The organism is Fretibacterium sp. OH1220_COT-178 (assembly GCF_003860125.1).
Taxonomy (GTDB): Bacteria; Synergistota; Synergistia; order Synergistales; family Aminobacteriaceae; genus CAJPSE01.
In genome coordinates this window covers 57,672-100,629 of sequence record NZ_RQYL01000006.1, presented here as the reverse complement: position 1 = coordinate 100,629, position 42,958 = coordinate 57,672, and the positions used below count along the sequence as shown (strand labels likewise).

Below are 42,958 nucleotides of genomic sequence, written 5' to 3'. Positions count from 1 at the left end.
TCAATGCAACTTGAGCAGGAAGCAAGGCCGGGGGGGATGACATTTTCTCTGTCCCATTTCACCCTTTCAACCATGACATTTTCTCTGTCCCTTGACACGCGCCCCCGAATGGAACCGACCTCGGCCGAAGCCCGCCGTCCCGAACCCGGCCGACTCCGCCAAAGCACGTCGCGGCGCCTTTAGGCCGCACGACGCCCCTACGCAAAAGGCGGCGTGCGGCGGACGGAGGCCCGAAATGGGCCTTATGCGGCTTGCGGGCCGACGGGGCTCCATGCTACCCTTGTTCCGAAACCGGACCATTTCAAACGGAGGGATCGACATGAGCGAAACCGACAAAAAACCGGTGACACGGGAAAAACGCTCGAACAGCCTTTGGATGACGGAGGACCAGACGGAGCACCTGCGGCTCTCGCTGAGGGTCTCGGACGTCCTCCATCAGGAGCGGACCCCCTGGCAGGACATCCTGGTCGTGGACACGCCGGAATACGGCAGAACCCTGATGCTGGACGGCGCAATCCAGCTCACGGAACGGGACGAGTTCTGCTACTCGGAGATGATGGCGCACGTCCCCATCTGTTCCCATCCGGACCCCAAACGGGTTCTGATCGTTGGGGGCGGCGATGGGGCAATCCTGCGCGAGGTTCTGAGGCATCCCTGCATCGAGGTCTGCACCCTGATCGACATCGACGAAAGGGTCGTGGAGACCTCGAAGCGCTGGCTGCCCACGGTGAGCGGCGCTCTGGATTCCCCCCGCGCCGACGTACGCTGCATGGACGCCATGGAATACATCCGCACCACGTCCGACCGGTTCGACGTGGCCATCGTGGACAGCACCGACCCGGTGGACTTCGCCGCCGGCCTCTTCCAGGCCCCCTTCTACGAGGACATCAAGAAGGTGCTGACCCCCAAGGGGTTGATGGTGGAGCTGACCGAGTCGCCATTTGCGGACACGGCGCTGATGAGGCAGGCCATCGATCAGATGCGCGCCGTCTTCCCCGTCGTGCGGATGTATTGGGGCGCCGTGCCCACCTATCCCACGGGAATGTGGACCTACGGAGCGGCATCCCTCTCCCCGGACCCCGCAACCCCGATCCGCGAGGTCGAGGGAACGCGCTACTACACCAACGCCGTACACCGCGCCGCCTTCGTGCTGCCGCCCTTTCTGGAGGATCTGATCCGGGAGCACCGGGGTTAAAGCAGGGGATGGGGAAAATGGAGCTCCTGCAGCCGGAGACGGAACGTCTGAGGCTGAGACAGTGGACCGAGGCCGACTATCCTCCCTTTGCGGAGATGAATGCGGACCCGGAGGTCATGAGGTTCCTTCCCGCACCGCTCTCCCGGACGGAGAGCGACGCCATGGCAAACCGATGCCGCATCCTGATCGACGAGCGGGGCTGGGGGTTCTGGGCCGTAGAGAGGAGGGGCACCGGCACCTTCGTCGGGCTCGTCGGGCTGCACGTTCCCGACGTCGCGCTCCCCTTCTCGCCCTGCGTCGAGATCGGCTGGAGACTCGCACGCCCGCATTGGGGAAAGGGCTACGCCACGGAGGCCGCTCGAGCGGCCCTGCAGGTCGCTTTCGAGACGCTCGGGCTGGGCGAGGTCGTGTCCTTTACCGCCCTGCCCAACCTGCGCTCCCAGGCCGTGATGCGGCGGATCGGCATGAAAAGGAGTCCCGCGAACTTCGAGCACCCGCTCGTCCCCTGCGGCAGCCCCCTGCGTCCGCACTGCCTCTATCGTTTGAGCCAAGAGGAGTGGCGCGATGCAGGAAAAGGCGGGACGACAAAAAAGCCCGCTTAGAAGCGGGCTTCGACTCGTCAATCTGAATTGGTGGCGGCAACTGGAGTCGAACCAGTGACACCGCGGGTATGAACCGCGTGCTCTAGCCATCTGAGCTATGCCGCCAATTAAAATTGGTTGCGGGGGCAGGATTTGAACCTGCGACCTTCGGGTTATGAGCCCGACGAGCTTCCTGGCTGCTCCACCCCGCGATTTCAACCGGTGTCCGTCCTGGTGCCGGACGCGGGACTCGAACCCGCACGGACCGAAGTCCCCAGGATTTTAAGTCCCGTGTGTCTACCACTTCCACCAGCCCGGCGACACCAGAGTATTATAACACCTTTTTTCATGGCGTCAAATATGATTTGACACGATGATTTTTCTAAAATAAACTGTGAGCCGGTACTGCATAAGGCAGTCAAAGAAAAGAGAGAGACGACATGAACGTTCAAGAATTGGAAAAGCAGATTCGGGACAGGATGGACACTTTTCCCACAAAGACCCGCCGCGTCGCGGAATATCTCCTGGGGAACTCCTCGGAGGTGGCTTTTCGTTCCATCAGTGAGGTGGCCGACAAGCTCTCGGTGTCCAAAGCCCAACTGGTCAGGGTGGCACGCATGCTGGGGTTCGACGGATACGCCGGGCTCAAGGACCTCCTCAAGAAAGCGCTGCTCGCACAGGTCGTGCCCTCCTCCATCGCGGAGGAGGTCGAGGCTCCCCACATCCCTCAGGACCTCTGCCGGCTGGAACAGGCCAACCTGGAGGAGACCCTGCACAACCTCTCGTCGGAATCCATCATCGCCTTCTGCGAGGCCGCCAAGAACGCCGAGGCCATCTACTGCATGGGATGGGGCATCTCGGCGCTGGTGTCGGAATGGTTCTACACCCGCTTCACGGGCCTGGGGCTGAAGACCATCCTCATGCGCCGCGGCTCCGTCTCGCTCCTCGAGCAGTCCCGGGCCATCGGGGAGCACGACATGCTGATCGTCTGCGAACTTCCCAGCTACGTCATCGAAGTTGCGGAGGCCGTGGAAAAAATTTCCCGCCGGGGAGCCCACATCGTCACCCTGACGGACAGTCCCGCCGCCCCCATCTGCGGGTATTCGGACCTCCCCTTCTACGTTGGGGACCGCTCCCCGACGTTCGGCAGCAGCCTGATCGGCCCCATGTTCGTCGTCCACGTTCTGACCTCCGTGCTCTCCTACAACATGGGCGAACGGGGACAGGAGGCTCTCGCCGCACAAAAAGAGGGCTTGAGCGACCAGAGGATCTACTACCCCGCCTACGGGCTCAGGTACTGATCCGGCGGGCTGGAAACGTCCGGACTCCGCCGCGAAGGACTCAATCCGTCCGGCAGGCGTGCGCCCCCTCGAGGAACAGCGCGGCCGAGAGGATGTCCGCACTCCCGCCGGGGCTCAGATTACGGCTCACGAGGCGTCGCTCCATCTCCGCTATCCCGGCCCGGCCGGAGGGCGTCAACATTCCCCCGGCCTGCAGGATTTCTTTTGCCTCCGCCTGGACGTTCAGCATCGCGTCCAGCCCCCCTCGCGCCACCAGGTTGCAGTCCGCATTCTCGGAGACGATATGGATCAGGACATGTGCCGCACGCTCCCTGAACGAGAGGGTTCCGTTCCGTTCGAGCTCGCGCATCCGCCCGGCGGCGCGAAGCGCCGTTGGAAAACCCCGTTCCGCCTCTCCCCGCACCCCCTCCAGCCCATAAAGGACAAAGGCGCGCTCGCCCGCCGTCCTGCAGCGCTCCAGGGTCAGATCGGCGAGCTCCCTACCGACGATCCCCCGAACGAAGGAGGACGCGGTCAGGGCCAGGGCCCTGGGCGTCGACTCCCTTTCCTGTGCCGCAAGGCGCCCGGCCGCCGCACAAAGGAGCCCCAGAAGGAAGATGGCGCCCTTGTGCGTGTTGACCCCGCCGGTCGCCCTGAGCATCTCCCACTCGCCCTGACGCCCCGTCACGCGCAAGAGGCCCAGGACGTCCTCCGCCCCCAGCTCCAGCGTCTCCAGCCCGATGGAGGCGCAGTTTAGAAAACAGGGGAGAAGCGCCATGGCGCTGTCGATGAAATTCTGAAAGTCCATGTCCGCGTGGGAGCCGTTGTCCAAAGGGGTGACCAGACCCGGCTTCGGATGCACCGCGGCCTCCTTCAAAAGGGACCCGACGGCGAGCCGGGCTATGTTGAAGACGTATAGGCTGTTCATGCCGTTCCCCTTTCAGCCATCGCGGCGCTCGCCGCCCCCGGCCCCTTCCCAAACGACATCCAGGATCGCCTCCGCCCGCGCCAGAACCTCTTCGAGCGGATGGGCCCGCAGGACGGCGCAGTCCCGGGCCGGCCGGCCGCAGCACAGGCAACGGCGCGGCGGCAGCCCCAGGACATCCCTCCCGACGGGACGCCCCGAGGCATCCATCACGTCGGCGTCGACGAGACGGCCGGCGGGGTGCTCCTCCTCGAAACGGACCGCAATCTCCTTGGCCTTCAGGGCGTCAGTCCCGAGGACAAAATGCGCCTCGGCCCCGTCCGCGGCGACGTTGCGCTCCCGGTACCGAAGGCCGAAGGGCCGCAATCCGCACTCCAGTATAGCGCAAAGCCGCCGATGGGCATTCACCCAGTGCGGCGCCGTCTTGTCGGGGCCGGGGACGTTCAGGGTCACCGTCAGCACCGTTCCCCTGCGGCTCAGCTCGAGGCGACGCAGCCAACGCGCCTCCCGCGCCTCCAGAATTTCCCGCATCGTGTTCGCCATCGGAACGTTCCGCGAAAAACGGAAAGGATGTCGCCTCAGCCCTTGCGTGCCGACGTCCCCGCCGACTTCATCCGGTCCGATATGAAGGGCCATGCGAGGGACAACGCGGCGAGCGCCCAGAGCGACAGACAGATCGTGGATCGGAAGAAGATCCGCATGCTGCCGTTCGAGAGCATCAGCGATTGCCGGAAGGATTGTTCCATCGAGGACCCCACCACCACCGCCAGGATCAGGGGCGCCGTCGGAATCCCGAAGCACTTCATGAAATACCCCAGAAGCCCCAGCCCCGTCAGCAGCACGAACTCCATGGCGCTGTAGTTGATCGTGTAGACCCCCAGGAAGGCCAGGACGACGACCAGGGGATAGAGCAGCCTCGGAGGAATCGCCAGAACCCGGACCAGCAGCCCCGCCAGCGGAATGTTGATGAAGGCGCACACCACGTTGGCCAGGAAGAGCGATGCGATGACGCCCCATGCGATCTCGGGATTGTGCTGAAACAGCAAGGGGCCGGGCTGCAGGCCGTAGATCATGAGGGCCCCAAGCATCACCGCAGTCGTGCCCGACCCGGGGACGCCCAGGGTGAACATGGGGATCATGGCCCCGATCGAACAGGCGTTGTTGGCCGCCTCCGGAGCGGCGAGCCCCTCCACCGCGCCGTGCCCGAATTCCTCGGGGCGTTTCGACAACTGTTTTTCGTTGTTGTAGGCCATCATGGCCGCAATGGTTCCCCCCGCGCCGGGAAGCACGCCGATCAGGAAGCCTATGGGCGTCTGGCGCAGGATGGGCAGCCAGCTTCTTCGCCAGTCCTCCCGAGTGATCCAGATGCGCCCGAACGTTTTCTGGACGTGCGCCTCCCCCTTCAGGCGCAGGGTCCGGTACTCCTTCAGGATCTCGCCGATCCCGTATACGCCGATGATGACGACCACGAAGTCGATGCCGCTCAACAGCTCGACGGAGCCGAAGGTGAAGCGCTGCACCCCGGACTGGAGGTCGATCCCTACCGTCGTCAGCATGAGGCCGATCAGCATGGAGATCAGCCCCTTCAGCAGCACCTCCTTGGAGATGGCGGCGGTCGCGGCCAGGGCGAAGACCATCAGGACGAAATACTCCGGAGGCCCGAAACGCAGGGCAAATCGGGCGACCGGCAGGGCCAGGGCGACGAAGGCGACCGACGCGACCAGACCGCCGATGAAGGAGGCGATGGCCGATATCGCCAGCGCCGCCTCGGCCCGCCCCTGCTGCGCCATGGGGTAGCCGTCGAAGCACGAGGCCACCGCCGCCCCGTCGCCCGGGATATTCAAGAGGATCGAGCTGCGCGACCCGCCGAACATGGCGCCATAATAGACGGCGCACATCGCGATCAGCGCCATCTCGGGCTTCATCGTGAACGTCAGGGGCAAAAGAAGCGCAATGCCCGTGGAGGGCCCAAGGCCCGGCAGCATTCCCAAAACCGTCCCCAGCATGGATCCCAGGGTCATGAGTAGAATATTCATCGGCTGCAGCGCCACGGAGAAGCCAAAAGCCAGGTTGCTCAACACTCCAGTATCCATTCGGCCAGACCTCCCGTTCAGATGGGGCCGCCCTGGAAAAACGTGGGCAGATTGATCTGAAAACCCTTGACGAAGACAAGCCAGAGCACGAAGGTAAAGGCCGCCGAGAGGAGAAGGTTTTGCCTCCAGCGCCCGGGCTCGTTCGCCAGCATCAGAAGCGTCCAAAGAAAAGGCGCCGTGGAAAGAACGTAGCCCAGCGCATCGAAGGCGAGCCCGTAAGCCGCGCAAGCCATAACCGTGCCGAGGATCAGCTTCCAGTACCCCGGATCCTTGACTTCGGGGGGGCGCTCCGCCTCGCCCCGAAGCGATCGTTTTCGGTCGATGACCAGGACGCCCAGACCGAGAAGGATCATGAGCCCCCCCAAAATGCCCGGGAACATCAGGGGCGCCAGGGCATCGCCAACGGTCGCCCGGGGAAGGTTCCAGGTCATGACGCTATAGGCCGTTCCGGCGGTCAGAGCAAAAAGGCCCACCACGGTATCCCGTCTCAAAGAGATCCCTCCTTGCCGATATCGATGCCAAAGGGTGATGAACCGCTCAAAAATCCGCCTCCCGCGCAAAAACGCAGGAGGCGGACGCAGGTGAGGACAAGCGCCGCCCTACTGCTGTCTGTGCAGGCCGATGTCCTTCAGGAGGTCCTGGTACTCGGCGTTCGTCCTCTCCAAAAAGGCCGCAAATTCGGCGGATCCCATATAAGCCTCGGTCCAGCCGTTTTGCCGGCAGATAGCCTTCCATTCCTCCGTGCCGGCGACCTTGCTCAGGGCGTCCTCCATGAAGGCCCGGGCCTCCTCGGGCATGTCGGGGATCCCAAAGATGCCGCGCCAGTTGATGAATACGGCGTCGATCCCCTCCTCCCGCAGGGTGGGGACATTGGCCAGAGGCCCATCCGCCACGCGCTGCGGGCTGGTCAGGGCAAGGCCGAGGAGCTCCCCCGCCTCGAGGGGCCCCACAATCTCGGCCATGCCGGTGGAGTAGAGGTCGATATGTCCGCCAAGCAATGCGGCCAGAGCCTCTCCCCCCTGGAAAGCGACGTAGGGAATATCCTTGAGGCCCGTCACTCCGGCGGCCTTGGCGGCCTGAAGGAACTGGATATGGTCCATGCTGCCGGGGGAGGAGGCCCCTCCCACCTTAACGCTGCGGGGATCTTTTTTCAGCGCTTCGAAGACGTCCTTGATGTTCCTGTAGGGGGAGTTTTTGGGTACGACAAAGGCCCCGAAGTCGTTGATCATCATGGCGATCGGCGTGACGTTCCTGTAGCTGAGCGGCGTCTGCCCGGTGAGATTGATGAGGAGCAGGGGCGGGGAATAGACGGTGATGACGTGCGGATCCTTCTTGCGGGCGATGTAGGCCAGCGCCACGCCGCCTCCGCCGCCAGGCTTGTTGACCACGGGCATGGCCTGCGTGACGAAACCTTTTTCCTTGAGGACCTTGGTGACCATACGCATTGTCGTATCCCACCCACCGCCGGGTCCCGCCGGTGCGATGCACTCGAACGTCCGGGAGGGAAAATCCGCCGCCCAGGCGGACGCGGCAAAGAGAAGCAAAAAGACCAGGGACAACACTCTCTTCGACATTTTCGAACCTCCTGTCGGTAATGAGCTCTCATGCCAACTCAACGCAAACCTCTTGGCTTACCTCACCGCAAACAGGCCCGGCGCATCCCTCCTCTCTCCGGCAGTCCGGCCTACACGTCGGAGCGCTCCTGGGTAAAAAATTCCACGCAGACCGCCAACGCCGCATCCAAGTGCGCATGAACCAGACTTCCCGCCAGTTTTGCATCCCGGGACTCGACGGCATCCAGAATGGCCCTGTGCTCCCCCACGACCACCGACCGGCGGCTGTCGGAGGAAAGCGTGATCCGCCTGAAACGCGCGAGCTGCTCCCGATAGGTTCCGATCAATTGGATGGTTCGGGGCATACGGCTGGCACGGACAAGCACATTGGTAAACCGTTCGTTGTCGGCGTAAAAGGAATTGTAATCATGCCGGGCAAGGTTTTGTTCGGCATGGTTCAAATGCATCCGCGCCTCCGCGATCTCCGCCGGACGAATTCGGCCCGTAGCGCTCTGGACGGCCATCACCTCGAGGGCCTGCCGGATACGGTAGATCTCCACGATGTCGTCGACGGCCATGTTCCTGACGACGACGCCCCGCCGGGGCAACGCCTCCAGTATCCCGTCCGACTCCAGCATGCGGAAGGCCTCCCGTACCGGAGTGCGGCTGACGTTCAGGCGTTCGGCGATGTCCGACTCGATCAGCCGCTCCCCATCCCCGATCTCGCCCGAGAGGATCGCCTCCTTCAGGCGGTCGTAGATGATCTCACGTATGGGACGGATCTCCTCCAGCCTCAACGCACCCAGCAAACCATCCCCTCCTCGGGTGGGATCGCAAAGGCGACCTCAAATTAGACTGAATCATTCGACTTAGGATACAGCATACCGTATTCCCCCAAAAAGATCAAGCAACATATCGAGGTCAACAAAACCACGGGAAAACAGAGCTCGTGTCGTATAGGGCGCAGGTACCGACCGGAAGGATTTTTTAAAAAAACGGCTTCTCCGTTCTTCCGCTGCCCTTGAAAAATAGGAATGTTTCCCTGTCCCCGCAACAAACTCATTGTGGCCGCATCGAAACCGGCCTCTCGGCTGTCGGCCGGACATTCCTCTCTCATTCCAGTCTCATTCCAGCGACAATAACAATTTTTGCAGTTTCCTCCACGCTCCCATAAACGCGCTTCCCGCCTCCCCGCCATTCCCTCCTTCACTTGCAGCAGGATACGGCACGCATGGCGCACGATACGGCCGACACTCGAACGCAACAAAAACAACAGCGTTCTCGGACGACAAAACCTTACCGCTTCCGGCAGAATCTGCTACGGACAAATTCAGGTCCGCCTCTCTCCGGGAAAATAGGGAGTGCCATGTCATACGAGCAGAGATTTTTTCAATCAACCACTTTTTCATACGATGGGAAGGGGCGTTTAAACGATGTGGGACAAGGACTTCGACACAGGCAAGATGATGGGAGTCCGCCTGAAAACGACGGTCTACTTCGGTCCGGGAGCGATAGCCCAAGACTGCATCTATCCGCTCTTCTCCATAAACGATCCGGCACTGACGACCAAACTGCCGCCCGACCAGACTCGCTACGTCTCGATCGACGCGGTCAATCACGTGATCGAAGCCGCTACAAGCATGGCTGCAAATCCCCTATCTGTCGCTTTCGGGGGCGAGACGGTACGCCCGATCTCCGAGTGCCTGCCAAAGGCCATCGCCAAGCCGGAGGACATTCATGCCCGTTCCTGCTTGCTCTATGCCTCCATGATCGCGGGATCGGGGGTCGACAACAGCCCGCCGCTCTACGCGCATGCACTGGAGCCCCAGCTCAGCGGAATGAAGTCCAAGCGTGCCCACGGACAGGGCTTGTCCGTGCTGCTGCCCGCTGTGGTCCTGGAGTGCTATCCGGACTGCACCAGGATTCCGGCGAAATTGCTCGTCCCGATCGTGCCCGGACTGAAAGGGGAGCCGGGCGAGGCAAGGGCCGCAGCGAAGAGTTCGAAATGCGGCTTTTCTCCGTCGGCGCCACCCAGAAGCTTCAGGACGAGGGCTTTACCGAGGCGGACGTCGATCGCCTCTGCAACCTCGCCCTGGAGACGCCATCGCTGGGGCTTTTGCTCTCGCTGGCCCCGGTCAAGTCCACCCGCGAGCACATCGCCTCGATCTACCGCAACCCCCTGAGACCGCTGGCATAATTCAAACACCAATCCCTCGCATTCCGCCGTTTAAGCAGAAGGCCGCTTTTTCCGCGAGGCATCGGAGCAAACATTTAAGCGGCCGAAGCACCCCGCACGCGCGTTGCCCCTTTGCCCGTCGCGGAATATGAGGGACGGAAAAGCCCCCCGCCGGGAGGCGGGGGGCTTTCGTCCGTGCCGTTGACCCCGTTCTCAATCGATGGATAAAAACGTTCCCGCTCCTTCCGGAGCGGGAACACACACTTTACTCGGCGATCCTGAAGGTCAGGCGGGACACCCAGACGTACTCGTCGGCGACGGCCTTGTCGGGATAGGGGACCTTCACCTCGACGGAGGCGTTCCAAAATCCAGCCTTGACCGGAATGATGTTGATGATGCCGTTCAGGTCGGTCCGGCCCCAGAAGGCCTTGTACTCGTTGACCGGGTCGCCGTCCTTCGCGTCGCCGGTAAACCCGGCGTAGACGGCCTTCACCTCCGCCGTCTTGGCGGGCTTGCCGTCCACAAGCACCTGAACTGGGAAACGCTCTCCCGGCTTCACGGTCGCGGGGTTCACCTGAGGCACCATCTCCAGACGCTGCCCGACCGGCTTGGTGATGACGTTCGTGCTGTCGGCGCCGTCCACGTTCAGGACGAGCTTTGCGAACATCGCCGCCTCCTCGGAATAGGTGGCATCGGCCTTTGTAAGCTCCTTGTACTTGGCCTTGTCCGCCTGCTTCCAGCCCTCGGGCCCCTTGGACCAGAAGGTGGGCTTGTAGTTCCCGAGCACCAGATAGTCGCCCTTCTTCAGATCCGCTTTGACCTCGTAATGGAACTTGTCGGCCCCGGCCTGCTTCATTTCCACGGTTCCCTCGGGGGTGACCAGGCTCTGGGGAATCTCAAAAAGATGCACGCGATCCTCCGGGATGGGCTCGGGGTTGGGAAACTCATGTCCATAGCCTAGATCCGCCTTGAGAAGCCCGTCCTTGTAGTCCGCATTCACCCAGAACTCGTGGGCCTCGGCCGCGACACCGAAGAACACCGCAACACACGCCACAGCAACCAGTACACTAAACGACTTGCGCATAAACATCTTCCTCCTCCTCCGTCCAAGTCGGACAACGCCCTGAGGAAATAACGAATTGGGAGCCGTTCACTCCTTCTCCGGGGGACACTTCTTCTCCCCGCTGCACCCGCAACCACATCCGCCGCAGCCTCCCTTACGCGCCGAGACGGTCCATTTGCGGATCAGGTACCCTCCGGCGGCAAGGGCGATCAGGATGACGACAAGTTCCTGTACGCCCATGAGTTCCAGCACCTTCCTGCGCGCGCAATCCTCGGGCGGGTTACATCTTGGTGGCCTGGACCCAGATCACCGCGTCCTGAGAGAGCTCCTTCCCCTCGAACTCCGTGTCGGGTCCGACGCCCAGGGCGGCGAAACCCCACCAGCCCGCCTTGGGCATGGCAAAGGCGAACGTCCCGTTGGCGTCGGCCTTGATCGTCAGGGTCACGAAGGCGTCGTGCGGGGCCTCGACCATGGCCTTCTTGTCGAAGACGTTCTTCTTCATGTCGGGCTTGTGGTTCATGTACTCCACCTCGATCTCAGCGAAGGGAACCGGCTTGCCCTCGCTCTTCACGACGCCGCGGAACACGCCGCCGGCCCAGATCGCGTAGGGCTTGTCCAGAGGCACGATCTCCGCCTTGAGCCCCATGTCGGCGTCCCAGTCGGTGGGAAGGCTGCCGTTGTTCACGATCAGCTTCGTGATCTGCTGGATGTAGACGTCCTCGGCCTTCTCAAGGTAGGGGGCCGGGACCAGGCAGAAGACGTAGTCGCCCATGCCCTTGAGCTTGAAGGAGGTCTCGAAGGCCTTCCCCTTGTTCTCCAGGCTCGTCCAGGTGATGGGCTTCAGCGTCTTGAGCAGATCGGTCTTCTTCTCCTTGTTCACCACGAAGAACTCCTGCGGAGAGCCCATATCCATCGTGTGCCCCGCCTCGAAGGGGTGCGTGAAGACCAGCTTCAGGGGAACCTCTCCCCCCTTGTCCAGGATCGTCTGGGGCGTGTAGAGCATCTGGAAGTGGGCCGAAGCGGGAAGCGCCGCGGCGAACAGAGCAAAGAGCGACAGCAGTACGATTTTCTTCATAAGCAAAGCACTCCTTTGTGTTTTTTGGCCTACAAACTTCGATATCGGTGCCGGAAACGTCTCTACTTGATCTCGCTGCTCTTTATGGAGAGCTCGTGGCCGGGACCGCCGTCGAAGGTGACGGTGAAGACGCCCTCGGGTTTGTTGAAGGTCAGTTCTCCGCTCTCGTCCAGCTTGCCCTCGAAGACCACCTCGCCCTTGTCGTTGGCCACACGGATGGGAATGTTCGCCGCAGAGGAGCCGTCGGAGAATCCTCCCTCGCACGAGAGCGTGCCGTCGCCGTTGTCCCAGCAGGAGAAGAGCGGGGTGTGGGCCAGCGCCGCCCCGGCCAGCGCCATAACGAATACCGCCGCCACAACGCATGACAACAACTTCCTGTTCATCCTGAAAACCTCCGTTTGAATTTGTATGTCAGTCGAGCGGTTCCTTAAAACCGCAAGCTGCCGAAAATTTCGTCCCTCTTCGAGGGAGCCCGTGTATCCGCTACGTGTAAACCCTTTTGGTCTTGACCAGCCCCAGAAGGATCGTCAGGGTCAGGGGGATCAGGTAGAAGATCCACATCGCCTGGAATCCGCTGAGGCCGAGAGCCGACCCCCCGGAAAACACCAGAACGGCGGTGAGCAGCCCCAGGAAGAGAGGGACGAAGAAGGCGAACAGCATCCACTTGGTGGACCCGGTCTGCACCCGGATGGCCATGATCGTGGGCAGGCAGGGCGGACAGAGGACCATGAAGAGCATCAGGGCCATCGCGTGCAAGGGGGTAAGATCACCCTCCTGCTGCTTCATCCGCTGCTCCAGCGTTCCGGCATCCTTCGATTCGGCTTCCCCCTCGCCCGGTTCCTTGATGTAGAGGGCGCCGAGGGTGGAGACGCTGTTTTCCTTGGCCGCCAGCGTGCTGAGCACGGCGACGTTGACGCGCCAGTTGAAGCCCGCATACCTGGAAATGGGCTCCAGGGCACGGCCGACCTTACCCAGAAGGCTGTTGTCGATGCGCTCCTTGCGGATGGCCGTCAGCGTATTGGTCCGGAAGGTGAGGAGCTTCTTGAGCTCCTTCTCGAGCGCCTTCGCCTCGGGATCCTTCTTGTTCTGGACGATCTCGAAGAAACCGGGGTTCTTGGCCCCGTAGGCCTTCTTGGACTCGGCGGAGGCCCCGGACTTGAGCAGCTCCCGGTAGCCCTGCTGGAACAGGATCAGATCGAGGACATCCTTTTCGTCCTTGAGCCCCTCGCCAAACTTCGTTCCCCTGGCCTTGTCCAGGAAGGTCTGAACGGCCCTGTCCTTCTCCGCCTCGTAATGGGCCCTGCGCTCCGGAGACAGTCCGGGGAACTGAAGCAGGACGAAGAGGACGACGGCCACGGCGGCGACGACGGTGGTTATCTTCTTGATGTAGAGCCATATCCGCTCGATCGCACGGCCCAGGACCCCCCGAAGGGTGGGAAGGTGATAGGGCGGCATCTCCATGATGAAGGGGGCCGTCTCCTTGTGGCGCAGCACCGTCATCGAGAGGATCTTCGCTATCGGCAGCACGAAGAGCAGGCTGATCGTCTGGATGAAGACGATCACGACACTCTGCTGGCTCACCTCGCCAAACAGGGGCAGGCGCACCGTCTCGTTGAAGTAGATGCTGATGAGCAGGAAATACAGGGGAAGCTTGGCCTGACAGTTGAGCATGGGAAGGGTCAGGATGGTCGCCAGCTTCGACTTCTCGTCGGGAATGCCCTTGGTGGCCATGACCGCCGGCACCGCACAGCCGCCCAGGACGACGCCGCCCAGGATCATCGGCAGGGTGGATTGCCCGTGGAGCCCGAAACGGCTCAGGATTCGGTCCAGAACGAACGCGATGCGCGGCATGTATCCGCTGTCCTCCAGCACCGCGATGAGGGCGAAGAGGATGAAGAAGATCGGGATGTAGTTGAAGAGCGCGTTCAGGTTGTCCACGATCCAGAGCACGAACTCCCGCAACAGGGGAAGCTCGATGAGCCCGGGCTGCGGAAGGATTCCCTCCGCGAAACTGCGAAAACCCGCGAGGATGGGCCAGGTGTACTGGGTCAGGTTGTAGCCCTGAATGAACGAGAGATAATAGAACCCGTAGATGACGAAGAGCAGAAAGACGGGGCCGAAGAACTTGTTGCACACCGCCCGGTCGATGCGCTCGGAGATGGGCGCCTTGCCCGTATCCTTTTTGGTCACGAACCGGCCGGCGATGGCCGCAGCCCTGCGGCTGCGCTGCCCGGAAATGTAGAGGTCGGCGCCCATCCCCTTCTCCCCTTCAAACGCCTCCCGCAGGACCTCCGCCCTCTCCAGGACGGCCGCGCCCCCCCCGACCTTCTCACGCACCAGGGCGAGGACCTCGGGATCGGCCTCCATCAGCTTGACGGCTATCCAGGACAGGGGAAAGGTGTCCTTGAGGGCGTTCTCGCGCTCCAACAAGACCTCCAGCTCCCTCAGGGCATCCTTCAGGTCGGGGTAGAGCTCGGAGGCGGCAAGGCTCGTCCGGGCATTCGACCGGGACATGTCGGCGATGGCGGCGAAGAGCTCCTCGCGGCCGCGGCCCTGGGTGATGGCCGTCGTGACGATGGGGGCGCCAAGCTCGCGGGAAAGCCCCGGGACGTCGATGGCGATGCCCAGCCCCTCGGCCACATCCATCATATTGAGGGCCAGCACCAAGGGAATCTCCATCTCCAGAAGCTGGAGCGTCAGATACAGGCTGCGCTTGAGGTTCGCGGCGTCCATGACGTTCACGACCGCCGACAAGGGCTCCTTGAGGAGCACGTCCCGCGTGACCCGCTCCTCGGGGGAATAGGACGTCAGGCTGTAGGTTCCCGGAAGATCGATGACCTCCACGTCCTCGCCGTCCCGCTTGTACCAGCCCATCATCTTGTCGACGGTCACGCCGGGATAGTTGGCCACAAATTGCTTCGCGCCCGTCAGGCTGTTGAACACCGTGGACTTACCGCAGTTCGGCTGCCCCGCCAGGGCGACAGTTTTTTTGGCTTTCTGCTCCATCAGATCTTCTTCACCTTCACGAAACGAGCTTCTTCGCGGCGCAGGTTGACGAGCGCCCCCTCGGCATCCACCTCGATAGGGTCGCCCAGGGGCGCCCTGCGGACAACCTTTGCCGCGACCCCCGGATAGAGCCCCATATCCACCAGTCTCTGCGCAAGCATTCCCTTGCCCTCCAGCCCGATGACCAATCCGGACTCCTCCGGGTTCAGATCCGCCAAAGTCATATCACTCATCGTTTTCCACCTATGCCTGAACAAAGACGTATGTCCCCACCGACTCGCCCGGGAATTCCCCCTGCGGGTGCGCGGGGCCCCCATTAACAAGCAAAAACAGCAGCTCGTTTGACAACACCTCAGGAAAGCCACGCCGCCCCGGCTCGTGCCGCGCACTTCGGGAAGGTTTCCCCGCAAATCCCCGGGTTGCGCGTAAAGTCCCCGGAAAGAAGCCGAGCTTCACAAACGCCTAAGCCTCCCTCACCAAAAGGCTCATGGCCACCTCCTGATCCAGGGCCAGACAGCTTTCGCCCTCCTGGAGCTTGACGATGACGTCGCCATCCCGATCCTGCAGAAGGGTGAGATAGCTCCCTTCGCCCAACCCCAGGCTTTCGAGGTGTTTCGACATCCTGGGATTACTGCCGGACTTCAATACGGTCAATTTCGTGTTCATCGGTGCCGACAACAAGGGAAACATTCGGGGCCTCCTGTAAGCTCTCGCTCAGCATTGTTTGATTTAACGGCAATTTAACCGGAACTTGCTGAAACTATTTTAGCACACAAACTTTATCTCGACATACGGGAAAGAGGCCGTAACTTCGAGCTTCCGTCAAACAAAACTCGAGCTTACGGCCTCTCATTTTTAGCGTAGAATGACTGCAGGTCAAACTTACTTGACTCGGTGGCAAAGACCGGAACCGCATGGACATGAACCTGTGCGGCGGGCATCAGGGGCTTGACGGAAGCGCTCGGATGATCGACGCGTTCAAATCGGCTTGGTGTCCGCTCTTGAAAAACGGCTGCGCAGAGTTTCTTGCAGAGGTCAGGCGAGCTCCGCCTGAAGATAGGCCGCCAGAAGCCGTACCGTGGCATCCACGGCATCGAGGTGCGTCCGCTCGTAGTGGTGCGTCGCCTCCGCGCCGGGGCCGAAACAGATTGCGCGCACGTCCTTGCCGCTTTTGACGCTGACCGATGCGTCCGAGGCGTAGTTGATGTAGGCATCGATCCGGTAGGGAATCCCCTCCCCCTCCGCCAGACGCTTCAGCTGGAGTACGGCCTCGCGGTCATAGGGCATGGCCCCGTCGCGCGAGACGATCGTGACGGCGTGCTCGCTGGAGGCGCACCCCTCGGCCACTACGCCGATGTCCACGGCCGCGACCTCGACGGTTTTGGCCGGGATCACGGGGGTGCCGTGCCCGATCTCCTCGTAGTTGCTGACGTAGAGATGCGTCGTGTGGGCCGGGCTCAGCCCCTGCTCCCGCATGGCCTTGACGGCCCCCATCATGACGGCCACCCCCAGCTTGTCGTCCAGAAAACGGGACTTGAGATACCCCGTCTCCGTCAGCTCGCTTCTGGGGTCGAAGAAGACCAGGTCCCCGCAGTGGATCCCCAGGGCCTCCGTGGTCTCCTTGGAGTCCGTCCGGGTGTCCAGCCGCACCTCCACGTTGTCCAGATCGTGGGGCTCGTTGCGCACGGCCTCGGCAAAGGCGTGTCGAGCCGCATGGTCCGGCAGCAGCGTGCCGCGGTACTCCCGCCCCTCCAGGGTTCGGACGAAGCAGTTCTCCCCCGCAAAGCTGCGCCAGTCGAACCCGCCCAGCGGAAAGAGCCGAAGCCTGCCGTTCGGCTTGATCAGGCGCACGGTGGCCCCGAGCGTGTCGATGTGGGCGGCCACCACCCGGTGCCGCTCGTCGTCGGCGCCCTTCCACGTGGCGATGATCGCCCCCTTGTTCGTCTCGCGGTAGGGAATGCCCAGCGCCTCGAACTCGCGTGCCGTCCGCTGCACCGCCTCTCCGCAGTCCCCCGCGACCGACGGGATGGCCAGCAGCTCCAGGGTCAGGTTCACCACGTAATCCAGAATACGATCCTTGTTGAAAGACAATCCGTATGCCCCCTTGATCAAAAAATCGATGCCGCAAGTTTAGCAGAGGACCGGCCCTCTGTCCCGCAGAAACAGAAAGCCGGTCCCCAAAACGTTCGAAAAGTATGGCCCGATGGAGGAGCCCCTCCCTCAGACGAAGAGCTCCGTAAAGCGATAGTTCACCGTATCGATCAGCCCGCGGTTCGTCAGCCGCAGCTCCGGCAGGACGGCGAGCGGCAGCAGGGCCATCGTCATGAAGGGCGACTCCAGGTCGCACCCCAGCTCCTTCCATGCGGCATCCAGCTCGACCACCTTCTCGGCGATCGCCGGCGCCTCCTCCTCGCTCAGCAGCCCGGCGATCGGCAGAGGCAGGAGCGCCAGCACACGGCCGTCCCGAACGGCGACCATGCCGCCCCCGCAGCCGGCCAAAGTGTTGCCCGCCAGGGCCATGTCCGCGTCGTTGGTCCCCACGATCATCAGGTTGTGCGCGTCGTGCGCCACCGTGGAGGCCACCGCCCCGCCCTTCAGACGGAACCCCTTGACGAACCCCCGGCCCATCGTCCCGGTGTTTTTGTGGCGCTCCACCACGGCGAGCTTCACGATGTCGTGGCTCAGGTCCGCCGGAACATGGCCGTCCCGGACCGGCATGTCGATCTCCCGGGCATAGGTCCCGACCCGGGCCTCGATGATCTCGATCACGCGCGTCCGGACGCTCGTACCGCTCCCCTCCGGCGCCGGGACGCGGAAGTCCGCCTCCGACAACGGACGCTTGAGGTGACAGGTGTTCTTCACGAAATCGGGGTAGACCGCCCTCTCGATCTCCACGACGAGCTTGCCGTCCTCCGCGACCAGCTCCCCGTCGATGAAGACCTTCCGGACGTCCACCCGGGCCAGGTCCGCGAGGAGCAGGATGTCCGCGCACCGGCCCGGAGCGATGCTGCCGAGGTCCCGATCCATGCCGTAGCACTGCGCGACGTTGAGGGTCGCCATCTGCACGGCCGTGATCGGGTCCACTCCCTCCGAGACCGCGCGCCGGACGATGTGGTCCATGTGTCCGAGGGAGAGCAGGGTGTCCGGGTGGGTGTCGTCGCTGATGAGCGTGGCGAAGCGCGTGTCGATGCGCCGCTCGGTGACGCTCTTGATCACCTCGGCCAGATCCCGCCACGCCGACCCCTCCCGAAGCTGCGCGTACATGCCCAGGCGCATCTTGGCCAGGGCGTCCTCGCGCCGGACGGACTCGTGGCAGCAGCGGATCCCGGACGCGATATAGGCGTTCAGCCCCTGCCCCGTCTCGGGCATGGAGTAGTGTCCCGTGATCGTCTTTTCCCGGTCGAGGGTGGCGTAGAGCTCGCGGTGGATGTCCGGGTCCCCTCCCAGCACGCCGGGGAAGTTCATCATCTCTCCCAGCCCGCAGACGCCGTCCAGCGCCATGAACTCGGCGACGTCCTCCGGGGTGATGGTCGCACCGGCGTCCTCGAAGGCGGGGACGGCCGGGACGCAGGAGGGCATGACCGTAAAGACCTTGAGCGGCGTGGCCTTCGCGTCGTCGATCATGAAGCGCACGCCCTCCTTGCCCAGGACGTTGGCGATCTCGTGGGGGTCCGGGTAGATGGCCGTCGTCCCGTGCGGGATCACGGTCCGGGCGTACTCGCGCACGTTCATCATGCTGCTCTCCACATGGATGTGGCCATCCATGAAGCCGGGCGTGGCGTACATCCCGTCGGCCTCGACGACCCGGGTCCCCTCCCCAATCGTATGGGACGCGTCCCCGACCAGCGCAACGCGTCCGCAGACTATGGCGATATCCATCCTTTCCAGGATCTCGGCGGTGTGGACGTTGACCAGCCGAACGTTTCTGATGACCGTCTCCGCAGGCTCCCGCCCCATGGCGACGCCGACGAGCTTCACCGTGACATCCTTAAGCGCGTGTCCTTTCATCGCAGCAACCTCTCCTTTTACTCGTTTTCCCCAAGACACATCGAACGCAAAAACCGCAGGCACAAGCTCAGGAACGAAACACTGCCCCCTCCGCTCCACCGGTCACAAAGGAGCGATAGCGGTCCAGGAAGGCGCTGCCGCTCCCCTTGCTCGGCGGAACCCAAGCCCCGCGGCGGCGTTCCAGCTCCGCATCCTCGACGAGGAGCGCTATCCTGCGGTTCGGGATGTCGATCTCGATCGTGTCCCCCTCGTGGATCAGAGCGATCGTCCCCCCCTCGGCGGCCTCGGGCGAAACGTGCCCGATGGAGGCCCCCCTCGACGCCCCGGAGAAACGTCCGTCCGTGACGAGCGCCACGGAACCGTCCAGGCCCATCCCCGCCAGCAGGGAGGTCGGCCCCAGCATCTCGCGCATCCCCGGCCCCCCGCGGGGCCCCTCGTACCGGATGAGGACGACGTCGCCCGGGACGATTTTCCTTTCCATGATGGCGCGGGTCGCATCCTCCTCGTTCTCGAAGACACGGGCCGGCCCCCTATGGACCATCATCTCGGGCAGCACGGCCCCCTGCTTGACGACGCAGCCGGAGGCGGCGAGATTTCCCTTCAGCACCGCGATGCCGCCCTCCTTGTGGACCGGATCGGCGAGCGGGCGTATGACCGCGTCGTCCGCCTCGGGGGCCATCCTCAGATTGAGCTCCAGCGGCTCGCCCGTCGCGGTCATGCAGCCGGTGTCGAGCAGGCCGCCCTCGGCCAGACGGCGCATCAGGGCCCCGATCCCCCCGGCGCGGTACAGGTCGTACATGTAGTGCTTTCCGCCCGGGCTCATGCTGCACAGGTGCGGCGTCCTGCGGCTGACCGCGTCGATGCGCTCGAGAGGGAGCTTCAGGCCGGCGGCATGGGCGATGGCCGGAATGTGAAGGCAGCTGTTGGTGGAGCCGCCCAGGGCCATGTCCACCGTCAGAGCGTTGTCGAGGGCCCGCTCCGTAACGATGTCGCGCGGACGGATGTTCCGCTCCAGCAGCATCATGACGGCCCGCCCCGTCTCCTTGGCGAGGCGCTCCCGCTCGGAGTAGACGGCCGGGATCGTCCCGTTTCCGGGCAGGGCCATCCCCAGCGCCTCGATCACGCAGTTCATGGTGTTGGCCGTGAACATTCCCGCACAGGAGCCGCAGGTGGGGCAGGAGTTCCGTTCGGTGCGGGCCAGGGCCTCCGCGTCGATCCGCCCGGACGCATAGGCCCCAACCGCCTCGAAGGTGCTCGACAGATCGAGCCCCCGATCCGCCCCGCGGCCGGGGAGCATGGGGCCTCCGCTGATCAGGATCGCGGGAACGTTCAGGCTCAGTGCGGCCATCGCCATGCCCGGGATGATCTTGTCGCAGTTCGTGATCAGCACCAGGGCGTCCAGAGCATGCGCCTGGGCCATCACCTCGATGGAGTCCATGATCAGCTCCCGGCTGGGCAGGGAGTAGCGCATCCCCTCGTGGTTCATCGCCAGGCCGTCGCAGACCCCTATGGAGGGAAACTCCAGGGGAAGGCCTCCATGCGCGTAGATCCCCGCCTTGACCGCAGCGGCGATGCGGTTCAGATGGATATGTCCCGGAATGATGCCGTTGTAGGCATTGACCACTCCGACCCAGGGCCGGCCGATCTCCCAATCCGTGTACCCGTTCGCGTACATCAGGGAACGATGGGGGGCACGCTGTGCCCCTTTCTTGACTTTGTCGCTTCTCATCTCGATCCCTCCCCTCCTCCGCCCTTCAGTACCAAAAGGGCGGTCCTGAAAGGGCCGCCCTCGAAACAGCATAATCCTCCAAATGGAGCCAGGCCTACTCCGGCTTGCAGAGCCACCACTCGACCAGCGACCCCGTGGCGACGAAGATCGAGCTGTAGGTGCCGGCCACGATGCCGACGAGCATGGCGTAGCTGAAGGCCTGAAGCACGGGCCCGCCCCAGACGCACAAAGCGATGACGGGGAAGAGGGTCGTCAGGGTCGTGTTGATGGTGCGCGAGAACGTCTGGTTCACGGACCGGTTGACCAGATCGACGATCCCGTCCTTCGGCAGGCTCCTCCAGTTCTCGCGGATGCGGTCCAGGATGATGATCGTGTTGTTCAGCGAATAGCCGACGATCGTCAGAAGAGCCGCGATGAACGAGGAGGCGATCTCCATCTGGGTGAGGCTGAAGAAGCCCAGCGCGATCAGCACGTCGTGCACCAGGGGGACGACGCTCACCACCGCGAAGCGGAACTGGAAGCGCACCGTGATGTAGATCAGAATGGCGACCAGGGCGATGGAGATGCCGACGACCGCCTGGTTGCGCAGCTCGCGGCCCACCACGGGACCGACCTTCTCGAACCCGATGACCTTCATGTCCGCATACTTGTCGTTCAGGACCTTGAGCACCTGCTCGCGGCTCTGTTCCGTATCCTCGTTGGTGCGGATGATGATGCCCTTCTCGCCGAAGTTCTGGATCATGGCCCCCTTGGCGACGACGGCGGAAACCACCTCGCGCACGCTGGCCACGTCGGGACGATTCTCGAACTCCACCTGGATGACGTTGCCGCCCGTGAAGTCGATGCCGAGGTTCAGCCCCTTGAAGAGCAGCAGCCCCACGCTGATGACGCACAGGACGAGGCTCAGGACGAGCGCCGGCCTGCGGTACCCCATAAAGTTGATGTTGAATCCCATCGCGCCCACCTCCTAGCTTCGCCTCAGGGCGTTCTGCTTCCGGCTCATGAAAATCTGAAGGAGAGCGCGGGTGACGACGACATTGGCGAACACGCTGGCCACAAGGCCGATGGAGAGCGTGACGCCGAAGCCGCGGACGGACCCGGAGCCGAAGTAGAAGAGCACGACGGCTGCGATCAGCGTGGTGATGTTCGAGTCGAGGATCGTCACCAGCGCCTTCCGGAAGCCCGCATCCAGGGCCGCAAGAGGCGTCTTCCCGGCCCGCATCTCCTCACGGATGCGCTCGTAGATCAGGACGTTGCCGTCGACCGCCATGCCGATCGTCAGAATGATACCCGCGATGCCGGGCAGGGTGAGAGTCGCGTTGAAGGCGATCAGCCCGGCAAAGACCAGGAGCATGGTCACGGCCAGGGCGACATCCGCGGCGAGGCCTCGGAACTGGTAGTAGATCAGCATGAAGACGAGCACCATGACCGCTCCGAAAAGCCCCGCCTGGAGTCCCTGGCGGACGGAATCGGCGCCCAGGCTGGGGCCGACCGAACGGTTCTCGGCGATCTCGACCGCCACCGGCAGGGCACCGGCCTTGAGCATGATGGCGAGCCGGGAGGCCTCCTCCGGCGTGAAGCGCCCAGTGATCTGGGCGTTTCCGCCCGCGATGCGGTCCTGAACGACGGGCGCGGAGATCACCACGCCGTCGAGCACGATGGCGATCTGCTTGTCCACCAGACGCGCCGTGGCCTCCTCGAAGAGCCTCGCGCCCTCCGCGTTGAAGGAGAGCGAGACCCCCATACGACCCAGGTGATCCGGGTTGATCGAGGCGTCCTTCAGCTCCTTGCCGGAGAGGAGCACCTTGCCCAACAGGTAATAACGCCCCTCCTGCATCTCCCCTCGGTCATCCTCGCCTGGGGCGACGATCGCCCCCTCGATCCCCGCCGCTCGGACCGCGAAGTCCGCGCTGGCGTTGCCTCCCAGCTCCGCAGCCGCCCTCCAGCGCTCCTGCGCGCGGGCAAACTGCTCGTCGCTGTCGTAGTTCTTCCTCTCCGGCGAGGGAGGGGGCGGGGCGCTGACGTCCAGCACCTCGCGAAAATCCAGCTGCGCGGTCTTGCCGATCAGCTCCAAAGCCGCATTCGGATCCTGAATTCCCGGAAGGTCGATGATGATCCTGTCCTGGCCGCTCTTCTGAATGATCGGCTCCGCAACCCCGTACTGGTCCACACGGTTGCGAAGAACGGCCAGCAGACGATCGATGCTGTCCTCTCCCATCGGGGCCTCCGGAGTGTCCTTGGCCTGAAGAACGATATGCGCGCCGCCCTTCAGGTCCAGTCCGAGGTTGAGCCGCCCCACCACGGGCCACGCATAGGCGAGCGCGGCAACAACGACGATCACCACGACCCAAAGCCGCAGACGATCTCTACGAATCATGCTTATCCCCCTGCATCCAAATTACCGCAGCGGCCCCGGGCCCGAACGGGCCGGGGACGCGCCGCGACGTGTGTTGCGCCATCCGCCCTCTATTGGTCCTTCTTCTCCTCGGCCGCAGGCGCCGACGCCGAGACGACCCTCTTGGTCTGAACGGCGGACTTGAGGATTCGCACCTTCACGCCCTCCGCCAGCTCCACCAGGAACGTGTCGTCGCGCACCTCGCGCACCGTGCCGAAAAACCCGCCGATCGTCACGATCTGGTCGCCGCGGCCGATGCTCGAGATCAAGTTGTCGTGCTGTTTCTGACGCTTGCGTTGAGGACGGATGATAAAGAAATAAAAGATGAGGACGAATATCGCCAGGGGGAAAAGCATCCCCATCATGCCCTGTGCGCCTCCCGCAGCACCGCCCTCGCCCGCCGTTCCGCCGCCGGGCGCTCCGCAGGGAGAGACCGCCGTCGTCGTCGCCTGATCCGCCATTAAAAACTCCTCCTTAAAGAGATAAATAAAATCGTTTCAGCACAAAATTACCCCTCGACGGAAACACGAGCACCCGGCGAGAGGCACGACTCGCAATGGATCGGTATTTTTGAATTATAGCAGACCGCGCCGCAGGGCGACGCGGTCCAGAGCTATCCGGCTGAGGTTACGCCTTCCAGGCCACGACCTCGATCTCGACCTGCGCGTCCTTGGGCAGTCCCTTGACGGCGACGAAGGAACGCGCCGGAGGGTTCTCGCCGAAATACTTGATGTATACGCCATTGACGGCCGCGAAATTCGCCATATCCGTCGCGAACACCGTAGTCTTGACGACATCCTGCATGGAGTAGCCCGCGGCCTCGACGATCCCCTTCACGTTCTCCAGAACGCGGACGGCCTGATCCTCCACGGAGCCCTCCACGATCGCCCCGGTCTTGGGGTCCAGCGGGGTCTGCCCGGAGACGTACAGAAACTGCCCGGCCTGGACGGCCTGGCTGTAGGGGCCGATGGCCGCAGGCGCTTTGTCGGTGCTGACGATCTTCTTCATGAACGTATTCCTCCTGAATAGAGATATCGATTGACGGGGCGGCGCCCCGCCGAAAAATGTACCGGCCCCCTCCCCCGCCGAGGCAGGAGCCACGGCTTCCGAAGGCCCGCCCTACTTGCGGGAGAACAGGCTCAGCCCGGCGTAACGCGCGTTCTCGCCCAGTTCCTCCTCGATGCGGAGCAGCTGGTTGTACTTGGCCACGCGGTCCGTACGGGCGATGCTGCCCGTCTTGATCTGGCCGGCCCGCGAGGCCACGGCCAGGTCGGCGATGAAGGTATCGGCCGTCTCGCCCGAACGGTGCGAGATCACCGAGGCATAGCCCGCCAGGGTCGCCATCCGGATGACCTCCAGGGTCTCGGAGACGGTCCCGATCTGATTCAGCTTCACCAGTACGGCGTTGGCGATCCCCCGCTCGATCCCGCGCCCCAGAATCTCGGGGTTGGTCACGAACAGGTCGTCGCCGACCAACTGGACCCTGCCGCCCAGGGCCTGGGTGAGCGCCGTCCAGCCCTCCCAGTCGTCCTCCGCCATCCCGTCCTCAATCGAGAGGATGGGATAGTCCTTGACCAGGCCCTCGTAATACGCGATGAGTTCCGCCGCCGAGAACGTCTTCCCCTCCCCGGCGAAGACGTAGCTGCCATCCTTGAAGAATTCGGACGAGGCGACGTCGAGCGCGAAGCCGATATCCGTGCCCGGCGCGTAGCCGGCCTTGTTCACCGCCTCCATCAGTAGGTCCAGGGCCTCCCGGTTGCTCCCGAGGTTCGGGGCGAAGCCCCCCTCGTCCCCCACGCCCGTCGCGTAGCCGCGCGCCTTGACGCACTCCTTCAGAGCGTGGTAGGTCTCCGTACCCATGCGCAGCGCCTCGGAAAAGGAGGACGCCTTGTGCGGCACGATCATGAACTCCTGGATGTCGACGTTGTTGTCCGCATGGGCGCCGCCGTTGATGACGTTCATCATCGGGGTGGGCAGGATGTACGCCCCCACGCCTCCCAGATAGGCCCAGAGGGAGAGCCCGTGGCTCTGCGCCGCAGCCCGGGCGGCCGCCATGGAGACGCCCAGGATGGCGTTGGCCCCGAGGTTCGACTTTCCGGACGTCCCGTCCAGCTCCAGCATGGCGGCGTCGAGCCCTCCCTGATCGTCGGCATCCAGACCGATGAGCTCGGAAGCCAACTTGTCGTTGACGTTCTCGACGGCCTTCAGGACCCCCTTGCCGCAATAGCGAGGCCCCTTGTCCCTGAGCTCGAGGGCCTCGTGAACGCCCGTCGAAGCCCCCGAGGGAACGGCGGCCCTTCCGAAGCTGCCGTCCTCCAAAAAGACGTCGACCTCCACCGTGGGGTTGCCCCTGGAGTCCAATATCTCCCTGCCGTGAATTCCGACTATCATAGCCATGCCCTACCGCTCCCTTCCTTTTTCGAATGCCGGTCTCATTATAGAACAACCCGAGGGCGCGGTCACTCGGAGGGCCAGGGGCTCTGGTCCGGCATCACGGCACGCTCCTCGACCGCTTCCCAGGAGACCGTCCCGGGCCGCCTCAGAAGCGCCTCCTCCGCGCAGAGCACGCGGACCTTCAGGACCCGGTTCATGTAGGCCACCTCGAGCACGGCCCCCTCCCGCACCTCGGCGGAGGACTTGCAGGAGCGGCCGTCCAGGCGGACGGCCCCCAGTTCGATCATCTCCTGAGCCGCATTGCGGCGCTTGACCAGGCGGGCCAGCTTCAGGAACTTGTCGAGCCTCATCCCGTGCCCCCTCAGACCGCGTCGGAGACGATCCGTTTCGCCTCCTCCTGGATGCGCTTCAAATGTTCCTCCCCCACGAAGCTCTCCGCATAGATCTTGCAGAGATCCTCCGTCCCCGAGGGGCGGGCCGCAAACCATCCGTTTTCGGTCACAACCTTGAGCCCGCCGATCGGCGCCCCGTTGCCCGGCGCGCAGGTCAGCCGCGAGACGATCGGATCGCCCGCGAGGGTGTCGGCCCTCACCTGCTCGGGCGACAGCTTCGCCAGGGCCGCCTTGCGCTCCGGCGTGGCGGGCGCGTCGATGCGTGCGTAGCGGGAAGCGCCGTACCGCGCGGTCAGCTCCTCGTAGTGCCGGGAGGGGTCCTTGCCCGTCACCGCCAGGATCTCCGCGGCCAGCAGATCCATGATGATCCCGTCCTTGTCGGTGGTCCAGACCGAGCCGTCGCGACACAGGAACGACGCCCCGGCGCTCTCCTCCCCGCCGAAGCCCATGGAGCCGTCGAGCAGACCGTCCACGAACCATTTGAACCCGACGGGCACCTCGCAGAGCCTGCGGCCCAATCCCTCCGCGACGCGGTCGATGATGGAACTCGACACCACGGTCTTGCCCACGGCCGCATCCGGCCGCCAGCGCGCGCGGGTGGAGAAGAGGTGCTGCACGGCCACGGCCAGGTAGGCGTTGGGATTCATCAACCCCGAGGGGGTCACGATGCCGTGCCGGTCATAGTCCGTGTCGTTGCCGAAGGCCACGTCGAACCGATCCTTCATCCGGACCAGATTCGCCATCGCCCACGGGGACGAGCAGTCCATGCGGATCTTGCCGTCGTGGTCCGGGGGCATGAAGGAGAAGGTGGGGTCGAGCTCGGGGTTCACGACCTCCAGATTCTTCAGGCCGTAGAGATCGGCGATCGGCTCCCAATAGCCGATGCCCGCCCCGCCCAGGGGATCCACCCCGATGTGCAGGTCCGCGCCCGCGATGGCCTCCATGTCGATAACGTCCGCGAGCGCCCGGACGTAGGGCATGACGTAATCGTAAAACACCGTGGTGTCGAGCTTCAGCGCCCGTTCGAAGGGGACGCGCCGCACGGCCTCCACGCCGTTCCGGATCAGCTCGTTGGCGCGCCTTTGAATCTTCGAGGTGATCTCCGGCGAGGCGGGGCCGCCGCTTGGAGGATCGTACTTGATGCCTCCATCCTCCGGCGGGTTGTGCGAGGGAGTGATCACCAGGCCGTCGGCCTGGCCCCGCGCCCCGCGCTCCCGGTTATGCCGGAGAATCGCACGGGAGACCACGGGCGTAGGAGTCGGGGAAAGGCCCTCCTGCAGGACGATCGTCACGCCGCCGGCCGCCAGGACCTCCACGCAGGTCCGGAGCGCGGGCTCGGACAGAGCGTGCGTATCCGCGCCAATGTAAAGGGGGCCCGTGATGCCCGCCTCGAGGCGGTGTTCCGCGACGGCCTGCGCGACGGCCGTGATATGCGCCTCGTTGAAGCTCTTGCGGGACGAGGAGCCTCGGTGCCCGGACGTCCCGAAGGCCACGAGCTGCGCTCCGTCGTCGGGGTCGGGACCGAGGGTGTAGTAATCGCTGATCAGCCCGGGAATGTCCACCGTTTTGCGTATCGATCCGGAATCCGCCCTCATGAAAAACGACCTCCCTCCAAAACGAAAATGACGAGGCGTCCTTCGGCGCCTAGTCCTCGCGCGTCTCCCCCGCTCCGCGCCCCCAGAAGGTGACCCCGCGGCGGCTTCCCTCGTAGAAGTCCAGGATCGCCCGGACCTCGGGCGTACGGGCCTCGCGAGTCGCCCGGGCCTCCTTCAGGGATTGGGAGAAGAGCCGGTCCCGGCGGTAAAGCTCCCTGTAGAAGGCGCGCACGGCCCCGCGCACCTCGGAGGAAAAGCCGGCCCGCTTCAGGCCGACGACGTTCAGCCCCGTGAGCCGCAGGGGCTCCCCCGAGGCCAGCGTGTAGGGGGGGACATCCTTCGTGACGCGATAAAGCCCCCCGATCATGCAATAGCTTCCAATGCGAACGAACTGATGGACGCCCGACATGCCGCCGAACACGGTATGATCCCCCACCGAGACGAAGCCGGAGAGCCCCACCTTGTTGGCGAGGGTCACGTGGTCGCCCAACCGGACATTATGCGCCAGGTGCACCCCATCCATGAGGAAGCAGCCGTTTCCAACCACGGTCTCGCACCCTTCGCCCGTCGCACGGTTGATCGTGACGTTCTCCCGAATGACGTTATCGTCCCCGATGCGCGCCCAGGTCTCCTCGCCCCGATAGCCATGGTCCTGCGGATCCCCGCCCAGCACGGTGAACTCGTGGATCCGGCAATTCCTGCCGATCGTCACGCAGTCGCATACGCTGACGAAGGCCTCCAGAACCGTGCCCTCTCCGATCGTCGTCCTCGGGGCGATGCGGCAGTAGGGACCGACCCGAACACCGTCCCCCAGCTCGGCCCCCGGCGCGACGACGGCTGTGGGATGGACGGTCACGCTCATTTTGCCCCCTCCCCTCCGGCCCCCCCCTTCTTCAGGGTCGAGGCCACCATGAAGACGAATTCCCCCTCCGCGACGACCTCGTCGTCCACGAATCCCGTCACCTTGGCCTTTCCGATGGTACCGCGAAGGCGAGTGAGCTCGGCCCGGGTCACGAGCCTGTCCCCGGGCCGCACCGGCCTACGGAACCGCGCGTTGTCCACCCCGGCCAGGAAGGCGATCTTCCCCTCCTGCTCCTCGCCCAGGCGCACCGCGACCATGACCGAGGCGACCTGTCCCATGGACTCAAGGATCAGCACCCCCGGCATGACGGGTTCCTCGGGAAAATGCCCCTGGAAAAACGGCTCGTTGATGGTGACGTTCTTGTACCCCACGACGTGACTGTCGCTGTACTCCGTGATCCGATCCACCATCAGGAAGGGGTAGCGGTGCTTCAGGGTCCTCATGATCTCCATAATGTCCATGGAAGTACCTCCGAGAAAAAATTTTATCCTTCAAAGCCCGCGGCTCAGAGCGCGCAGCCGCTCCGCCAGACGCAGGTGCAGCTCGTGTCCGGCCCGGACCGCGACGACGTGGGCGCGCAGCGGCCGGCCGACGGCGGCCAGGTCGCCGATGAGGTCCAGCACCTTGTGCCGAACGAACTCGTCGGGCCAGCGGAGCCCTCCCGAGGCCCGGACCTCCGTCTCTCCGACCAGGACGGCGTTCTCCAGGGATCCCCCCAACGCCATGCCCTGCGCCCTCAGCGCCTCGATCTCCGCCTCCATGGCGAAGGTCCGGGCCCGGGCGACGTGTTCCAGGTAGGCCTCGGCCCCACCCGCCAGATCCAGCATCTGCGTTCCGATCAGCGGCGAGGCGTAGCGCACCGCATAGGTGACGCCGAAGGCGGACGCGGGGAAGGCCGCGACGAAACGGGACGCGTCGCCGACGTGCAGGGGCGTCGAGAGGGCAAAGGGCTCCGGCCCGGAGGCGCAGCGCTCGGAATGTTCCAGGACGCGCTCCGCCATCCGCTCCGCGCAGCCGTCCAGCGCGGGCATCTCGGGCCCCTCGACCGTCAGACGAAAACCCCAGACCCCCAGCCCTACCAGGGCGGAGAGCACGTGTTCGCAGGTCCGGATGCGGCGCCCGTCCGGAAAGACGTAGTCCGAGCCCCGAGCGTCCCCGGACAACCCCATTTCGCTCAGGGGCAGAGACATCCCCTCGTGCGACAAGATCGGTCCGCCGTCGCAGGGCTCGACGGTCAGGACGCAGTCCCGGCCGGAGTGCAGCCCGACGCCCCGCAGGATAAAGCCGCCCGTCAGGCGCCGGAAGGGCGAGAGAGCGACTCCACGACCGACCTCAGGCATCCCCGTCCTCCTCCCGGCCCTTCACGGCCCGCTCCAGACGACGGAGCCGCTTGAACAGCTCGGGGAGCTCGGCGGCCAGCATCTGGGCACGCTTTGCCGCACCGTGCGGCCGCGCGGGAAAGCCCGACATGACGGCCCCCGCGGGGATGTCGTTCGTCACGCCGCTGCGCGCGGCGAGGACCGCGCCTCTGCCGATCCGCACGTGGTCCGTCACCCCCGCCTGAACGGAGAGCGTCACCCCGTCCTCCAGGACGGAGCTTCCGGCGATCCCGGACATCGAGCAGATGATGCAGCAACGGCCGATGCGGACATTGTGCCCGATCTGCACATGGTTGTCGATCTTGGTGCCATCCCCGACCAGGGTATCCCCAATCGTGCCGCGGTCCACGGTGCTGCACGCTCCGATCTCGACGGCGTCCCCGATCACGACCCCGCCGATCTGCGGAATCTTCACCGGCCCCTCGGGCGAAGGGACGAAGCCGAAGCCGTCGCATCCCAGCACGCAGCCGGAGTGCAGAATGCAGTCCCGGCCGACGCGCGTGTTGTCCAACAGTACGGCACGGGGCTCGACGAGCGTCCCCCGACCGACCCGGCAGTTTCTCCCGACATAGGCCCCGGATTCGATCCGGGCCCCCGGCTCGATCACCGAGCCCGAGCCCACCACCGCCAGGGCCCCCACCCACGCGCCGTCCCGGACGTCCGCATCCTCGGCGACGACCGCGGAGGGGTGCGTCCCGCTCGTGGCGGGACGAGGCGGGGCGAAGAGCGCCAGCAGCCGGGGCAAGACCTCCTTGGGGCGGTCGGAGACGAGCCCCCCGCGGCCAGGCGTAAAGGCGCTTCGAGACGCCATCAGCAAGACGTCGGGGGGCAGGTCCGAGAGCACCCGCTCGTCCCAGACGACGCAAAGCCCGTCCTCCCGGGGATCCTCGGGGGTGGTCACAGCGCGCACCACGCGCCCTCCGTCCCCCAGCACCTCCATCTCCAACTTCGCTCCCAGCGTAGCCAGCGTGATCTCCATCGTCCTCTTCATCTCCATATCCGCACGGTTCCCGGCCGCCCGGGGTCACAGGGACAGAATCCCCCTCAGGCCTATCTTGTCCTCGCCGCCGCCGCTATAGTGAATCTCGACGGAAAGGTGCTCGTTGAAGCGATAGCCCAACGACGCCTCGTGCCCCCAGTCGGGACCGTAACGCCACCAGAAATAGGGCCTGCGGACCCGCCCGGGATCCCAGAGCGCCCGATAGAATCCGATGCCCTCCGGCCACTCCATCTCCACGCCCAGCCGGAGGTCCCCGAGGACGCGCATGCGCGCACCCAGCCGGCGGGTCATCCCGAAATCCTCGAGCTCCACCAGGGCCTCCCCGTACAGCTCGAGGTCCACCCCCGTCAGATGGGCGGTGTTCCATCCCAGGAACAGCCCCGCCTCGGGATAGCGTCCCTCCAGCCCGGCGTAGGCGGCCACCCAGACGTGAAAGAGAAAGCGGTCGCTGTCCACGCGGGCATCCATCTTCGAAACGGCCCCGGGGACAAAGGAAACCGCAACCCTGGCCCGGAGGTTGGAGACGGAATTCCGATCCTCCAGAAAGTTCCGGGCCAGAGCCTCGACCCCCTCACGATGGCGGGCCACCCACTCGACGGGGAGGCCGATCAGGGGAGAGAGCCCCGGAAGCAGCTTGGCCTCGAGGTCCGACTGAAACATGGCGGGCATCGTCGTGGAGTAGAGCGAGGGGGTCACGGCCAGCACCAGGGGCTGCCTGGGACGGAAAGAAAGGACCAGGGCGGCCTCCGTCCCCTCGAGAACGGCCCGGACCGAGAAGTCCCAGCCCGGCAGACGCCGTTCCATGAGCTCTCCGATCTTTTCCCGGAGCAGGACGTCGGCCCAGGAGAGCGCCTCGGGGGGCAGCCCTGACGTCAGGGACGCGACCTCGTCCTCCAGACCGCTGAGATCCGATACGAACCACGAAAGAACGGGCTCCCGGATCTCGGGCAGGGAGGGCCGGACGCTCCAGGCCGGAGTCCCCGCCCCGTCGAAGAGCACCCTGGGGCCCTCCGGCCCCGCAACGACGGCCACCCGGTATCCCGCGAACAGACGCGTGGCGACGACGGACAGGGTCCCCGTCCGATCGACCTCCGGACCGCTCGGGATCTCGTCCCAAACGGCCTCCAGGCTCCGGAGGACGGAGGGCGCGAGCCACTCCGGCAGCCCCGAGACCGTCAGGGCCGCACTGGGGGGCACGAACGCCCCCAAGAGGAAAGCTGCAGCCCCCAGAAGGAACACCGCAGCCCTCCCCGAAAATCCCGCGTGAAGCGATGGAAACGTCCCTTTAGAACATCTCTCCAAAGCCGAAATACGTCTTGTTCTCGTCTTCGCCATAGGCGTAATCCAGACGGAGATTCCCGAACGGGGTCTTCACGCGAAGGCCGAACCCGTAGTCATCGTGAAGATCGCCCCAGTCCATGTCGTTGTCGGCATTCCCGACGTCGTAAAACCCAACGAGGGAGAAGTTCTTGTGCACGGGCACCCGAAGCTCGAAGTTGCCCAGGATCATGCTGTTCCCCTCGAAGGAACGGCTGTTGTAGCCGCGCAGCGTGTTCATGCCCCCCAGAGAGTAGCGGGTAAAGGCGGGCAGCTCGTCCACCGTCGCGGCTCCGGCCCTCAGGCGCGCGGCGAAGAGGACGGGCATGTCCTCGGTCCACAGGCCGTCGAGGTCCACGACCCCCTCCACAAACCGATTGAGGGGCAGGTAATACCGAAGCTGCGTCCAATACTTCAGGTAATCGTATTCCCCGCCCAGCACCTTCGCGGCCTGCTCGAGCGTCACGTCCCAGATAAACCCCTTGCTGTAGGGAAGGTAGGGTTCGCGTTTGTCCAGGGTGACCTGGAGCTCCGCCGTCATGTTCACGCCCGCCCACATCGTCAGGTCGTCGACGTAACCGGGAATGGTGTTGTGGACGTCCGAGTAGGAGGTGTCGAGGCGGCGGAGCGTGAGGAACCAGCTCCAGTCCTCCTTGCGGCCGAACTTCCTGCCCAGGCCGGCGTAGATGTTCAGGCTCTCCTCGTCGAACTCGAACTGCTTCTCGCCCCTGTGGTAATAGTAACGGTCGTCGTAGGTGTTGTAGCGCACCCCGACGCGCCAGGCATAGGTGCTCCTGTCCATGTAGGGACTGGAAAGAGTGGCCCAGTAGCTGGCCTCGTCCCCCTCGTCGAACCCGACCTCCAGGTTGTATCCGCGCCCCAGAAGGTTCGTGTCGCTGTAGGTCAGGCCGCCGCTGATCCCGCTCTCCGTGCCGTAGGCCAGATTCAGGCCGATGGAGGCCGTCTTCTTCTCCTTGACGGTCAGGATCAGGTCCACCACGTCGTCCCGCCCCTCGGGGGCGTCAAACCCCACGTTGACGTCCTCGAAATAGCCCATCCCCTGGAGCTTGCCCAGATGGTGCCGGAAGTGAACCACGTTGAAGAGGTCGCCCTCCTTCAATTTGAGCTCCCGGCGGATAACGTAGGTCTTGGTCTTCTTGTTGCCCTGGATCACCACGTTGCCCACGCGCGGCTCCAGTATCTTGACCCTGATCCGGCCCCCGTCAACATTGACGTCCGCGATCCGCACCATGACGTAGCCGCCCTTGTGGTAGCGGTCCTGGATCCTGTCGAGATCGTTGCGGAAGAAGACGCGGTTGAAGACCGTCCCGACCTGCGAGAACACCTCCTTCATCAGGACCTCGCTCGTGTAGATGGTGTTGCCCGAGAAGGATATCGACTCGATCACGGGGTTCTCCCGGACGGAGTAGGTGACCGAGACGCCCTCTCCCTCGGGCCTGAGGTCGACGTCCACGTAGGAGAAAAAGCCCTGGCTGTAGATGGCCTCGATATCCTTCTGAAGCGTGTCCCGGTTCAGCTCGGCCCCCATCCTCGTCTCGACCACGCCCAAAATGTACTGCGCCGCGATGTGCTCGTTGCCCGAAACGTCGACGGACACGACCCTCGGCGCATCGGCCGCAAGAGCGGGCCCGGAAAATGCCAGAAGACAGGCAAAAAACAAAGTTGAAAAAAGCCCCAAAAATTTGCTCCCTCTTCCCGACATCCCCCAAACCAGACCGTAGCTCAAAGGCCACCCTCTCCCTTCCCCTGTCCCCGATCGACTGCGATCACGGGGCCCTCTTTTCTCAATGCCCGAGTCCCCGTCTGAAGCAACGAGAAAATCTTCTCGTGAGGGATCTCTTTTTTCTTTGCAGGCCCGTCGGGCTCCAAGGCCCTACGGGCGCTCCTCCCGCGGGATTCGGAACCCGCCCCCGAGGGGTTGTCCCTTCGGGAAGCCGTCGTCTTGTCCGCAGGCGGCATGGGAGGCTCGTCCGCAAACGATCCGAACCTCAACGGCAGCCCCCGCCCCACATCCTCCCTATCCAGGGACGTCCAGGCCAGGAGGGAATCGTACGGCTCGCCCCCTCCTTCAAGGAGCTCCCCGGACAGCGCGGCGGGCCGTGCTCCCCGCACCTGGGACACCGGAGACGCCGTCGCCAGGATCACGAGAAGCGCCGACGCCACCGTACGGCACAGCAACCTCCCTCTGCGTCGATTCGACGCGGAGGAGGGGTCCAGAGCCATCCAGACGTCCCGACGCAGGGTCTCGAGGTCCGCCCTGGCGCACTCGGCATCCATCAGGGCGTTTTCGAGCGCACCCGAGCGGTAGGAACGCTGAAAGCGTTCCAGCCAACGGACGATGCCGGCAATCCGCCTTTCCATACCCCTCCTGACCATCCCGTGCCCCCGTTCTTGTCCTGGGTCGACGAGAGACACCCCGCGCCTCTCCTCCTATTTTATCCCCAACGCCTCGTCCTTTATGGCGCCGCCGGAGGGGGCCAGCCCCAGCCAGCCTCGGATGCGGGCTACGGCGCTGCGGCGCAGGCGGTACACGTGGCTGACGTCCAGACGCTGTTCGTCCGCCACGTCCCGGGGATCCTTCCCCTCGAAGAAGAGCGCGGAGACCACCTCCGCCTCCCGCCCCTCCAGACGCCCGATGCTTTCGGCGACATCCAGCCATTCCTCGTCCCTGGGCTCGGGATCGACCTCGAGCCACTCGTCCGGGACGGGAAGCGGGGCTCGGCGTTCGGAGCGCTCCAGCATGTTGATCATTTGTCCCCGAATCCGGTGATAGGCGTAAGTGGAGAACTTCAGGTCCCGATCGGGATCGAACCTGTCCACAGCGCCGATCATAGCCAACATCCCCTCCTGGACGAGGTCCTGCCTCAGGGAGGGGTGGGCGTGGATCCGCTTGGCAATCCAGAAGACCAGAGGACGATAGGCGACGATCAGCTCCTCCCGAGCCTCCGCGTCGCCGGAACGGCAAAGCCCCCAAAGCGTCCTCTCCCTCTCCGGGTTCAACGAAGCCGACGTCTTCCTCTCCTCAACTCGGATGCCCGGCCCGTCCGCCATAAAATTCAGTGCCCCCTTTGCCGATCTCCGATCGAAGTGCCTCCTGTCCGTCTGCGCGCCGTCTTTTGGCCGGAAAGGGGCTCGGGAACGTGGTGAGATTTTACCACAAGGGCAACGAACTCCCTTCGGTATCTCCCCTTAGATGCAGATCGTCGTTCGAAAAAACCAGCGACGCCCCGTCCTCCCGTATCTCCACGCCGCTTACGGAACAGTTGTGGACCCTGAGACGCCAGACCGTGTGCGGGTCCAGCCCCACCAGGACCGCATACAGAACCCTGACGATCCCGCCGTGGGAGACGATGGCGATCCGCTCCTGCGGCCCCTCCAGGATCCTCTCCACGGCGCTCGCCACGCGCTCCCTTATGGATGTCCAATCCTCCGCCCCGGGAGGCATGTTGAAGAAGGGATCCCGCATCCACATTCCGAAGGCGTCCGGCCGAGTTTTTTTCAGCCCCAGGACGGAGCACCCCTCCCAGGATCCGAAATTGACCTCCGCCAACCCGTCCAACGTCACGGGAGTCCGATCGTGGGGCTCCGCCAAAGCCTGTGCCGTCCCCAAAGCGCGCTGCAGGGGGCTGGAATAGACGACCTCCATCGGCCACGACGCCAAGCGGGCGGCCAACCGGGCCGCCTGAGCACGCCCCTCGTCGTTCAGCGGGACGTCCGTCCGCCCCTGAAAGCGATAGTCCCGATTCCAATCGGTCATCCCGTGCCGAACCAGAACAATGCGCCGCCTGCGAAAACCCTTCGACACCTATCCACACCCCTCGATCGAGAGGCACCCCGCCCGCTCCGTGCAGAAAATCCTCCACCGAGCGCTCAAAACAATCCCAGCGCAAAGGACGAAGCCCATCTCAAAGTTCTGCAAAATCGTGAAAATTATAGCACGGCAAGGATTTATGAATCGACCCCCCCGGCATTTCCCCTCTCCGCCAGAGGGACGACTCATTGCAAACCCCGAAGAATATTGATAAACTTGCCTGGAGGTGAGGCAAATTGAGACGGGATCTTGAGGAATGGCTGAAAGGGAAAACGACGACGCTGAGGGGACTGGAAACGGCCGACAATAATAATGTCGGGCTGCCTGTGATCCGTCTCCATTCCTCCTCCGAGACGCCGTTCAGACCCACCCCCGAGGGCTCCTTGGCCCTCCTTCCGCACGACGTCCGTCCCCCATCCGAACTCGGGGAGGGCACCGCTTTCAACGAGGTTTCCCTTTCCCCTCCCTCTCGGGAGGAGGGCGCGCTTGCGCACGATCCCGCAAGCATCCCGTCCGTACCCGAGCGGGAGACCGTCGAAGCTGCGGCCCCGTTCGTGAAGGAGGCCGCTCCCGAGCCCGACGTGGTTGCGCCCGAGTCCCCTGAGGTCCCTTCCCGATCCGGAGAGGGGCCGGTGAGGGGTTTCGGCGCGGAGCCTCCGCTCCCTCCCCTCTCCGAGCCCGCACCCTCTCCATCCGAGGATCCGGCCGAAGAGACGCGGGAGGAGGAGAGCATGCTCCCTTCCCCCTCCGGGGAGGCGCTCGAGGCCGGGGAGGCGACGACGCCCCCCTCGGAGGACATTCCACGAACGCCCTCCGAGGAGGATGCGCCCCCCGACCCGCTCCTCCTCAGAGGGGACGAGGGATCCGAGGAGGAGCGCGATATCCGCCTCGCCCAACATCTGCGCAAAGTCACCCAGCAAAGGCACTCGAAAATCATGCAACGTGTTCTGTCCCCTCGACACCGATCGAGAATTTTTGTGCTTTGCGCCTTCGCGATCCTCATTCTCGGGGCGCTTTTTGTCCTCTATGGGCACATGCAGCGGAACTCCCTGGGCAACATCGCCAAAGAGGCCCGGCAATTCTACGACCAGGGGCGCTACGACAAGGCCATGGAGCTCTACCAGAGGGGTTTCGACCGCTATCCGAATTCGGAGGAGGTCCTGCTGGGACTGGCCCGTTCCTCGGAGGCCGCCGGGCATCCCGATCAGGCGCTCACGGTCTGGCGTCTTCACCTCGATCGTCTTTCCGGGGAGGACAGCGAGAATCGGGGCCGGGCGCTCTACGAGATCGGCCGCCTGTACGCCGCGACCAAGGATCCCGACAAGGCCATCGCGCACCTGATGCAGTCGGCGAGTCTGGTCCCCATCAGCTACAACACGCATTTTGCCCTGGGGCGCCTCCTCGAGGAACGCGGCAGGCCCGTGGAAGCGCTGGACGCCTACCGCCGTGCGCTGGACGTCCGGCCCTCCTCGAACGAGGCCCTGGGCGCGGTGAAACGCGTCGCGGGACTGATGCCCGATGCAAAACCGGTTGAGCCCAAAAATCCGCTTCAGGACTACGAGAAGCATCTGGAGGTCGGGACCGTCGCCCTGAACCTGAAGCGTTACGACGACGCCGCCGCCTATTTCTTGAAGGCCCTCGCCCTTCGGAGCGACGACGAGCGCCCCTGGCTCGGCCTGGCCGGAGCGTATCAGGGCGACGGAAAGGCCGCCGAAGCGCTGAAACTGCTGCGCGACGCCGAAAAGAACGTTGCGGAGAGCGTCACCTTCAAGGCCAAGATCGACGAGTTGGAGCAGGCCCTGAAAAAGTCCCCGCCCCCCAAAAAGCGCAAAAGGGCAACCCCCAAATAACGGAACCGATGCGCACCTTTCGCGGCTCCCGGAAGCCTTCGCCGGCTCACGGCCTGTTCCCCGGCGGCGTCATTAAGGCAAGACGGCGGGCCTGTTCCCGCCGAATTTTCCGATCCTTACAAAACGACACTCAGATTCGGAGGGGGAAACAGATCATGAATCCGTTCGAAGCCGCGCGCACCAAGGCCCACGAGGCGTTGGGGAACACCGTGGTCAAGGAGCTGAACAAAAAGGGGTATCAGGCCGTCTACGCACCGACGCGGGAGGCCGCTCTGGAGGAGGTCCTCAAGCTGATCCCGGAGGGGGCCGTCGTGGGCGTTCCGGGCACGGTGACGATCCGTGAGATCGGCGCCATGGAAAGGCTCGCCGAGCGGGGGTGCACGATTCACCATCACTGGAACCCGAACCTGACGCCGGAGGAGCGGATGCAGACGCTCATGGACGAGTACTGCTCGGACTACTTCCTCACCAGCGCCAACGCGGTCACCCGCGACGGCATGATCGTGAACATCGACGGCAACGGCAACCGGGTCAGCGCCATGGCCTGGGGACGCAATATTCTGATCTTCGTCATCGGCATCAACAAGGTGGCGGGCTCGCTGGAGGAAGCGATCAGCCGAGCCCGTGCGGCGACGCCCCCCAACGTCCTTCGTCTGAGCGGCAGCACCCCCTGTATCCAGACCGGCCATTGCGTGGATTGCGACTCCCCCTCCCGGGTCTGCCGCGCGCTGCTGATCCTCGAGCGTCCCACCAACGGGAGAAGGACGCATGTTATCATGGTGGGGGAGAGCCTGGGGTACTGACCCCGGCCGTCCCCTCGAGACAGACCGGGGGCCGCCCCGAAGAGAGGAAAGACAAGCGTTATGTCGAACAGAGACAAGATCGCCCTCATCCTGGCCGGCGGACAGATCGTCCATCGTCGGGAGGGCAGTTCCAAGGAGAAGATCCCTCTGGGACAAGCGGAGCTGGAATGCTTTCTGCCCGAGGAGTACCGGGAGAGTATCGCGTTGCAGGACTGGAGCTTTCAGCCCCTGTCCTACTACACGTTGCGCATGTGCAGCGACCTGACCCAGCTGGCCGCATCCCAGGTCAAGGAGGGGGCCAAGGGCATCGTCATCACCTGCAGCACTCAGGCCCTGACGGAGCTTGCCTACTTCGCCGACCTCGTGTGGAGTTTTCCCCAGCCGCTGATCTTCACGGCCTCCATCTTCAACGCGGGCGTATCCGGCAGCGAGACCACCCTGCATCTGGCTCAATCCGTACGTGCGGCCCTCTCCGAAATCTGCTGGGGGCAGGGCGCCGTCGTCTGCATCCAGGACGCGCTCTACGCGGCCGCCGACCTCGTCCAGTTCTCCAATTTCAGCCGCTCCGGCTTTCTCTCCTTCCCCTGCGGCCCGCTGAGCGAGTTCATCGAGCCCTCGGGGGATCTTCAGCCCCTGCGTTCCCCCAGGCGCGGAAAGGTTCTGGACATCGAAACCGTCCCGGCCCGGGTCGTCGAGATCGTCGACGCCTCCCTGGGGGGCGGAGATGTGTTGCTGAACGCGCTCCTGGACAAGCGCATCGAGGAGGTCGAGGGGATCGTCGTGGCCGGGTTCGGCAACGGGGACGTCCCCCCCTCCTGGGTTCCTCTCCTGCGCAAGGTCCTCCGTACCGGTACCCCCGTGGTCCTCGCCTCCCGCTGCCCGATCGGGCGCGTCCAGACGCACGCCGACTTCGAGGGCAGCGCTGCGCGATTGCTGGAGATGGGGCTGATCAGCGCAGGGAGATTCTCGCCCCTCCAGGCCCGAATCCGGCTCGCCCTTGCCCTCGGAGCCGGACTCGAGGGCGGGGAGCTTGCCGACTACATGCTGGACCAATAGCATGCCCATCGTCGCCATTGTGGGCCGGCCCAACGTCGGCAAATCATCGCTCTTCAACCGGATCATCGGACGCCGGGAGGCCATCGTCGACGACACGCCCGGCGTTACCCGCGACCGTCTTTACGGCGAGGCGGAGTGGCGCGGCCGGTCCTTTTACGTCGTGGACACGGGCGGCATTCTGGGCGAGGAAAGTGCGTTCAGCGCAGGGATCGAGGCCCACGTCAAGGAGGCCATCGAGGAGTGCGACGCGCTTTTGATGGTCATCGACGGGCACGCCGGCGTGACCCCGGCGGACGAGGGGGTGGCCCACCTCCTGCGCCGCAGCCGAAAACCCGTTGTGGTCGCCGTCAACAAGATGGACGACCTCAAGCATGAGGTGCACGTGACGGACGCCTACGCCCTGGGGTTCGAGCACGTGGTGGGGGTGAGCGCCCTCCACAAACGGAACCTGGAGGACCTGCTGGACGAGCTGCTCGCTCTTTTGCCCGAGGAGGCGGAGACGGATGGGGACGAGGACGGGATTCGCCTCTCCATCGTCGGGCGCCCCAACGTGGGCAAGTCCAGCCTGCTGAACCGCCTGGTCGGCTCCGAGCGCTCGCTGGTGAGCCCCGTGGCCGGCACGACCCGCGATCCGGTCGACACCTCGGTGGAGCTGGACGGACGGCGCTTCCGCCTGATCGACACGGCCGGCCTGCGCAAGAGAGGCCGGATGGACAGCAGCCTGGAGTACTACTCTTTCGTGCGGACCCTGGCGGCGGTGGACCGTTCCGATGTTGCCTTGTTGCTGATGGATGCCGCAACCCCCTGCACGGATTCGGACAAGAAGATCGCCGCGCACGTGGTCGAGAAGGGCAAGGGGCTGATCCTGGTCCTGAACAAGTGGGACCTCCTGTCCGGCAGGGACCGGCCCGGCGACACCATGACGAAACGGATACGGGAGGATATGCCCTTCCTGACCTGGGCCCCGATCCTTTTTACCTCCGCCCTGAACGGCCGGGGCGTCCAGAAGATCGCCCAAACAGCCGTAAACGTCTTCGAAAACCGCAGACGCCGTATCCCGACAAACGCGTTGAATCGCCTGATGCGGGACGTTCTGGCCTTCGATCGCCTGCCCTCCAGCAAGAGGGGGAAGGCCCTCAAGATCTACTATTGCCTTCAGTCCGGAGTGGAACCGCCCACATTCGTCTTCTTCGTCAACGACCCCGGCATCGTCGACACGTCCTTCGAGAATCACGTCCGAAAGGAACTCCGTGCTCTGGAGGACTACACCGGCTCCCCGCTGCGGATCTTCTGGCGCGGCAAGGACCACGAAAAATGACACAGACGAGCCGCCCCTCGTTCGAGGGGCGGCTCGTCTGTGCGGCCCCGTTTGGAAGGAGGGAGGGTTTAAGGGACCTCGGACAGGGCGGCATAGCGCAGCGGCAGCTCCAGGCCGTTGCGCCGAAGCAGGGCCTCGTCGCGCAGCACCTCCCGAAGCTCCCCATCGGCCGACACCTGCCCCTCATACATCACGATCGCCCGGTCACAGACGTCGAGGGCCATATCCAGGTCGTGCGTCGCCAGGATCATCGGCTTGTCCAGCCCGGAGAGCGCCTCGATCACCCGGCGCCGTGCGCTGGGATCCAGCGCGGCCGAGGGCTCGTCCAAGACCACGATATCCGGCTGCATGACCAGAATCCCGGCCAGGGCGACCATGCGCTTCTCCCCGCCCGACAGCCTGTGAGGGGGACGTCCGGACAGATGCGCGACGTCCAGAGCCTCGAGGATCGCCGCGGCCCTACCCTGGGCCTCCACGACCTCCATCCCGTGCGCCACCAGCCCGAAGGCCACATCCTCCAGGACCTGCGGCATGAAAAGCTGATCGTCCGGATCCTGGAAGATCAGCCCAACCGTGCGCCGCAGGCGTTTCAGGTCCTTTCCGACCGGCTCGCCCCGCAAAAGCACCTCTCCCGATTGAGCGGCGAGACACCCGGACAGGTGGAGCATGAGCGTGGATTTTCCCGAGCCGTTGGGCCCCACCAGAGCGAGTTTCTCCCCCGCCCGCAACACGAAGGATACCCCGTTCAGGGCCTGGTGCCCATCGGGATAGACGTAACGAAGCCCGCGCACCTCCAAAGGACACCCGCCGGGAAAATCCGGCCCTTTTGTCTCGTCGTTCAATGGACGCATCCGTTCATGGCCTCCATAACAGGCAACACCACAGGATCACCGCGATGTTCAGGCAGAAAGACAGGCAAAGCAGGGTATCGATCCTGCTCCAGCACAGGGGACGGCACTGGGAAAACCCCGCCAGCCCGCCCCGGCAGCGGATGGCCAGCATCGTACGCTCGGCACGGTCCGAACTGTGCAGCAACGTCGTGCCCAACATGCAGGCAAAAGCTTTGAACATCAAGGTTCCTCTGAGCTCGGGAGCGCGCAGATGCACGGCCCTCACCATCGTCTCCGTACGTTCCGCAAGAAGGAAGATGCAGCGCGTGGTGAGCAGCAGGAGCACCCGAAGCTTCTCGGAGAGGCCGAAGCGGGCCAGGACGTTTTCGATCCGTTCCACGCCGAGCGCCACGACCATCCGAATCAGCAGAATCGAGATCACGTTGAGTTTGAAGACGACCAGAAGGGCCAGCTCCAGTCCCTCCACCGAGAAGACCCGCCAAAACCGTTCTCCGGGATAGGTGAGCATCAGGAGCAGCGCGACGAAAACACCGACGACGTTCAGGCGCGGCAAGACGCTCCTCAGCATCCCTCCCTCGTCCCGGAACAGCAGGATCAAGGGGATGAGGGACCCGCACAACAGGGGCGGAAACGACCGAAGCGAGGCCAGAACGACAGCCAGGGCCAAGGCGCACAGGACACGGGCGCGCGGATCGAACACGTCGAGCCGCGTGGCCGTCGCTTCGGCGTTAAATCCGTCTGCGTCGAACCTCATTCTCCGCCTAACGTTCCACGCCCATCAGGAGCTCAGGGGCCGAGCGCTTCATGTAGGCGACCATGAACGCCGTGATGGCCCCCTCGATCAGGGCCAAGGGAAGATGGGCGACGAACACCGTCTTGGCGATACCCATAAAGTTCTCGTTCGTCATTCCAAGAAAGGTCCCCACTCCCAGGGCACAGAGCAGGACGGCCAGGGCACCGGCTATGAACGCGAGGACAAAAGCGGTCCTGGCGCTGCTCCTTCGGATCGGAACGGCGAAGAGAAGGTAGACCGCGAGCGCAGGAAGGGCAATGTCCACCGTATTCGCCCCCAGCACCAGAATCCCTCCGAAGTGGAACAGAAAGGCCTGAAGTACAAGGGCGGTCATCACCGCGGGAAAGGCGGACCATCCCAATATCAGTCCCATTGGCGCGATGAGGGAGAGATGGGTCGAGCTGGGACCGATCCGAACGTTGATCAGAGAGGCCAGG

At 64.2% G+C, this 42,958-nt stretch carries 43 protein-coding genes, 3 tRNA genes and 1 pseudogene (1 of these 47 running past the window's edge); 9 read left to right on the top strand and 38 right to left on the bottom strand.

Annotated features, from left to right (window positions below):
• Positions 1–319: 319 nt before the first annotated feature.
• Together speE and EII26_RS04380 are read left to right on the top strand one after the other, a co-directional pair.
• The gene (gene speE, locus EII26_RS04385) at positions 320–1,195 is read left to right on the top strand and encodes a polyamine aminopropyltransferase (protein ID WP_124887932.1); all 876 of its coding nucleotides are present in this window, start codon (positions 320–322) and stop codon (positions 1,193–1,195) included.
• A gap of 17 nt (positions 1,196–1,212) precedes the next feature.
• Positions 1,213–1,797 (top strand): GNAT family N-acetyltransferase, encoded by a 585-nt coding sequence (locus EII26_RS04380; protein ID WP_124887931.1) that lies wholly within the window; start codon positions 1,213–1,215, stop codon positions 1,795–1,797.
• Positions 1,798–1,825: 28 nt separating this feature from the next.
• Here EII26_RS04380 and EII26_RS04375 read toward each other — a convergent pair.
• The 3 genes from EII26_RS04375 to EII26_RS04365 all read right to left on the bottom strand — a co-directional run bounded on the left by EII26_RS04375 (position 1,826) and on the right by EII26_RS04365 (position 2,095).
• Positions 1,826–1,902 (bottom strand) — tRNA-Met (locus EII26_RS04375).
• A 9-nt stretch (positions 1,903–1,911) separates the two neighbouring features.
• Positions 1,912–1,988: transfer RNA gene (locus EII26_RS04370), tRNA-Met, on the bottom strand.
• Positions 1,989–2,008: 20 nt separating this feature from the next.
• Positions 2,009–2,095, bottom strand: a tRNA-Leu gene (locus EII26_RS04365).
• A 121-nt stretch (positions 2,096–2,216) separates the two neighbouring features.
• Between EII26_RS04365 and EII26_RS04360 the strand changes: the two genes are divergently transcribed.
• A complete protein-coding gene (locus EII26_RS04360; protein ID WP_124887930.1) occupies positions 2,217–3,077 on the top strand; it encodes a MurR/RpiR family transcriptional regulator in 861 nt (286 codons plus the stop codon).
• Between the two features lie 40 nt (positions 3,078–3,117).
• On the opposite strand, the gene EII26_RS04355 is transcribed toward EII26_RS04360, so the two are convergent.
• From EII26_RS04355 to EII26_RS04330, 6 genes are all read right to left on the bottom strand, one after another.
• Positions 3,118–3,984, bottom strand: a complete 867-nt coding sequence (locus EII26_RS04355; RefSeq protein ID WP_124887929.1) for a triphosphoribosyl-dephospho-CoA synthase — start codon at positions 3,982–3,984, stop codon at positions 3,118–3,120.
• A gap of 12 nt (positions 3,985–3,996) precedes the next feature.
• Complete coding sequence (gene citX / locus EII26_RS04350; protein ID WP_158612155.1) at positions 3,997–4,524, bottom strand: citrate lyase holo-[acyl-carrier protein] synthase; 528 nt, start codon at positions 4,522–4,524, stop codon at positions 3,997–3,999.
• A gap of 35 nt (positions 4,525–4,559) precedes the next feature.
• Entirely contained in the window at positions 4,560–6,074 is a 1,515-nt protein-coding gene (locus EII26_RS04345) for a tripartite tricarboxylate transporter permease (protein ID WP_124887927.1), read from the bottom strand.
• A gap of 17 nt (positions 6,075–6,091) precedes the next feature.
• Positions 6,092–6,565 (bottom strand): tripartite tricarboxylate transporter TctB family protein, encoded by a 474-nt coding sequence (locus tag EII26_RS04340; protein ID WP_124887926.1) that lies wholly within the window; start codon positions 6,563–6,565, stop codon positions 6,092–6,094.
• A gap of 108 nt (positions 6,566–6,673) precedes the next feature.
• Positions 6,674–7,648 carry a tripartite tricarboxylate transporter substrate binding protein gene (locus EII26_RS04335; protein ID WP_124887925.1) on the bottom strand — a complete coding sequence of 325 codons (975 nt, stop codon included), beginning with the start codon at positions 7,646–7,648 and terminating at the stop codon, positions 6,674–6,676.
• Between the two features lie 110 nt (positions 7,649–7,758).
• Positions 7,759–8,436: a GntR family transcriptional regulator gene (locus EII26_RS04330; protein WP_124887924.1), complete on the bottom strand. Its 678-nt coding sequence runs from the start codon at positions 8,434–8,436 to the stop codon at positions 7,759–7,761.
• A 624-nt stretch (positions 8,437–9,060) separates the two neighbouring features.
• On the opposite strand from EII26_RS04330, the pseudogene EII26_RS13670 reads away from it, so the two are divergent.
• Both EII26_RS13670 and EII26_RS13405 read left to right on the top strand, forming a co-directional pair.
• Positions 9,061–9,510 (top strand): annotated as a pseudogene (locus EII26_RS13670) (hypothetical protein); the annotation flags it as partial.
• 122 nt (positions 9,511–9,632) lie between these two features.
• Positions 9,633–9,824 carry a hypothetical protein gene (locus EII26_RS13405; RefSeq protein ID WP_233572599.1) on the top strand — a complete coding sequence of 64 codons (192 nt, stop codon included), beginning with the start codon at positions 9,633–9,635 and terminating at the stop codon, positions 9,822–9,824.
• A 244-nt stretch (positions 9,825–10,068) separates the two neighbouring features.
• Here the strand turns inward: EII26_RS13405 and EII26_RS04320 are convergent, their stop codons facing one another.
• From EII26_RS04320 to EII26_RS04195, 26 genes are all read right to left on the bottom strand, one after another.
• Positions 10,069–10,887 carry a DUF4198 domain-containing protein gene (locus EII26_RS04320; protein ID WP_124887922.1) on the bottom strand — a complete coding sequence of 273 codons (819 nt, stop codon included), beginning with the start codon at positions 10,885–10,887 and terminating at the stop codon, positions 10,069–10,071.
• A gap of 66 nt (positions 10,888–10,953) precedes the next feature.
• Positions 10,954–11,118 carry a FeoB-associated Cys-rich membrane protein gene (locus tag EII26_RS04315; protein WP_199735064.1) on the bottom strand — a complete coding sequence of 55 codons (165 nt, stop codon included), beginning with the start codon at positions 11,116–11,118 and terminating at the stop codon, positions 10,954–10,956.
• 28 nt (positions 11,119–11,146) lie between these two features.
• Positions 11,147–11,941, bottom strand: a complete 795-nt coding sequence (locus tag EII26_RS04310) for a DUF4198 domain-containing protein (RefSeq protein WP_124887921.1) — start codon at positions 11,939–11,941, stop codon at positions 11,147–11,149.
• A gap of 62 nt (positions 11,942–12,003) precedes the next feature.
• Complete coding sequence (locus tag EII26_RS04305) at positions 12,004–12,324, bottom strand: hypothetical protein (protein WP_124887920.1); 321 nt, start codon at positions 12,322–12,324, stop codon at positions 12,004–12,006.
• A gap of 100 nt (positions 12,325–12,424) precedes the next feature.
• On the bottom strand, positions 12,425–14,947 hold the full coding sequence (feoB, locus tag EII26_RS04300; protein WP_124887919.1) for a ferrous iron transport protein B: 2,523 nt from the start codon (positions 14,945–14,947) through the stop codon (positions 12,425–12,427).
• Positions 14,947–15,180, bottom strand: coding sequence for a FeoA family protein (locus EII26_RS04295; protein ID WP_124887918.1), 234 nt, complete (start codon positions 15,178–15,180; stop codon positions 14,947–14,949). The genes feoB and EII26_RS04295 overlap by 1 nt, the downstream gene beginning before the upstream one ends.
• A 229-nt stretch (positions 15,181–15,409) precedes the next feature.
• Positions 15,410–15,637, bottom strand: a complete 228-nt coding sequence (locus EII26_RS04290) for a ferrous iron transport protein A (RefSeq protein WP_124887917.1) — start codon at positions 15,635–15,637, stop codon at positions 15,410–15,412.
• A 345-nt stretch (positions 15,638–15,982) separates the two neighbouring features.
• Complete coding sequence (locus EII26_RS04285) at positions 15,983–17,038, bottom strand: M42 family metallopeptidase (RefSeq protein ID WP_158612154.1); 1,056 nt, start codon at positions 17,036–17,038, stop codon at positions 15,983–15,985.
• Positions 17,039–17,167: 129 nt separating this feature from the next.
• Positions 17,168–18,955: an adenine deaminase gene (ade, locus tag EII26_RS04280; RefSeq protein ID WP_124887915.1), complete on the bottom strand. Its 1,788-nt coding sequence runs from the start codon at positions 18,953–18,955 to the stop codon at positions 17,168–17,170.
• Between the two features lie 67 nt (positions 18,956–19,022).
• Complete coding sequence (gene ilvD / locus EII26_RS04275) at positions 19,023–20,684, bottom strand: dihydroxy-acid dehydratase (protein ID WP_124887914.1); 1,662 nt, start codon at positions 20,682–20,684, stop codon at positions 19,023–19,025.
• Positions 20,685–20,778: 94 nt separating this feature from the next.
• Positions 20,779–21,639: a protein translocase subunit SecF gene (secF, locus tag EII26_RS04270; protein WP_124887913.1), complete on the bottom strand. Its 861-nt coding sequence runs from the start codon at positions 21,637–21,639 to the stop codon at positions 20,779–20,781.
• A gap of 12 nt (positions 21,640–21,651) precedes the next feature.
• Complete coding sequence (gene secD / locus EII26_RS04265; protein ID WP_124887912.1) at positions 21,652–23,061, bottom strand: protein translocase subunit SecD; 1,410 nt, start codon at positions 23,059–23,061, stop codon at positions 21,652–21,654.
• Positions 23,062–23,150: 89 nt separating this feature from the next.
• Positions 23,151–23,540, bottom strand: a complete 390-nt coding sequence (gene yajC, locus EII26_RS04260) for a preprotein translocase subunit YajC (protein WP_233572598.1) — start codon at positions 23,538–23,540, stop codon at positions 23,151–23,153.
• 166 nt (positions 23,541–23,706) lie between these two features.
• Entirely contained in the window at positions 23,707–24,087 is a 381-nt protein-coding gene (locus EII26_RS04255) for a RidA family protein (protein ID WP_124887911.1), read from the bottom strand.
• Between the two features lie 111 nt (positions 24,088–24,198).
• Entirely contained in the window at positions 24,199–25,476 is a 1,278-nt protein-coding gene (gene eno / locus EII26_RS04250) for a phosphopyruvate hydratase (protein ID WP_124887910.1), read from the bottom strand.
• A gap of 62 nt (positions 25,477–25,538) precedes the next feature.
• On the bottom strand, positions 25,539–25,823 hold the full coding sequence (locus EII26_RS04245) for a S4 domain-containing protein (protein ID WP_124887909.1): 285 nt from the start codon (positions 25,821–25,823) through the stop codon (positions 25,539–25,541).
• 11 nt (positions 25,824–25,834) lie between these two features.
• The gene (pgm, locus tag EII26_RS04240; RefSeq protein WP_124887908.1) at positions 25,835–27,460 is read right to left on the bottom strand and encodes a phosphoglucomutase (alpha-D-glucose-1,6-bisphosphate-dependent); all 1,626 of its coding nucleotides are present in this window, start codon (positions 27,458–27,460) and stop codon (positions 25,835–25,837) included.
• Positions 27,461–27,509: 49 nt separating this feature from the next.
• Positions 27,510–28,322: an acyl-ACP--UDP-N-acetylglucosamine O-acyltransferase gene (lpxA, locus tag EII26_RS04235; RefSeq protein ID WP_124887907.1), complete on the bottom strand. Its 813-nt coding sequence runs from the start codon at positions 28,320–28,322 to the stop codon at positions 27,510–27,512.
• Positions 28,319–28,783, bottom strand: a complete 465-nt coding sequence (gene fabZ / locus EII26_RS04230) for a 3-hydroxyacyl-ACP dehydratase FabZ (protein WP_124887906.1) — start codon at positions 28,781–28,783, stop codon at positions 28,319–28,321. Before fabZ ends, lpxA begins: the two co-directional genes overlap by 4 nt.
• A gap of 30 nt (positions 28,784–28,813) precedes the next feature.
• The gene (locus tag EII26_RS04225; RefSeq protein ID WP_124887905.1) at positions 28,814–29,662 is read right to left on the bottom strand and encodes a UDP-3-O-acyl-N-acetylglucosamine deacetylase; all 849 of its coding nucleotides are present in this window, start codon (positions 29,660–29,662) and stop codon (positions 28,814–28,816) included.
• Positions 29,655–30,698, bottom strand: a complete 1,044-nt coding sequence (gene lpxD / locus EII26_RS04220; protein ID WP_124887904.1) for a UDP-3-O-(3-hydroxymyristoyl)glucosamine N-acyltransferase — start codon at positions 30,696–30,698, stop codon at positions 29,655–29,657. The genes EII26_RS04225 and lpxD overlap by 8 nt, the downstream gene beginning before the upstream one ends.
• A 27-nt stretch (positions 30,699–30,725) precedes the next feature.
• The gene (locus tag EII26_RS04215; RefSeq protein WP_124887903.1) at positions 30,726–31,940 is read right to left on the bottom strand and encodes a hypothetical protein; all 1,215 of its coding nucleotides are present in this window, start codon (positions 31,938–31,940) and stop codon (positions 30,726–30,728) included.
• 46 nt (positions 31,941–31,986) lie between these two features.
• Positions 31,987–33,765: a BamA/OMP85 family outer membrane protein gene (locus EII26_RS04210; RefSeq protein WP_233572597.1), complete on the bottom strand. Its 1,779-nt coding sequence runs from the start codon at positions 33,763–33,765 to the stop codon at positions 31,987–31,989.
• On the bottom strand, positions 33,762–34,400 hold the full coding sequence (locus EII26_RS04205) for a hypothetical protein (RefSeq protein WP_124887902.1): 639 nt from the start codon (positions 34,398–34,400) through the stop codon (positions 33,762–33,764). The genes EII26_RS04210 and EII26_RS04205 overlap by 4 nt, the downstream gene beginning before the upstream one ends.
• A gap of 69 nt (positions 34,401–34,469) precedes the next feature.
• Positions 34,470–35,090, bottom strand: coding sequence for a sigma-70 family RNA polymerase sigma factor (locus tag EII26_RS04200; protein ID WP_124887901.1), 621 nt, complete (start codon positions 35,088–35,090; stop codon positions 34,470–34,472).
• A 100-nt stretch (positions 35,091–35,190) separates the two neighbouring features.
• On the bottom strand, positions 35,191–35,844 hold the full coding sequence (locus EII26_RS04195; RefSeq protein ID WP_124887900.1) for a histidine phosphatase family protein: 654 nt from the start codon (positions 35,842–35,844) through the stop codon (positions 35,191–35,193).
• A 242-nt stretch (positions 35,845–36,086) separates the two neighbouring features.
• Here EII26_RS04195 and EII26_RS04190 point away from each other — a divergent pair, with 242 nt between their 5' ends.
• From EII26_RS04190 to der, 4 genes are all read left to right on the top strand, one after another.
• Positions 36,087–37,700, top strand: a complete 1,614-nt coding sequence (locus EII26_RS04190) for a tetratricopeptide repeat protein (RefSeq protein WP_124887899.1) — start codon at positions 36,087–36,089, stop codon at positions 37,698–37,700.
• Positions 37,701–37,855: 155 nt separating this feature from the next.
• Complete coding sequence (locus EII26_RS04185; protein ID WP_124887898.1) at positions 37,856–38,503, top strand: lactate utilization protein; 648 nt, start codon at positions 37,856–37,858, stop codon at positions 38,501–38,503.
• A 60-nt stretch (positions 38,504–38,563) separates the two neighbouring features.
• Positions 38,564–39,559, top strand: a complete 996-nt coding sequence (locus tag EII26_RS04180; RefSeq protein WP_124887897.1) for an asparaginase domain-containing protein — start codon at positions 38,564–38,566, stop codon at positions 39,557–39,559.
• A gap of 1 nt (position 39,560) precedes the next feature.
• Entirely contained in the window at positions 39,561–40,877 is a 1,317-nt protein-coding gene (gene der, locus EII26_RS04175; protein ID WP_124887896.1) for a ribosome biogenesis GTPase Der, read from the top strand.
• A 68-nt stretch (positions 40,878–40,945) separates the two neighbouring features.
• On the opposite strand, the gene EII26_RS04170 is transcribed toward der, so the two are convergent.
• The 3 genes in view from EII26_RS04170 to cbiM are tightly spaced (at most 7 nt apart) and all read right to left on the bottom strand, a layout consistent with a single transcriptional unit that may run on beyond the window.
• A complete protein-coding gene (locus tag EII26_RS04170) occupies positions 40,946–41,728 on the bottom strand; it encodes an energy-coupling factor ABC transporter ATP-binding protein (RefSeq protein ID WP_124887895.1) in 783 nt (260 codons plus the stop codon).
• A gap of 4 nt (positions 41,729–41,732) precedes the next feature.
• Positions 41,733–42,482: an energy-coupling factor transporter transmembrane component T family protein gene (locus EII26_RS04165; protein WP_124887894.1), complete on the bottom strand. Its 750-nt coding sequence runs from the start codon at positions 42,480–42,482 to the stop codon at positions 41,733–41,735.
• 7 nt (positions 42,483–42,489) lie between these two features.
• On the bottom strand, positions 42,490–42,958 hold the 3' portion of the coding sequence (gene cbiM, locus EII26_RS04160) for a cobalt transporter CbiM (protein WP_124887893.1). It continues 140 nt past the right edge of the window; only the last 469 of its 609 coding nucleotides appear in the window; its start codon lies beyond the right edge, outside the window — the gene reads right to left on this strand; its stop codon occupies positions 42,490–42,492.

Excerpts from the sequence above, each read along its gene's own strand:
- speE (WP_124887932.1), top strand. The coding sequence starts at position 320 with ATGAGCGAAACCGACAAAAAACCGGTGACACGGGAAAAACGCTCGAAC.
- EII26_RS04380 (WP_124887931.1), top strand. The coding sequence starts at position 1,213 with ATGGAGCTCCTGCAGCCGGAGACGGAACGTCTGAGGCTGAGACAGTGG.
- EII26_RS04360 (WP_124887930.1), top strand. The coding sequence starts at position 2,217 with ATGAACGTTCAAGAATTGGAAAAGCAGATTCGGGACAGGATGGACACT.
- EII26_RS04355 (WP_124887929.1), bottom strand. The coding sequence starts at position 3,984 with ATGAACAGCCTATACGTCTTCAACATAGCCCGGCTCGCCGTCGGGTCC.
- citX (WP_158612155.1), bottom strand. The coding sequence starts at position 4,524 with ATGGCGAACACGATGCGGGAAATTCTGGAGGCGCGGGAGGCGCGTTGG.
- EII26_RS04345 (WP_124887927.1), bottom strand. The coding sequence starts at position 6,074 with ATGGATACTGGAGTGTTGAGCAACCTGGCTTTTGGCTTCTCCGTGGCG.
- EII26_RS04335 (WP_124887925.1), bottom strand. The coding sequence starts at position 7,648 with ATGTCGAAGAGAGTGTTGTCCCTGGTCTTTTTGCTTCTCTTTGCCGCG.
- EII26_RS13405 (WP_233572599.1), top strand. The coding sequence starts at position 9,633 with ATGCGGCTTTTCTCCGTCGGCGCCACCCAGAAGCTTCAGGACGAGGGC.
- EII26_RS04320 (WP_124887922.1), bottom strand. The coding sequence starts at position 10,887 with ATGCGCAAGTCGTTTAGTGTACTGGTTGCTGTGGCGTGTGTTGCGGTG.
- EII26_RS04310 (WP_124887921.1), bottom strand. The coding sequence starts at position 11,941 with ATGAAGAAAATCGTACTGCTGTCGCTCTTTGCTCTGTTCGCCGCGGCG.
- EII26_RS04305 (WP_124887920.1), bottom strand. The coding sequence starts at position 12,324 with ATGAACAGGAAGTTGTTGTCATGCGTTGTGGCGGCGGTATTCGTTATG.
- feoB (WP_124887919.1), bottom strand. The coding sequence starts at position 14,947 with ATGGAGCAGAAAGCCAAAAAAACTGTCGCCCTGGCGGGGCAGCCGAAC.
- EII26_RS04295 (WP_124887918.1), bottom strand. The coding sequence starts at position 15,180 with ATGAGTGATATGACTTTGGCGGATCTGAACCCGGAGGAGTCCGGATTG.
- EII26_RS04290 (WP_124887917.1), bottom strand. The coding sequence starts at position 15,637 with ATGTTTCCCTTGTTGTCGGCACCGATGAACACGAAATTGACCGTATTG.
- ade (WP_124887915.1), bottom strand. The coding sequence starts at position 18,955 with ATGAAAGGACACGCGCTTAAGGATGTCACGGTGAAGCTCGTCGGCGTC.
- ilvD (WP_124887914.1), bottom strand. The coding sequence starts at position 20,684 with ATGAGAAGCGACAAAGTCAAGAAAGGGGCACAGCGTGCCCCCCATCGT.
- secF (WP_124887913.1), bottom strand. The coding sequence starts at position 21,639 with ATGGGATTCAACATCAACTTTATGGGGTACCGCAGGCCGGCGCTCGTC.
- secD (WP_124887912.1), bottom strand. The coding sequence starts at position 23,061 with ATGATTCGTAGAGATCGTCTGCGGCTTTGGGTCGTGGTGATCGTCGTT.
- yajC (WP_233572598.1), bottom strand. The coding sequence starts at position 23,540 with ATGGCGGATCAGGCGACGACGACGGCGGTCTCTCCCTGCGGAGCGCCC.
- EII26_RS04255 (WP_124887911.1), bottom strand. The coding sequence starts at position 24,087 with ATGAAGAAGATCGTCAGCACCGACAAAGCGCCTGCGGCCATCGGCCCC.
- eno (WP_124887910.1), bottom strand. The coding sequence starts at position 25,476 with ATGGCTATGATAGTCGGAATTCACGGCAGGGAGATATTGGACTCCAGG.
- EII26_RS04245 (WP_124887909.1), bottom strand. The coding sequence starts at position 25,823 with ATGAGGCTCGACAAGTTCCTGAAGCTGGCCCGCCTGGTCAAGCGCCGC.
- pgm (WP_124887908.1), bottom strand. The coding sequence starts at position 27,460 with ATGAGGGCGGATTCCGGATCGATACGCAAAACGGTGGACATTCCCGGG.
- lpxA (WP_124887907.1), bottom strand. The coding sequence starts at position 28,322 with ATGAGCGTGACCGTCCATCCCACAGCCGTCGTCGCGCCGGGGGCCGAG.
- fabZ (WP_124887906.1), bottom strand. The coding sequence starts at position 28,783 with ATGGACATTATGGAGATCATGAGGACCCTGAAGCACCGCTACCCCTTC.
- EII26_RS04225 (WP_124887905.1), bottom strand. The coding sequence starts at position 29,662 with ATGCCTGAGGTCGGTCGTGGAGTCGCTCTCTCGCCCTTCCGGCGCCTG.
- lpxD (WP_124887904.1), bottom strand. The coding sequence starts at position 30,698 with ATGGAGATGAAGAGGACGATGGAGATCACGCTGGCTACGCTGGGAGCG.
- EII26_RS04205 (WP_124887902.1), bottom strand. The coding sequence starts at position 34,400 with ATGGAAAGGCGGATTGCCGGCATCGTCCGTTGGCTGGAACGCTTTCAG.
- EII26_RS04200 (WP_124887901.1), bottom strand. The coding sequence starts at position 35,090 with ATGGCGGACGGGCCGGGCATCCGAGTTGAGGAGAGGAAGACGTCGGCT.
- EII26_RS04185 (WP_124887898.1), top strand. The coding sequence starts at position 37,856 with ATGAATCCGTTCGAAGCCGCGCGCACCAAGGCCCACGAGGCGTTGGGG.
- EII26_RS04180 (WP_124887897.1), top strand. The coding sequence starts at position 38,564 with ATGTCGAACAGAGACAAGATCGCCCTCATCCTGGCCGGCGGACAGATC.
- der (WP_124887896.1), top strand. The coding sequence starts at position 39,561 with ATGCCCATCGTCGCCATTGTGGGCCGGCCCAACGTCGGCAAATCATCG.
- EII26_RS04170 (WP_124887895.1), bottom strand. The coding sequence starts at position 41,728 with ATGCGTCCATTGAACGACGAGACAAAAGGGCCGGATTTTCCCGGCGGG.
- EII26_RS04165 (WP_124887894.1), bottom strand. The coding sequence starts at position 42,482 with ATGAGGTTCGACGCAGACGGATTTAACGCCGAAGCGACGGCCACGCGG.